The following is a 56,676-nucleotide window of genomic DNA, read 5'->3' on the forward strand; positions in this document are numbered from 1 at the left end:
GAGCTTCAAGCACACGGTGCAACTGTGGACAGAGTGGGTCTCGCGAGGCCTCTCGGCCACGAAGGATTGCGGGCGGCTATTCACGTTGATCGCACAATGCAGGGTCGGCCATCGACCCGGACGCATCGAGCCGCGAATGCGAAAACGAAGGCCCAAACCCTACCCCTGGTTGAAGGTGCCCCGCGACCAGGCTCGCCGACACGTCCAGAGGCATGGTCATGCCTATGAGCCAAAGTAAGTGCCATTCGGGCTAATGCGGCTAATACTATCTTGAATCAATCCGGGCAATTGAAGCAATTAAAGCCATGGAGCTTGATAATGCGGGGTCGAGTTCATGCTGGAACATTAGCACGTGCAGCGAGATGGGCAACACGTGCCGCTTGTAGCGATTGGTTCGCCTGTGATACAGATTCCATGTCGGCACGGGCCCCAACAGAGCCCACAACAGATGCCGGATATACGACTGCAGGTGCCCCCCCAAAGCCACACTATCGGTCAGTTTCTTGCACTTGAGGGGGAGTCCATATACGGCATGCTAGGTCTCGCTGCGGGTAAGGGCAGCATCATTCGACATGTCCCTGAGCTTCAAGCATTTCGGACGCCGGCATAAAGCCCTCGAAGAACTTAACCACCACTTCAGTTATCCGTGCAAGAGTCTCGTCCGTAATGTCAAGGTGATACAGCTTCCGCTTGAACGGCGCGCTGAACCTGTGGGGTTCACGGAAGCCCTTTAGCGCGAACATTCCGTCCGGTGCATGGTCTTCCGGATGCGCATCGAACTCGCCAGCGTGTGCCATCGCATCGCGCAATCCATCAATCTCAGGGAAATAGTCGTTCAGCAACTTGGCCGATTGCCGGAGTAGTGTCGAATCTATGGAATCGCTCAACGAGGGACACTTCTTGATCACCACGCCTCTAATCTCCACGACTCCACGTTGTACTTGAGGCCGGTCAGATGTGCGTGGAGGTCCTTGACGGCTGCGAACTCGGCGCGCGGGGTCGCCACAGAGGGCCAGAGCAGTGGTGGCGACAGCATTCCTGGAGACCTAGACGTTCGAGTTCACGGGCAACCGAATGCTGTCCCGTGCAACGAAGGGTTAAGCCCTCGCCCGTACCTACGGGCACGCACGGTTGCAGGCTAGCGCTTGACGCGAACATGCTCCGCGGACAACACCAGAACGCGCTTCTGCCATACACGCACTTTGCTCCTGTCTGCAGTCTCGAGTGCAGACCTCCCGCGCGGTAGGTGGTCGTGGCGGTGGGGCCTCTAATACATCTCCTTGTCTAGTAGACAGCGAGCAGGCTCGCCTCGAATTTAGGAAGATACCGCTGACAATGTATGCCCCATCAAGGGTGTTCGTTGTTCTGAACCTCAGCGGCGCTGAGCATTGATCAGATACTTCGTCGGGGTTACAGATAACGCTACGACTTGAATTCCAGGCCCACGGGGACTGTCCATTAAGTACGACGAGTGGGCCGGGTCCGATTGGTGGAACTGGAATTGCTGCGCCAACAGGAAAGTTCACACCGTTGCATTGAACAGCCGCTCCGGTCACAGGCGACATTTCGATGATGACAGAATCCGGATTAGTGATGGTTTCCACGAGCTCATGCGTTGAAACGAAAGTTACTGCATTGAATGTATTTGGCTTTCCGGAACAACCAGCGGGCGTAGTGGATGGATCAGGAATTACGGAGATTCTGATCTTTGGTCCGTAAGCAAAGAGGCCCGGCAAAGGGAGGGGAACCTGTGTACGAGCAGTGAAGTGATAGCCACAAAACCTACCAGCCACTGGGGAGGCTCCTATCTGGGCTCCCAAGATGTTTGCTCCCATTACAGTACTCATGGCTGCGCCGAAGTGCACCATGTATACAGTGCGAGAACTCGGAATTGGGAGGATGCCGCTAAGTATGTGGCGATCGATTTCTCGTGCTATTTCCAGCGTATCAACTGTACGACTATCTCCCGGCATGATCTGAACACTGGAAATGAGCGACGCAGCACCGATTGGTCGGCCGGTTCGTGAGTACTCAGTTAATACGTCAAGATACCCACTTCGCGTAATCCTGGAATAGAATTTATTCAGATTTGCCGTAAAGGTAGCAGGCTGATCGCCCCAGTAGACAACTACCACTTCAGGCCTCTCAACTATGTCACCTCCGGAGAAAAAGTACGGTTGGGCAGGAGATGCGCCAGCAAAAAATGCAAGTGTGGCGAGCGCGAGGCGCACTATCGAGCGAAAGAAAGCCTGAAGCATGGTCTCACCTCCAATGAAGTTAATCAGGTACGGGATGTGTGGCACTTTGGCGCGAAAAGACCGGAGTGTCGTCGCTCGTGTTGCAGATACATTGAACATAAGAGGCCTGACGCCGTGCCTCCGCCGAGTCTAGAAGCTATTTGCCCGCCAGCCCATCCTTCAATTGAGGGAGAGCGAACACAATGGGGTAATACCTGGAACGTCAGCTTGGGCCGTCAAGAGCCAGCGAGCATCTCAAATTGCTCGCCCGGCAACGGTCGTTCAGACTTGCATCTCCCCGGGGTTGCTCAATACCTGCCTGTCGTCGCCGGCTCCTGGGTGCCCGACCCAGCCGTTGACGCCGCCACCCGTTTACTGACACTCAAATGCTACAGCGGGTCAGCTTAACAATTTTTCCTCGAAACCGACGACAGCCCAGCCACCGCGTCAACACAAGCGATTTCGCCTACGCAAACCCAAGGGCACCCCCTGTTCGCGTGAGTGTTGACAACCACGACATTCGCCATGTACCGTTCAGCTCTGTACGCCAGTTCGGAATTGACCATCTGCGTGTTTTGATGCCGAGGTTGCTGTGCTGTCGGACGATACTATCGCTCCACTGCGCAGACTTTTTTATCAAGACAAGTCCGCGAATTTCGTTGTTCAAGGTGTCCCAATACCAATAGTCTGGGCGCCATCAACTTAACGGATAGGAATAACAAGATGAAAAATCCTACACGCCGCACCTGGCTTGGATTGGCACGCGACCTGCTGGCGCTGGCCGCCGTTTCGTTTGTTCTTATTTCTCCTGTGCAGGCGGCGGGCGGTGGCAGCGGAACTGGCGCCAAGCCTACCCTCAGCACCAAGGACTTCGACTATTACCTCACGGGTAATTCAGCCGATATGTCACCCAGCCGGCCCACATCACAGATGACTGTGTTGATGGGTGGAGGGCTCGACGTTGACCAGGCCTTCAAGGACATGATAGCCAAGGCTGGAGGGAGCGCCACCAGCAAGATTGATGTCGTCGTCATCCGCGCTTCGGGTGCAGATGGCTACAACCCCTACTTGTCCGCCATGGAAGGCGTCGACTCGGTCGAGACCCTGGTCATCAAAACGCCAAATGGTGCCAACGATCCGAAGGTCACGAGCGTCATTCTCGGGGCAGACGTGTTGTTCATCGCCGGAGGCGACCAGTGGAGCTACATCGGTCAGTGGAACGAGACCTCCGTCGAGACGATCATCAAGACTGTGCTGCTTCCGAAAAACGTGCCTATCGGCGGAACGAGCGCGGGCCTCGCGGTGTTGGGCGCTGTAGATTTTTCAGCACAGCGCGGCACGATCACTTCGTCAGATGCACTCAGCGACCCGTATAACCGCAGGCTCACCCTTGACCGTACGTTCCTGGAAACCATTCCCAAACTCCAGAATACGATCGTGGATGCCCATCTGGTGAGCCGCGACCGCATGGGACGCCTGGTGACCTTTCTGGCGAGGATGATTCAAGATGGTATGCCCTGGAGTGCCGCACGGGCCATCGGTGTCGACGAGGGAACTGCCGTCGTGATTGATGGCGACATCGCCACGGTGCGTGCCAACAGCGGCGGAACCGGGGCGGCGTACTTCTTGAAACTACCGCAAGACCCAGGCACTACCTTGATTGTCAAGCCTAAAACCCCGCTCGAAGTCTCGTCGGTACTTGTTGACAAGCTCACCCAGGCGGCTGGGGATCAATTCAACATGGCCAACTGGCTTCGCGACGGAGGTAGTACGTACTTGCTGTATGTCCAACGTGGCGTGCTGTATGGGCCGAGCAATAACCCTTACTGAGCCTGCCGGTTGTTCAAGTGAAACGGTGCTGCAGTTCCTTAAATTTTGCGGCACCCAAGGCATAAAAGACGGCTGAGCAAAACCCGATATATCCGGAGCACACAAAGTGCGCCAGTGCCGATTGAGGAGCCAACCCGCGAATCGCCATCATGGGCAGCAGTACCCTCTGCACAAACAGCCCGAATGTAAGGCAGCAAACCTTTCAACCGTTACGACGCAGAAACTTGCTTTCCTTGGGCGGACCATGTAAGTCCATATACGAGGGGTTAGACGTCGGCACTTTGGGTTTGCGACTCAAACTCAATGCCTCCGATATAACGGAACATGAAGTTGTAGACCGCGCAACCAAGTGCGACCATCACATAACCCATCACCAAGTAGATGATGGGAAAGAGAGCCAAAAAGAGAACCGGCGGCGCGGACTCTTTGGGACCGGCCATTGATGCGATCAGCACGAACGGCACCATGAACACCATAGAACTGACTGCCATCAGAACCGCAAACACTTTACCGTTCTGGTGGGGCGAAAACCTAGCGACTTGTTGCTTCATGTATTGACACCTCCCAGTGCCGGTTGGTTGAAGTCCTATGGGCGGGACCGTAGGCTGAAGAATACATGCTGGGAACTACCCAGTAAGACGGTGACCTTGCATGCTCGGCGTCACGTGGTTCGCCTTTTCTCCCGACGCCCAACGAATGCAAGGGACTTCCCCGTCCCAAGCGAGCCGCGACCCGTTGGGGTTGCGGTTCACGGCAACTGAGTGCCACGATGGAGAGGTCAAACTTTTCATCAACTCACTTGAGAGTGGAAATCATGGCTATCGTAACCGTTGGAATTGACCTCACCGACTTAGATTGCCAGTGCGCCGGCACTGCAGGCCACCGATGCGACCGAGGCCACTGACCGAACATGGTTCCAGAGCGACCACTCGCGCAGATAGACAACCCAATACTCGGCGGCTTGCGAAGACGCAGGGTCTAGGCCAGCCAGACGTTCATTGCGTGGCACGTTGAGCGCCATGGTGACAAGAAACGAACCCACCAGATACAGAAGACCTGATGCGAGCAGCAGGAAGGAGCGTGGCGTATTCCAGCTGAGAACTGACATGACAACGCAAGCGGCAGCCAAGAAAGCTGTGCCCAGAAAAACGCCCAAAAAGAGAGGATTGATGACAACGACATTGATGCGCTGCATGGCAGCGACACCCTGACTGGCCGGAAGCTGAGCGAGAGCCTTCATGACGAAGGTGGAGAAGGCAAAGAAAACACCGCCAACAATGCCAGCGCCGACGCAAACAAGGATCATGACTGCGATGAGCATAGAAGCCTCCTGGGTCGCGCTCTATGACGCTCAATATTTGACATGAGCGGCGGACGAAAGTGGGCGAAGCCCGCTTTCGGACGTCCGCTCGATGGAAGGGTTGAGCGTCATCCCGCAGATTAGTTCTTCGAGAAGAAGCCGAGCAGCAAGGCGTTGAAGGCCGTCGGGTTCGCAACGTTCATCACATGGCCCGCCTTCGGGATGACCGCGCGTTCGTTGCGCGGCAGGCACGGTTGAATCGCGTCCTGCATATGGCGGTACTCGTCGGGGCTTCGTTCGCCGGAGACGAGCAAGACCGGCACTGTGATGCGCTTGACGTGTTCACAGCTGAGTGCTTCGTTGGCATCGGCAAGCAGGCTCTTGATGGTCCAGGCGTTGTCGCGGACGCCCTGCTTGTTGGGCTCGGGCAGGTTCTTCCAACCGCCCGGCACGGTGACACCGTCCACGAAGCTTTCGAGGCCGGCATCGGTGCTGCCGCTTTGCAGGTGCTCGATCGCAGCCGAGACAAACGTGCGCCGCCGCTCAAGGGCTGCGAGCGCGGGCGGCGCTGCGGAGAGGAAGCTCGCCATCGGTGCCGGATCGGCGAGCACGAGCGACTTCAGCAGTTCGGGATGCTGGCTCGCCATTTCCAACGCGACCTGGCCGCCTCGCGAATGGCCCACCAGATGCACTCTGCCGGCGTTGAGCGCGCGGATGAAGCCTGCGAGATCGGCAACATGCTGGCCCATCGTCAAGGTGTCGCCCTTTCCGCCCCAATGCTCCGGGTACGAGTGGCGCAGGCTAAGCGCGATCGTGCGGTAGCGCTCGGCGAACGGCTCCATCTGGCCGCGGAAGTAGCGGTAGTCGCTCACCGTGCCGTGCACGAAGATGACCGGCTCGCCAGAACCACGCTCGACAAAGGCCATCTCGTATCCGTTGACGGAAAGGGACTTGACCCCAGCCGGAAGGTCCCAGGTGCGCGGCGTTGTCGCCGCACACGCGGCGAGAAGCAGCGCTAATGCCAAATGCCAGAACGAGCGGATCATGGTTGGTCTCCTCACCGGGACTTTAAAGCGCAATGTCAGAACGGGTCCACCTCGATACGTTTTCCCGTAAGACGGCCTTCGGCCGCGCTAATCTCGTTGTCCTGTAAGTCGCGTCTGCTGGATTTTGTTGCGGCCGTGAACTCGTTGTCTCCAGGGCCTTGGATAATATGTATCCGGACCTTGTTGCTTCCGATCCACTTTCCGTCTTGATCGAAATTAAAAGCGATATAGGTGGCATCAAATTCCTTGTCGCCGACGCGCTTCCAGGCACCATGACCGCCACTGTATACGGGGTGGGTGTCCCCGCTCCGAAAGAATGTGCCATCCGACGAAAAGGTAAGAAGGTTCTTCCCTACGCCGCGTGCACGGCTGGCTGTCACGATCCAGGCCCCAACCAGGCCTCGATTGGCTTCGACGGCAGCGTCCTGACGGGTGACCATCGGCCCAGAAGATGCGCAACCGGCAAGAACCGCGGCAATTATTAGACTCAACAGAACAGACCTGGTGCTATGCATGCTTCGCCTCCTTTAACGTAAATGCCTGAACCATTAACGACGTTGTTCTTCCGTGACGTCGCTGCTCTTGCCTTCTAACGAAGTGAGCGGCCTGCGCGGCTTTTCGCGCAGGTCCGCTCGACTGCCGGGTTAGACGCCACTTCTTTAGTTCTCAACGGTTACGTCCTATGGGATTCTCTCGGGAAGTCTGCTGCCCGAGCTGTTGGGCGAGCCCGATGAGAATTCCTTCGGGACCACGGATATAGCAGAGCCGATACATGTTTTCATACTGGACCACTTCGCCGACGAGCTTCGCGCCGCGTTTGCCGAGCCGGACGAGCGTATCGTCGATGTCCTCCACGGTGAACATGACGCGTAGGTAACCAAGAGCGTTCACTGGGGCGACGCGGTGATCGGCGACAACGGGCGGCGCGAGGAAGCGGGACAACTCGAGCCGGCTGTGGCCGTCCGGCGTACGCATCATGGCAATCTCGACGCGCATGCCGTGCAATCCGGTGACGCCATCAGCCCAGTCTCCTTCGATTGGAGCGCGCCCCTCGAGCTCGAGGCCAAGTTCGGTGAAGAACGCAATGGCGGCATCGATGTCTGCCACCACGATGCCGACGTTGTCCATACGCTTGACCGTCATGATGCTCCTTGGCGTCTAACGTAAAAGTGACCGGCGCCCACTCAAGGTGGGCCGCGCAGCGGCCGGACGCTTTTGGGCGTCCGCGTTGACTGACAAGTTATACGCTCCCGTCATTGGAATAGGCCAATTGATCTCGAGATCATCAAAAGCAGCAAGCCGACAATCAATAGTCCGGTATGCACCAGTCCAATAGCCTCGGTCTTGCGTGACGCCTCGCCAATGTGGTCCTCGAGTTCGCGATACTCCTTCATCAGTGCGTCTGCCTGCGCTAGCAATGCAACGCCGGCCTCTTCCTTACCTGTTAGGAAATTGATGTGAGGCACGCCGCTCTCAGCTGCCAGCCTGTGGCTTCTGATATTTTCATTTAGACCGAGTTGTTCAACGTTCAATTTCTGCACGTACACATAGGCTGAGACCGCCAATACACCGGCAATGATGGATCCCGCAAAAGCCAGGAGAGCCAGGAGTTCAAAGGTGTTGCGCGTAAGGCCGATCTTTTCAGCTACAAAGTCCTTGCCCAGATAAGCGAAGACAGCCGTCTCAATACCCAGCAAAAAGTAAGTTAGCTTCTGCTGCCCCTCGCGCAAAGCTTTGTGCAGTTCAGATGAAGCGTCACTCATGGCGTATAACGTGTTATGGACATCAAGCAGGTCACATGAGCAACTTTTCTATGCACCACGATCGCCTCCCAGCATCCACTATAAGTACTTGATTTATAACTGACTTTTCGTATCTGGTGTCGAATGTGCCGTTACGAAAATCACGGCAAAGTCGCCAAAGCTGCTCATGAACAACTTCGCCTGCCAATGAACAAGACAGCGTCGTCTTCTGTAACGCCTTGAATTCATTGGGGAAATCCGATGCGGTGGAGACTCAAAGGGGCAATGCCAAATCTGTGAAAGCCTGCATATTGGAATGTTTAACTGGGCTAGCGCTGCCCTCACAATCGCCCCCCAGGCAGCGAAGCAACTCACAGATAGGCGCGCAAGGCATCCAGCGTCTTTGCAGCCGCACCCCGATTGCGGGCCGCGAACGCCAGGCCGGAATCCACCGCCGCTGCCAGCGCGGGCGGGTCGCTTACCAGCCCCAGCGCGGCCTGGACGGCCTCAGGCATACCAGCTACGCGCAGGGCTGCGCCTTCGGCCTCGGCCAGTTCGGCGGCCTCGGAGAAGTTGAAGGTGTGTGGGCCCATCACCACCGGGCAACCGCAGGCTGCGGCCTCGATCAGGTTCTGGCCACCCAGGGGCGCGAAGCTGCCGCCGAGCAGGGCCACATCGCTGAGGCCGTAGTACAGCGCCATCTCGCCGAGGGAGTCGCCGAGCCAGACATCGGCCTGCCGGGCTTCGTCGCTGTCGGCGGGGCCGCCCGTCCACTGCGAGCGGCGCGATACGCGCAGGCCATGCTGCTCCACCAGGGCCGCCACTTCATCAAAGCGCTGCGGGTGGCGGGGAACGATCAGTGCATGGAAAGACCTGGCGGGTTCATTGGCTGCCGAACCCGTGGCTGACAGCCCAAGCCTTGCCTGGGTCGCAGCCTTTATCTGCTTGAGGAAATCGGCTTCTTCGCCTTCGCGCGAGCTGGCGAACATCAGCACCGGCTGCGCCAGCGCCTGCCGCCATGCCCGGCCTTGTGCCTGCTGGCCGGCGCTGGGCGTGGCATCAAACTTGAGGTTGCCAAACACGCCAGCCACCGGCGCGCCAAGCTGGCGAAAGCGCCGCGCGTCGTCTTCGGTCTGCGCATACACCGCGGCCAGCGCGCCATAGGCCGGCAAAGACAGCGGTGCGATGCGCAGCGCCTGCTGCAATGATTTGTCTGACAGGCGGCCATTGACGAGCACCAGCGGCATGGCGCACGCGCGGGCCGTGGCCACCGTGTTGGGCCATATCTCGGTTTCCATCAGCAGGCCCAGTCGTGGCCTGAAGTGATTGAAAAAGCGCGCCACGGCAGCCGGGCTGTCCCAGGGCTGCCACACCTGCACATCGCCAAGCTGCAGCAGCGCCGCGCCCTCGGCGCGGCCGGTGGCCGTGCCGTGCGTGAGCAAAATACGCAGGCCCGGGTACTGCGCGCGCAAGGCTTTGAGCAGCATGGCCGCGGTGCGCGTTTCCCCGAGCGACACGGCATGCACCCACACCAGTTCGGAAGAAGTCTCGGCCGGTTGGGTGTAGTGGCCAAAGCGCTCTTCAACCGCCGCCAGATAGCCGGGCTCGCGCTGGCCGCGCCGCGCCAGCTTGCGGCGCAGCATGGGTTGCGCCAGCACCAGGGCCAGCGAATAAAGCCGCAGCAACAGCTGGCTCATGGGGTGGCCACAATGGTCGTATGCGCCGCCGCGGGGGCCTCACGACAAGCCAGCCAGGCTTGCCAGACGGCTTCAACGCTGGGGGTTGGTTGCGCAAACACGCTGACCTGCCGCCGCGCGGGCGCGCCGCCGTCCTCGGGCATCAAAGCCGGTGGCCCGGTTCGCCACGCGGTATCGAAGTTGTAGATCTGCACATGCGGCAAATCGAGCGCCACGGCAATGTGGCTCACGCCGCTGTCCACGCCGATCACGCCGGCGCAGCGCGCCAGCTCGTCCGTCAGGGTATCGAGCGACAGCAGAGGCCACACGGTGGCCACCACAGGGCTTCCCGGTTCATTCAGCGCCTCTGCAATGGCCTGGCTCGTTGCCAGCTCCTTCGCATTGCCGTGCGGCAAGGCCAGCTGGCAGCCCGCCGCGGCCAGGCGCCGGCCGAGCTCTATCCAGTGGTCCAGCGGCCACTCCTTGTCGGCGCGCGAGGTGCCGTGCACAAAGGCCACCCGTTCCAGGCCCGCCGGGCTTGCTATCTCTTCAGGAGCGCTCTTCCCGGTTTTTTCCTGGGCTGGAACCCGTGTTAATCCAAAGTCGGGTTCAGGCCGCAGGTCGTAGCCCAGCGCCTGCGCCGCCAGTTGGCGGGAGCGCTGCATGGCAGCGGTTTGTGGCGCGATGTGGATTGCCACGTCGGCCACCCAGCGCGTCGGCGCCTCGTAGCCCGAGCCATCGGTCTGGTTGGCCAGCGCATAGCGCTTGCCGCCCTCACCTGCGGTGGCCAGCCGGGCCAGCCGCGCCACCAGCGCGGACTTGGTCAGGCCCTGCAGGTCGATGACGGCGTCGTAACTTTCCTGCCGCAACTGCGCCTTGAAGGCACTCCACTCGGCGCGCGTAACCGCCGTCAGGGGCGACTTGCGCCAGCGCCTGATCTCACAGGGAATGACGCGGCGCAGGCCCGCGCAACGCGCCAGCAAGGGGGCAAATGATTTTTCGACCACCCAGTCAATCTGCGCGTCGGGCAAGGCAGCATGAATGTCCTGCACCACCGGCAGGGTGTGCACCACGTCACCCAGCGACGACAGCTTGACCAACAAGATTTTCAATGTAAACGCTTCCTTGGCGCATCACCTGCGGGCTCCCTCTTCTCCAGCCGGGGCCGCGGAGCCGGCTTTGCCGGGCCGCAGGCGCAGCGCCCCCTTGGGGGGCAGCGAAGTACACGAAGTGACGAGCGTGGGGGCACCATCTCTAATGCGCCGCGGCAGCGAAGCTGGCGTCGGGCTTGACGCTGCGCAGCAGCGCGAGCATATCGGCCTCGATGCGCTCCAGTGCCTGCTGGGTGTGGCCCTCGAAGCGGAGCACCAGCACGGGCGTGGTGTTGGAGGCGCGAATCAGGCCAAAGCCGTCGGGCCAGTCCACGCGCACACCGTCGATGGTGGAAATTTTGGCGGGTGCCGCAAAGTGGGCAGCTTTGGTCAGCGCTTCCACCACCGTGTGGGGCTCGCCTTCCTTGCAGGCGACGTTGAGCTCCGGCGTGCTGAAACTAGTGGGCAGGCCGTTGAGGAGGATGCCGGCATCCGGCACGCGGCTCAGGATTTCGAGCAGACGTGCACCGGCGTAGGTGCCGTCGTCAAAGCCGAACCAGCGCTCCTTGAAGAAGATGTGGCCGCTCATCTCGCCGCCCAGCGGTGAGTTGACTTCCTTCATCTTGGCCTTGATCAGCGAGTGGCCGGTCTTGTACATCAGCGGCACGCCGCCGGCCGCCTCGATCTCGGGCGCCAGGCGCTGCGAGCACTTCACGTCGAACAAAATCGTGCCGCCCGGCACGCGCGACAGCACGTCGCGCGCAAACAGCATCATCTGCCGGTCGGGGTAGATGTTCTGGCCGTCCTTGGTCACAATGCCCAGCCGGTCGCCGTCGCCGTCAAACGCCAGGCCCAGCTCGGCGTTACCGCTTTGCAGCGCCTTGATCAAGTCCTGCAGGTTCTCGGGTTTGCTCGGGTCGGGGTGGTGGTTGGGAAAGTTGCCGTCGACTTCGCTGAACAGCTCGGTCACCTCGCACCCCAGGGCGCGAAAAATGGCGGGGGCCGAGGCACCGGCGACGCCGTTGCCCGAATCGATGACGATCTTCAGCGGGCGCTCCAGCTTGATGTCGGAAACGATGCGATCGCGGTAATCCTTTTCAACATCCACGCGGCTGATGGCGCCGCCCTGCGCCGGCTGCGCCCAGCCTTCGGACTCGATCAGGCGGCGCAGGGCCTGGATGTCCTCGCCATAAATCGCCCGGCCAGCCATCACCATCTTGAAGCCGTTGTAGTCCTTGGGGTTGTGGCTGCCGGTGACCTGGATACCCGAGGTGGCCAGGGTGTTGGCCGCGAAGTACAGCATGGGCGTGGTGACCATGCCGACATCGATCACATTGACGCCGGATGCCGCCAGGCCGCGCATGAGCGCTGCGCTGAGCGAGGGCCCGCTGAGTCGGCCGTCGCGGCCCACGGCCACGGTTTTCTCTCCTTCCGCCAGCGCCACCGTGCCAAAGGCTTTCCCAAGGGCCTCGGCCATCTCATCGTTGATGGTGGACGGCACGACGCCGCGAATGTCATAGGCCTTGAAAATGGATGCGCTGACTTGCATGGGCGGGGGTTCACTGAAAGTTAAAGTGAATCGATTGTAGGGGGGTACCCTCCCTCGGGACGGGCCCCGGTGGGCTTCAGGGATATGTCCGAAAACGGCTAGTCAAAAGCTGCGCCCGGCGTAACATGCACCCATGACCAGCGCCCAGCCCCCCCTCGCCGACAACGACTGCTACCTCGCCCTGAAGGCGCGGGACGCACGCTTTGACGGCAGTTTTTTTACCGGTGTTACATCCACCGGCATCTACTGCCGGCCGGTCTGCAGCGTCAAAACACCCAAGCGCGAAAACTGCCGGTTTTTCAGCCATGCGGCACAGGCCGAGAGCGCCGGCTTTCGCCCCTGCCTGCGCTGCCGGCCCGAGCTGGCGCCGCACTCGGTGGTGTGGTCCATCCAGGACGCCTCCTACATCCTGGCCCACCAGGCAGCCCGCCTGCTGGACGAACCTGATCTGTCCGATGAAGCCCCCTCGGTCGAAAAACTGGCCGCGCGGCTGGGCGTGAGCGACCGCCATGTGCGGCGGATTTTCGAGGCGCAGTTTGGCGTCTCGCCCATGCAGTACCTGCAGACGCGCCGGCTGCACACCGCCAAGCAGTTGCTGGCCGATACCAGCCTGCCCATCACGCAGGTTGCGCTGATCAGCGGCTATGCCAGCGTGCGGCGCTTCAATGCCGCCTTTGTCGAGCACTACAAGCTCAACCCCACGCAGCTGCGGCGCCAGGGGGTGAGCGATGCCGGCCAGACCCATGGCACCGCGCCGGGCATCACCATCCGGCTGGGCTACCGGCCCCCTTACGACGTGGCGGCCATGCTCGGATTTTTTAGCAAACGCACCATCAGCGCTATTGAATTCGTGGCTGCCGATGCGCAACACCCCTCGATAGGCAGGACATTTCGCGTGGAGTCTGGCGGCAAGGTACATGCCGGCTGGTTGCTGGCGGCCTTTGATGAGGCCCGTTCCCGGCTGGTGCTCAACGTCAGCGACTCGCTGCGCGAGGTGCTGCCGCTGCTGATTCGCCGGGTGCGCGCCACGTTTGACCTCGACGCCGACCCTGCGGCCATCAACAGCGTGCTGCATGCCGGTTTTCCCCAGGGCGATGGCCTGCGCGTGCCCGGTGCGCTCGATGGCTATGAGCTGGCCGTGCGCGCCGTGCTGGGCCAGCAGATCACCGTGGCCGCGGCGCGCACGCTGGCGCAGCGCATGGTCGACCGCTTTGGCGAGCCGGTGCAAACCCCCTGGCCGCAGCTGACCCGGCTGTTCCCGGCGCCTGCCGTGCTGGCCGCCGCCAGCGGCGATGCGCTGGGTCAGCTTGGCATAGTCAGGCAGCGCCAGGCCGCGATTATGGGCATTGCGCAAGCAGTGGCCGACAAACGCCTGCAGCTGCACAGCGGCGCCGATGTGCATGCCACGCTGGAGACGCTGAAGGCCCTGCCCGGCATTGGCGACTGGACGGCGCAGTACATCGCCATGCGCGCGCTGCGCTGGCCCGATGCGTTTCCGGCGGGCGATGTGGCGCTGCACAAGGCAATGGGCGTGCAGGGACTGAAAAATCCGGCCCGGGAAGCCGAGCTGGCCTCGCATGCGTGGAAGCCCTGGCGCAGCTATGCCGTGATCCGCGCATGGAGCGGCACGCTGGAGCGGCCCGGTTGACGGGCTAAGAGTCGCTAACAAAACCCAGCGAAGCGTTCCTGGCTAGGCGTGCCGCCGCAGACAGTGCTGTAGCACGGCAAGGCGGCACAACGACGCCAGGAGGGTTTTGTTAGCGGCTCTAAGGAGATTCATGCGCTTAGGGAATGAATACGCCCTCTCGATTTCATTGGACGGGAAAGCGCCTTCGGGCGACCATGACCGGCGAATGATCGAGCCAGCCTTTCGAGCCAGCCTTTTTCTGACCTTTTCTGAATACGCCTGCATGACAGGTAAACCCTCGAAATTCGACACTCGAAACCATTCAAAGGTGAACAAGATGAAATTTGACCGCTCCATCGTTCAGACCACGTTCCAAAGCCCACTGGGCAAAATGATCATCGCCGCAACGGACAAGGGCCTGGCCGGCACCTGGTTTGCCGGCCAACGCCACCTGCCGTCACAGCTGGCGGAGCCGTATGTGTGGCCCGAAGACGCCAACCACCCCGTGCTGAAACAGGCCATTGCGCAGCTCACCGAGTACTTCGCCGGAACGCGCACGGCGTTTGACCTACCGCTGGACCTGGACTACGGCACGCCCTTTCAGCAAACGGTGTGGCAGGCCCTGCTGGCCATACCGCAGGGCGGCACCACCAGCTATGGCGAGCTCAGCAGCCGCATCGGCAAACCGGCGGCCGTGCGCGCCGTGGGCGCGGCGATCGGGCGCAACCCGGTCAGCGTCATCGTGCCCTGCCACCGCGTGCTGGGCGCCGACGGCTCGCTCACCGGCTATGCGGGCGGGCTCGACAAAAAAACAGCACTGCTCAGGCTTGAGGGTGCGCACATGAAGGAGACCCTGATTTGACCTCATCGACCACCGGGCTGGCACCACCCGCGGCACCACCCGCGGCACCATCCGCGGCATCACCCGCGACCCTGGCTGCCCCCAAAAGCTGGCTGACCGACTTTGTGCTGCTCGCGGCCATCTGGGGTTCGTCCTTTCTCTTCATGCGCATCAGCACGGTGGAATTCGGCCCGCTGCCGACCGCCGCCGTGCGCGTGGCGATTGCCGCCCTCTTCCTGCTGCCCATGGTGTGGCTGCGCGGCCTGCTGCCGGAACTGAAGAAAAACTGGAAGCGGACCTTCTTCATTGGCCTGCTCAACTCCGGCATTCCGTTTGCGTGTTTCTCGTTTGCCCTGCTGTCCATCACCACCGGGCTCTCGGCCATCCTGAACGCCACCGTGCCGATGTTCGGCGCGCTGGTCGCCTGGCTCTGGCTCAAGGACAAACCCAACGTCTCGCGCGTGCTGGGTCTGGTCGTCGGCTTTGCCGGCGTGGCCATGCTGGCCTGGGACAAGGCCACCTTCAAGCCCGACGCCTCGGGCGTGGCGCCCGGCTGGGCCGTGCTGGCCTGCCTGCTGGCCTGTGTGTGCTATGGCGTCTCGGCCAGCTACACCAAGCGCTACCTGTCCGGCCTGCCGCCGCTGGTCACCGCTGCAGGCAGCCAGATCGGCGCCACGCTGGGGCTGGCCCTGCCAGCGCTCTGGCTGTGGCCCGCGCGCATGCCGGGCACCTCGGCCTGGCTGGCGCTGCTGGCCGTCGGCGTGCTGTGCACCGGGCTGGCCTACATCCTGTTTTTTCGGTTGATCGAGAACGCCGGACCGCAGCGTGCGCTGTCGGTGACATTTGTGGTGCCGGTCTTTGCGGTGCTCTACGGCGTGCTCTTTCTCGGCGAAGCGGTGACATCCTGGATGATGCTGTGCGCCGCCGTGATTGTGTGCGGCACGGCGCTGTCGACCGGGCTGTTGAAGCTGCAGCGAGCGCAACAACCCAAGCCATGAGCTCCGCGCGAAAAACCAAACTGAAGCTGAAGACTGCCAGGCCGAGAAACCCGCTGGTGGCGCCGGCTGCGCGGCGCAAGGCGGGCGTCCACCGCAAGTCGCGGGCCGCCATTCGGCGCGATGAAAAAATGGCCCTGAAAAAGCGGCTGCACGAGGAATAAAGACACGCGTTCTTCGCAGGCCTTTCGTTGACGGCGTCTACTGCAGGGCGCTGGCCACCACATTGATGCTGAGCGCGAGAATCAGCATGTTGAAGCCAAACGACAGCACACTGTGCAGCAGCGTGAGGCGGCGCATGTCGCGCGACGTCACCTGCACGTCAGACACCTGCGAGGTCATGCCGACGACGTGCGCGTAGTAGAGAAAGTCGAAATAGTCCGGATCCAGGCCACCGGGGAACTTCAGGCCCGCGCGGTCCGGCTGCTGGCGCTGTTCCGCCTGGTAGTAACGGTGTGCGTAGTGGAACGCGAACATGGTCTGAATGAAAAGCCAGGAGGCCGCCAGCGCCCCCATGGACAGCGCAATATGCAGTGAGCGCTGCAGGCCGGACAGACCCCGGCTCTGCTGCATCATAGCGATGATGGCCGCCACGCAGGCCAGGGTGGCCAGCAGCATCAGCAGGAACAGCACCACATTCGGCTCGTCCTGCGCCTGGGCGCGCTCACGCGTGCTCTGGGCGTCAAAGCGCACACACAGCCACCAGGCGAGCAGCAAATAGACGGCAACACCCACACACCAGCCCAACAGCCCGCGAAACTGCCACCCCGTAGGAACAGGCAGCGCCGCGGTGATCAAGCCAACCAGCAAGCCATAACCCAGGCGCTGCGGGCCGGTGGTTTCAGAAAGGTGTTTGCGCATGCTGCCAATTGTGCCTAAGGTGGGACCTAAGGTGGGGCCTGAGCGTTCGTGCCTGCAACGACGGGCTCACGCGACACGACAGCAGGCTGGGCACCTTCGGCTGGCCACGTAAAAAGGTTTGTTGCCATTTTCATGACAACAAGCCATCCAGCATCGAACGCATGCGCCGCCAGTGCGAACCCTCCCAGAACACGCGATGACATACATCGCAGGCGCTGAAGCGCTCGTAGTGCTCGCGCACTTGCGGCGGCAGCAGGGTCACGACCCGCGTCTTCTCGATCGCATGCAGGGGTGCATTGCAATGCAGGCACAGCGTGAACGGCCGTGCACTGCGCGCCAGGTCGAGCCGCTCGAAGATTTCGCGCAACTGCAGCTCCGTTCGCAGTGCGTGCACGTAGCAGCCATGGGTGATGGTGCGGCGCTTGAGCAGGTCGCGATCCCGCGTCAGGACGATCCGCCCCTGTTCGGCGGCGATGCGTTCGATCTCTTCATCGCGAAAATGGTTGTCGTACAGGGTATCGAAGCCGGCCATGCGCAGCATGTGAGCCAGTCCGCCCAGATGCGCATCGGCGACGAAGCGCGTCACGCGCAAAGCCTGCCCACGCACGCGCAGCAGCGGCGTGACATCGAGCGCCTCGAACTTCGGGTACACGGACACACGATCGCCCTCGCGCAGCTGGCGGTCGAAGCCGACCGACTCGCCGTTGACCAGCACCAGTTCGACCTCGGTGTGCGGCACCCCCAGCGCTTCGATCATGTGCTTGGTGGTCGCCGCCCGCGCGCAGGGGCAGGCAAACTCGCGCCCGCGCCGCTGCGGCGCGAGAAACTCATTGAGCTCCTCGTAGAAGCGAAAGCTCGCCATGACCATCATCTGGACATCAGGACTAGTGTGAGCGCCGACGGGCCGGCCGATCCGTCAGTTTAGTCCGGACCGTGGCGGCTCGCCAGTCATGCCGTGGCGGGAATCCCAGGCGCGGCGTGACGAATCTGCCCCGCCTGGAACCCGGCGAATTTCACGCCGAATCAGCCCGGGGAAAAGTGCGGCGCACGTTTTTCGTTCAGTGCCGCGAAGCCCTCACGCGCGTCGGCGCCGGCAAAGCCCAGCATCTCCAGCGCCAGGGAATGCTCGAAGGCGGGCCAGGCCGCGCGCAACCAGTGGTTCAGGCTGCGCTTGGTGAAAGCCAATGCCGTGGGGCTGCCGGCGGCCAGCGTGCGGGCCACCTCGCGCGCCTTGTCCAGCAACTGGTCGTCGGGCACCGCCAGGCTGACCAGGCCGATGCGCTCGGCCTCGATGCCGTCGAGCGTGGAACACATCAGCAGGTGGTACTTGGCACGGGCCATGCCGCACAGCAAGGGCCAGATGAGGGCGGCATGATCGCCGGCGGCCACGCCGAGTTTGGTATGGCCGTCGATGATTTTGGCTTTGTGGCCCGCGATGGACACATCGGCCAGCAAGGCCACCGCCGCACCCGCGCCTACCGCCGCGCCGTTGATGGCCGTGACAATGGGCACATCGCAATCGATCATGCCCTGCACGATGGCGCGGCCCTCCCGCATCACGCGCAGGCGTGCGGCTTCGCTGCCCAGCATGTCCTGCACGAGGTCGAGCGTGCCGCCCGCGCAAAAGCCCTTGCCGACGCTGCGCACCAGAATGCAGCGCACGCCGGGCTCGGCCGCCAGCTGCGCCCAGACGGTGCCCAGCGCGGCATGACCCTGGGCGTCGGTGGTGGGCATGCCGCCCTCCGGGCCCAACACCAATTCGGCCACGCCGTTGTCGCCGATCTCCGCATGCAGATGGGGCGCGATGTCGATCCTGCGGCTCATTGCACGCCCTCCTGCCAGGCCCGCTGGCGCAACCAGGGGCTGACGCGGTAGCGCTCGCCACGGTAATGTGCGTCCAGTGCGTCCAGACAGCCCATGACGTTGCGGGCTTCCCATTGCGCCAGCCACTCAAAAGGCCCGGCCGGATAATTAACCCCCAGCTTCATGGCGGCGTCGGCGCCCTCCGGCGTGCACACCCCGTGCAGCACCGCGTCGGCCGCTTCATTGACCAGCATCGCGAGGGTGCGGGCCACCACAAGGCCCGGGACATCGGCGATGCGCTGCGGGCCGAAGCCCAGCGCCTGCAGCCAGGTGGCGGCGGCGGCGCACCACCCCGCGGAGGCACGCGAAGAAGGCGCCCAGGCCAGTGCGATGCCGGTCTCGCTGGACACAGGCAGGTCAAACACGGCCACTTCAGCGCCCAGCTGCGAGGCCGGCCTGCCGTCGGTCAGCCGCAGTTGGGCACTATCTACCGCCAGCCCGATCCAGTCGCTGCTTTCATCGCGCGAAAAAGCGCGGCCGGCCTGCGCCAGCGCCGCAACCAGTCGCTCGGCCACCGGTCCGGATCCCTGCACGCACAACGATTGCGCGACTGGTGCGACCGGTAGAGGCAACGGTGCGAAATCGGCGCTCGCCGGTTGTACGGTACCCGCGGTGTAGTCGTAAAAGCCGCGGCCCGACTTGCGCCCCAGCAAACCACCGTCGACGAGCTCACGCTGTACCAGCGACGGCGCAAAACGCTTGTCGTAGAAATTGGCCTCGTAGACCGAACTGGTCACCGCAAAATTGGTGTCGTGGCCAATCAGGTCCATCAATGCACAGGGGCCCATGCGAAACCCGACGGCACGCAGACAGGCATCGAGCACCGCGGGCGTGGCAGCCTGCTCCTGCAGCAGTGCCAGGGTTTCGGCGTAAAAAGGCCGGGCAATACGGTTGACGATGAAGCCCGGCGTCGAGCGCGCATGCACAGCCACCTTGCCCCAGACGCCGGCCAGGTCAAAAATGAGCGCAGCCACCGCCGGGTCGGTCTGCAGGCCCGAGACCACCTCGACCAGCCGCATCTGCGGCACCGGATTGAAGAAGTGCATACCGACCAGGCGTGCCGGATGTTGCAGGCCATTGGCAATGGCCGTGACCGAAATCGACGAGGTGTTGGTGGCCAGTACGCAATCGGCGGCCACGATGGCTTCGAGCTGCTGGAACAGCCCACGTTTGACGTCGAGCTTTTCGACAATGGCTTCCACCACCAGCCGCGCCGGTGCGGCCGCTTCCAGCGTGGCTATGGCTTCGATGCGCGACAGCGTCTGCGACACGCCTTGCGCCGTCAGCTTGCCCTTTTCCACCAGCGCATCAAGGCTCTTGGCCAGCTTGGTCTTCGCTTCGGCAGCCGCGCCTTCGCGGGTGTCGTAAAGCATCACGGCATGGCCAGCCTGTGCGGCGACCTGCGCAATGCCGACCCCCATGACACCGGCGCCGACCACCAGCAGAGGCGCCTCGATGAGCCTGTTCGTTGTCATTGCGCCATCCAGTTCGGTGGCCGCTTGCCCAGAAAGGCCGCAAAGCCTTCGCGGGCCTCGTCGGTACCCCGCACGCGGCTGATGGTTTGTGCGGTCAACTCGCGCACCTCATGCGTGATCGGCCCGACTTCAAGCTGGGCAAACAGCTGCTTGATTTCACGCTGTGCGCCTGGCCCGCCGGTCAGCAGTTCGGCAATGGCGGCATTCAGCGCCGCGTCGAGCGCGTCCAGCCCAACCACCTGCTGCACCAGCCCGATGGTCAGCGCCTCGGCGGCAGCAATGCGCGTGGTCGTCAGCGCCAGGCGCCTGGCCTGGCGCTTGCCCACCGCGTTGACCACATAGGGGCCGATCACCGCGGGCAGGATGCCGAACCTGGCCTCGCTGACCGCGAAGCTGGCGTTGTCTGCCGCAATCGCCAGGTCGCAGGCACAGACCAGGCCCACACCGCCGCCCAGCGCCGCGCCCTGCACCCGCGCCACGGTGGGCTTGGGACAAGACTCAATGCACGCCAGCATGCCGGCAAAGCGGCGCGCATCGTCCAGGTTCCATTCGCGGGAGGCAGTGCTGGCGCGCTGCATCCATTGCAGATCGGCACCGGCGCTGAAATGCCGGCCCTCGCCCGCCAGCACGATCACGCGCACGGCCGGATCAGCAGCAAGCTGGGTGAAGGCCGTTTCCAGTTCGGTGATCATCGCCTCGTCGAAGGCATTGAACACTGCCGGGCGGGACATGGTGACTTGAGCCACGCCGGGGGCGCGGGATGAGAGGGTCAGATTTTTCATGGCATGACTCGGCCGGCATCAGAAAAGCGCTGAGCCTTCCTGCCGGCAGGAAAAAAGTGAGTGAAAAAGTGGAAGGAAAACCTAAGGCTCAGTAGGTTTCAAGATGGAGCCGGCCTTCCTGTTTCAGGGCCGCACCCACCGTTTCCCACGACAGGCCAGCCTGCTGCGCCACATCGCGCAAGGCCAGCACCACGCCCTCTTCCATGCTCTTGAGTCCGCACACATAGAAGTAGGTGTTCGGGTCTTTGAGCAAGGCGCCCAGGTCGGCAGCCCGCTCGCGCATCGCATCCTGCACGTAGCGCTTGGGTTGCTCCAGCGTGCGCGAAAAAGCGAAGTTGATGTCGATGAAATCCTTGGGCAGGGTCTGCAGCGGACCAAAATACGGCAACTCTTCCTTGGTGCGTGCGCCAAAGAACAGCATCAGCTTGCCCCCCTCAAACTTGCCCGATTGACGCAGCCGGCGACGCCATTCGGTCATGGCGCGCATGGGTGCGCTGCCCGTGCCGGTGCAAATCATCACGATGTTCGACCGCGGGTGGTTCGGCATCAGGAAGCTGGTGCCGAACGGGCCGATCACCTGCACCTTGTCGCCGATCTGCAGGTCACACATGTAGTTCGACCCGACACCGCGCACCGCGTTGCCTTGGTGGTCTTGCAGCACGCGCTTGATGGTAAGTGACACATTGTTGTAACCGGGCCGCTCGCCATTGCGCGGGCTCGCAATCGAATACTGCCTGGCATAGTGCGGTTTGCCCGCTTCGTCGCTGCCCGGCGGCAAAATTCCGATCGACTGGCCTTCAAGCACCGGGAAGGGCATGCCGCCGAAGTCGAGCACGATGTGGTGCGTGTCGTATTCCTTGCCCACTTCGGTGACGCGCACATTGCCAACGACCGCGGCCGTGATGAATTTTTCGGCCGCCTTGGCGCCGTACAGGTTGGTGTAGCCGTGCGCCGCCGACCAGGGCGGCAACGTGGCGCCGTACTGCGCACTGTTGAAGGCCGTTTCGCCAGTGACCGCAGCCGGCAGCGAGGGCGCCACCGGTTCGATCTCGGGCATCGCACCGGGGGCCACGCCCTCAGCCGCAAGTTCTTCCGGGGTGAGTTCCGGGGGCAACTCGTCCCAGCCCAGTTGCTCGGTGAGGCTATAGGCCTTGATGCGCGGCATGGTGCGCCAGTTGTCAATCGAGCCGGTCGGGCACGGGGATATGCAGGCCATGCAGAGATTGCATTTTTCAGCATCGACCACGTAGTTGCGTGAATCGTGCGTGATGGCCTGAACCGGGCAGATGGCTTCGCAGGTGTTGCAGCGGATGCAGATTTCGGGATCAATCAGGTGCTGCTTGATAACGTGTATTTCGGTCATATCCATGGCGGTTCCCGGTCATCGGCTTGATTGGCATGCAGGAGGCGCCAAGTGCCCCCTGCATGATCTTCCTTGCTGGGGGAGATCAGTTAAAACGGACGTAATCGAAGTCCACCGGCTGGCGATTGATGCCCATGACAGGCGGTGCAATCCAGTTGGCAAACTTGCCTGGTTCGACCACGCGGCCCATCAGGCTGGCGACGTAAGCGCGGTCTTCGTTGCTGGGCAACCATTGGCCCACCGAGGCATTCCATTCGGCTTCGGACACCACGCGGCCATCCGGCGACACCTTGACGCCTGCCAGCGCGCCGATGTTGCGGTGAAAAGCCTTGTGCGGCACCCTGAGTTTGACGGAAATCCCCGCTTTTTCAAGCACCTTGTTCCAGCGCTCGACACCGGCCACCGAGTCCTTGATGTAGTCGTCGCGCAGCACTTCATTGAGCGCGTTGAGCATCGGCACTTCTTTTTCAACCAGTTCGCCATTGCGTGCTTCGAGCACCTTGTAGGTCTGGCCCTTGAGCGCATGGTCATCCACGCGCTTGCCTTCTTCGTAGCGGCCTTTCAGGCCGGTGCTGTAGAAAGTGGCGGCATTGCTGGACTCATCGGCACCGAACAGGTCAATCGTGACGCTGTAATGGAAGTTGATGTAGCGCTGGATGGTCGGCAGGTCGATCACGCCGGCGGCGCGCAGCTTGGCCACGTCGTCGGTCTTGAGTTCGTTCATCTTCTGCGAGGTGCGCTGGATGACGCGGGAAATGCCGCTTTCGCCCACGAACATGTGGTGCGCTTCTTCGGTCAGCATGAACTTGGTCGTGCGGGCCAGCGGATCAAAAGCGCTTTCCGCCAGCGCGCACAGCTGGAACTTGCCGTCGCGGTCGGTGAAATAGGTGAACATGAAGAAACTCAGCCAGTCCGGCGTGGCTTCGTTGAAGGCACCCAGGATGCGCGGATTGTTCGCGTCCCCGCTGCGGCGCTCCAGCAGGCCTTCGGCTTCATCGCGGCCATCGCGGCCAAAATGCTTGTGCAGCAAATAGACCATGGCCCACAGGTGGCGGCCTTCCTCGACGTTGATCTGGTAGAGGTTGCGCAGGTCATACATGCTGGGGGCGGTCAGGCCGAGGTGGCGCTGCTGCTCGACAGACGCCGGCTCGGTGTCGCCCTGCGTGACGATGATGCGGCGCAGGTTGGCACGGTATTCACCAGGAATGTCCTGCCAGGCTTTCTCGCCCTTGTGATCGCCAAAGTGGATGGTACGGTCGGTTTCGCCCGGGTTGAGGAAAATACCCCAGCGGTAGTCGCGCATCTTCACATGGCCAAACTGGGCCCAGCCTTGCGGGTCCACGCTCACGGCAGTCCGCAGGTAGACGTCCGAGTTGGTCGAGCCTTCGGGCCCAATGTCGTCCCACCAGTTGATGAAATTGGGCTGCCACTGTTCGAGCGCACGCTGCAGCGTGCGGTCTTCGCTCAGGTTGACGTTGTTGGGAATCTTTTCGCTGTAGTTAATGCTGGACATCGTGGTCTCCAAAAAACAAGGCTGATTCGGGGGATGGATTCGGTTGCGGTGCGCCACCCGGACTCGCACCGCACAACGAGAGCTTTTGTCTAGACGCGGTTCCAGTCGAACTGGGCCTTGTCGCCTTTGCCATAGACCTTCAGGGCACCCTTTTCGCCGACGGCGTTGGGGCGCTGGAAAATCCAGTTCTGCCAGGCGGTGAGCCGCCCGAAGACACGGGTGAACATGTTTTCAGGTCCGTTGAAGCGCAGGTTGGCCTCCATGCCGGTGAGGGCATCGGGCGACATCGCCACGCGCTCTTCAACGGCAATACGTACTTCGTCGGCCCAGTCGATGTCGTCAGGGTTTGAGGTGACCAGGCCGAGGGCGAACGCAGCGTCGGCATCGAGCGCCTGGCCCATGCTGGCGCGTACCGCGTCCAGCGCAGGTTGTTCGTTGTAGAAACGGCGGCCCAGGCGGCTCTGCTCTGTGACCATCGGGTACAGGCTGAAGTTGGTCTCGCTCACGGTGATCTTCGGTGCGCCAGCCTCGTCATCCGGCAGCGCCAGGTGGTAGCTGCGGTCGCAGGCCAAAGCCAATTCAAGAAAGGTACCGGCAAAGCAGGAGCCTGGCTCGATCAGTGCAAACAGGCTGCGCGACGACACATCCAGCCGGCTGAACGTGCGGCGCAGCAAACCAATCGTTTCACGCACCAGCCAGTGGTTTTGATGGGCCAGCAAGGTGGCGTCCATCGCCAGCACCGCAGCCGCATCGCCCTGGGTCTTGATGAGCCAGGTGCCAATGTCCAGCTCGTTGGTGCGCATTTGCAGGATGGCGTCTTCCAGTTCGCGCGCCATCTGCAAGGGGTACCAGGCAGCACCAGCGGCTTCGATGCCGGCCAGGTCGGTGGGCTGGGCGCCGGTGGGGCCCTTGACGGTCCAGGTGGCGGTGCGCTTGGTGCGGTCAATTTCGACCACGACGTTCGGGTAGCGCAGTGCGTCTGCTTCGATCACGCACTCAACCGGCGGCAGCATGACACCCTTGCCATCGGCCGGCCGGTCGCTCGTGGCGGCCAATTCAAGCGCCCGCTCCCGGACTTTCTGGGCAAAGACCTGCGGCTTGGCGATGTCGTCCACCAGGCGCCAGTCTTTGGCCTTCTGGCCGCGCACGCCTTCGACGCTGGTGCAGAACAGATCGGCCAGGTCGTGGCGCACATGCTTCTTGTCGGTGACGCGTGTCAGGCCGCCGGTGCCGGGCAGCACGCCCAGCAGCGGCACCTCGGGCAGGCTCACCGCGCTGGAGCGGTCATCCACCAGGATGATTTCATCGCAGGCCAGCGCCAATTCATAACCACCACCGGCACATGCGCCATTGACGGCGGCGAGGAACTTCAGGCCACTGTATTTGGAGGAGTCTTCCAGGCCGTTGCGGGTTTCATTGGTGAATTTGCAGAAATTCACCTTCCAGGAATGGCTGCTGACACCCAGCATGAAGATGTTGGCGCCCGAGCAGAAGACCTTCTCCTTGGCACTGGTCACCACCACCGTGCGGACTTCCGGATGCTCGAAGCGAATGCGGTTAATCGCATCATTGAGCTCAATATCAACGCCAAGGTCGTAGCTGTTGAGCTTGAGCTTGTAGCCAGGTCGCAGGCCTGCGTTTTCGTCAAAGTCAGCCGTCAGCGTGGCGACGGGCCCTTCAAACTTCAGTGCCCAGTGTTTATAGCGACCGGGGTTGGTTTGGTAGTCAACGCGAGTGTCAATGTTCACTTCATCTCCTCAAAATAAGCAAAATAGTGCACGAACCAGAATTCATACACGAATAATAATGCCTATAACAGAAAGACGTCAAGCACTTTTATGCATGTTTTTTGATTTTTTCATCCAGCGGGAGTTCCAGGGCATTGCGGACCAGTTCGCGCAGCGCAGCAGAAGTCGGCAACAGGGGCTGCGCGCTGGTGTTCACGGTGAACTCCGCCTTGGAATAAAAAGGTGCCCGACCGGCAAGGATGTCTTTCAGGTCTTCCATCGCCTCCTTGCTGTTGGCCATGGGGCGCAGGTCCCCCTGCTCCATCACCCGCCGCATGTGGTCCTCGGGCGTGGCCTGCAGCCAGACCGTCGTGCAATGGCTCAATAAAAGGTTAAACGTCGCAGGATCAGACACCAGCCCGCCCGGCGTGGCAATCACCGCCTCCGGATAGATCTGGATGGATTCCTCCAGGGCGCGCCGCTCATAGCGGCGGTAGGCGTTCATGCCGTAAAGCGCCTGGATCTCCGACACGCTGCAGCCCGCGAATTTTTCAATTTCCCGGCTCAGTTCAACAAACGGGAAACCCAGGTCGTCGGCCAACAGCTGCCCCAGCGAGGACTTGCCGGCGCCACGCAGCCCAATCAATGCAATACGCGGACTGCGTATGACATTGCCGCCACCGGTTCCCAGCATTTCCCCGATCACGATGCGCACGCGCCTGAGCGTCGCGTCATCACGCTGCTCGAGAAGCTCGCGGATCATCAACCACTCGGGCGAGGTGGTGGTGCGGTCGCCAATAATTTCGGCCAAGGAACACTGAAGCGCACCGGCCACCTGCAGCAGGACCAGTATCGAGGCGTTACCCAGACCATATTCCAGGTTGGCCAGGTGGCGCTCAGACACATCCGCGGCGATGGCCACCGCCTTGCGCGTGAGCCCGCGGCGCGCGCGCAAGGCCGCCACCCGCTGCCCCAGCGCCACCAGAAACGGGTTTTTACCCGGCGCCGTCGCGCCATCCACCAGCCCGGCCTCGGCCTTCGCCGGTTCAAAGTCAGTGGTCACATCGCTAAGTGTTAACCCTGATTGATGCAATATATTGCTTGACATGGGATTTTCGAAGATTTATTGTTCGTCCTGCACAATAATTCATATTACACCTGAACGCAAGCGCAGCGCAACCACGCAACCCTGGAGATACACGTGTCACCCACACACTTTCACGAACATATTGCAGAACTCACCATTCAACTGGCTGGGCGCCCTCTCGATGCCAGCCTGCAAGCGTGGCTGAATGCCGAGCACGGCCCCGGTAGTATCACCTATGACCGCCTGAAACAGGCCTGCGAAACCGGGGTCGCGGAGGGCTGGCTGTGTGACCGCGAAGGCGGTGGCATCCGCTACGGCCGTATCTTCAAACCCGCCGCTGACCTGCACGGTTTCTCGGTCGACGTGGTCGACATGAAAGACATTGCCGGGCCACACCACAGCCACCCAAATGGCGAGATCGACCTGATCATGCCCATCGAAGGCGATGCGCAGTTTGATAGCCATCCGGCCGGCTGGCTGGTCTACCCACCGGGCAGCGCACACAGGCCCACCGTATCCAGCGGCCGCGCGCTCGTGCTTTACCTGCTGCCCGAAGGCCGCATCGAATTCACCCGCTGATATGGCCCCCACGCTTGCCACTTCGTGTGCTGCGCTGCCCCCCGAGGGGGCTGTGCCGCCTTGGGAGCGGCCCGGCGGCGTCACGGCCCCCACGCTTGCCACTTCGTGTGCTGCGCTGCCCCCCGAGGGGGCTGTGCTTGCTTGGGGCGGCCCGGCGCGGCGCACTTTGGCCCCCACGCTTGCCACTTCGTGTGCTGCGCGAGGCCTTGCAGGCCGCGGCTCGCCAGATGCTTCGCCTCTGTCGCCTGTCCAAACCTGCGCAGGCAGGTTCGGAGCCGCAGGCTCCAGCCCCTTGGGGGCTAATTTCCCTTTGGGCGGCCCGGCGGCGTCACGATTACTCCTCACGAAAGAATTGCATGACTGAACTGATTTCCAACTTCCTCGGGGGCCGCTGGCAGGCCGGTAGCGGCGCCGGCACGCCCCTGTTCGACCCCACCCTGGGCACCGAGCTGGTCCGCGTGGACGCCACCGGGCTTGATCTCGCGGCAGGCTTTGCGTTTGCACGCGAGCAGGGCCGCGCAGCGCTGCAGCGCCTGACCTACCGCGAGCGCGCCGCGATGCTGGCCGCCGCCGTTAAGGTGCTGCAGGCGAACCGCGATGCCTACTATGACATCGCCACCGCCAACAGCGGCACCGTCAAGAACGACTCGGCGGTGGACATCGACGGCGGCATCTTCACGCTCGGCACCTACGCAAAACTCGGGGACTCACTGGGCGACCGCCGCTTCCTGCTCGACGGCGAGATGACACGGCTGGGCAAGGAAGACCTGTTCCAGTCGCAACATGTACTGACCCCCACGCGGGGCATCGCCCTGTTCATCAACGCCTTCAACTTTCCGAGCTGGGGACTGTGGGAAAAGGCGGCGCCCGCACTGCTGTCCGGCGTGCCGGTGATCGTCAAGCCCGCCACCACCACGGCATGGCTCACCCAGCGCATGGTGCAGGACGTGGTCGAAGCCGGCATCTTCCCGGCCGGCGCACTGTCGGTCGTGTGCGGCAGCTCTGCAGGCCTGATGGACGCGCTGCAACCTTTTGACGTCGTGTCGTTCACCGGATCGGCAGAAACAGCGGCCGTGATCCGCTCGCATCCCGCCGTGACGCAACGCTCGGTGCGCGTCAACATCGAAGCGGACAGCATCAACTCGGCCCTGCTGCTACCCGGTGAAGCCGCCGGCAGCGCCGCCTTCGATTTGCTGGTCAAGGAAGTGGTGCGCGAGATGACGGTCAAATCAGGCCAGAAATGCACCGCTATTCGCCGCGTCTTCGTCCCCGAGGACTTGTATGGCCCGGTGGCCGAGGCGATCGCCGCGCGCCTGTCCAAAACCGTTGTGGGCAACCCGCGCAACGAAACCGTTCGCATGGGTGCGCTGGTCAACCGCGCGCAGCTTGCCGGCGTCCGCGAGGGCCTGGCCCACCTGCAGACGCAGGCTGAGTTGCTGCACGATGGCAAAACGCACGCGCTGGTGGATGCCGACCCCGCCGTGGCTTGCTGCGTCGGGCCCACGCTGCTGGGCGCCCGCGATGCCGATGCTGCCGACCGCATCCACGACACCGAAGTTTTTGGCCCGGTGGCCACCCTGATGCCTTATCGCCATGCCGCCAACGACATGTCCCATGCGTTGACCCTGGTGCGCCGGGGCCAGGGCTCACTGGTGGCCTCGCTCTACGGCAGCGACCCGGCCGCGCTCGCCGCCACCGCGCTGGAGCTGGCCGACAGCCACGGCCGCGTGCATGTGCTCTCGCCCGATGTGGCGCAACTGCACACCGGCCATGGCAATGTGATGCCGCAGTCGCTGCACGGCGGGCCCGGGCGCGCGGGCGGCGGTGAGGAACTCGGTGGCGTGCGTGCACTGAGCTTCTACCACCGCCGCAGCGCGGTGCAAGCCAGCACCGCCGTGCTCACCGCCTTCTAGCCTTTTAAGCGCCGCCAGACGACTGCCCTGCAAAAATCAAGGAGACAGACTTGACCCCCACCCTCCCCGTCGCGCCGCCCGGCGCGCGCTTCAACTTTGCCCAGCACCTGATCGGGCGCAACCTCGTCCGACCCACCAAACCAGCCTACATTGACAACCAGGGCAGCCTGAGCTATGGCGATCTGGCGGAGCGCATTCGCCGCGTGGCGGCAGCACTGCTGGCCTCGGGCGTGCGCCGCGAGGAGCGCGTGCTGCTGCTGATGCATGACTGCAGCGACTGGCCGGTGAGTTTTCTGGGCGCCATGTATGCCGGCATCGTGCCGGTGGCCGTCAACACACTGCTCACCGCCGACGACTACGCCTATATGCTGCAACACAGCCGGGCTCAGGCGGCCATCGTGTCCGGGGCCTTGCTGCCCACGCTGCAGGCGGCCATGACCCAGGGTGGCCATGAGGTCAGGACCGTGATCGTCTCGCGTCCTGACGCGGCCTTGCCCGAAGGCGCCGTGGCACTCGACACCCTGATGGCACAACACGCGCCACTGGCCGAGCCGGCGGGCACCAGCCCGGACGATCCCGGCTTCTGGCTTTATTCCTCCGGCTCCACCGGCAGGCCCAAAGGCACGCTGCACAGCCACGGCAACCCCTATTGGACCGCCGAGCTCTATGGCACGCCGGTGCTGGGCCTCACCGAGCAGGATGTCTGCTTCTCGGCGGCCAAACTTTTCTTTGCCTATGGCCTGGGCAATGCACTGAGTTTTCCCTTGAGCGTGGGCGCCACCACAATCCTGATGGCCGAGCGGCCGACGCCGGAGGCCACGTTCAAACGCTGGCGCGGCGAGGTGGGCGGCCTGCGTCCAACCGTATTCTTCGGTGCGCCCACCGGTTTTGCCGGCATGCTGGCCTCGCCTGCCCTGCCGGCTAAAGAAGACATTGCGCTGCGCCTGGTCTCCTCGGCCGGCGAAGCCTTGCCCAGCGAACTGGGCGAGCGGTTCACGGCCCACTTCGGGGTCGAGATCATCGACGGCCTGGGTTCAACCGAAATGCTGCATATCTTCCTGTCCAACCGCCCGGGACAGGTGCGCTATGGCACCACGGGCTGGCCCGTTCCGGGATATGAAGTCGAACTGCGCGACGACGACGGCCGCCCGGTGCCGGATGGCGAAACCGGCGACCTCTACATCCACGGCCCAAGCTCGGCACTCATGTACTGGGGCAACCGCGAAAAATCGCGCGATACCTTTCAGGGTGCGTGGACCAAAAGCGGCGACAAATACGTCCGCAACGCCGACGGCACCTACACCTACTCGGGCCGCAGCGACGACATGCTCAAGGTCAGCGGCATTTACGTGTCGCCGTTCGAGGTCGAGGCCACGCTGGTGCAGCACCCCGCTGTACTCGAGTGCGCCGTGATCGGCAAGAAAGATGAAAAAGGCTTGACCAAGACAAAGGCCTTTGTCGTTGTCAAGCCGGGCCATCAGGTCGACGAGGCCACGCTGCAGGCCTTCGTGAAGGAGCGGCTCGCGCCCTATAAATATCCGCGCTTCATCGAATTCATGAATGAATTGCCGAAGACGGCAACCGGGAAAATCCAGCGCTTTCGCTTGCGGGAACAGGAGCGCAAGGCATGAGTGCCCCACAGCCACTTCAAACAACCACGAACGACACGTCATTCGTCGACATCGACTGGGCAGGCCGGCGGGTGCGTATCGAGCATCAATGGCTCAATGCCGGCAAGCAGGATCGCCCTCTGGTCGTATTCCTGCACGAAGGGCTGGGATCGGTCGCCATGTGGAAGGACTTTCCGCAGGCGCTGTGTGATGCAGCCAATGTTCGCGGCCTGGTGTACTCGCGCCCCGGCTATGGACGCTCAACGCCGCGCGCAGCCGCTGAGCGCTGGAGCGCCAACTTCATGCACGCACAGGCACACGAGGTGCTGCCCGCCTTGCTTGAAGCGCTGAACGTCAAGGAGAAACCCTGGCTATTGGGCCACAGCGATGGCGGCTCCATCGCTCTGCTGTATGCCTCGCGCTTTCCAGACTCGGTGGCGGGCCTGGTCGTTGTCGCGCCACACCTGATGGTTGAAGAGTATGGCCTGGCAAGCATTCGCACGGCCCGCGAAGCCTATCGGAGCACCGACCTCAAAGAGAAACTGACGCGCTACCACGAGGATGTTGATTCAGCCTTCCAGGGCTGGAACGACATCTGGCTGGACCCCAGCTTTCTCAGTTGGACGATCGAGGCCGAGCTGCCGTCCATCACTTGCCCGATTCTTGCCGTGCAAGGGCTGGATGACGAATACGGCACGCTGGAACATATCCACGGCATTGCCCGCCGCCTCCCACCCCCGCAAACGCAGCTGCTCGAACTCGCGCAATGCGGGCACTCGCCTCATCGCGACCAGCCTGCGGCCTTGATCCACGCCGTCAAGGAATTCATTGACCAACACCACTGACCAACACGCGCCCGCTGCCGATTCTGCAGCGTAACCCCTCACTCGCGCCTCACTCGCCCCTGACCCATCCCTTTGCCCAACGGAGACATTCCTGTGAAAAAATTTTCGGCTTCTTCCCTCTTGACCATTTCCTGTGCTTTGCTCGCTGCCTCAGCCGCCCAGGCGCAAGGCAATGACAGCATCAAGGTCGGCCTGATGCTGCCCTATACCGGCACCTTTGCCCAGCTGGGCGTGGCCATCGAAAACGGCTTCAAGCTGTTTGTGCAGGAACAGGGTGGCGCGCTCGCCGGCAAGAAGATCGAGTTCTTCAAGGTCGACGACGAGTCCGAGCCGTCCAAGGGCATCGAAAACGCCAACAAGCTGGTTCAGCGCGACAAGGTGGATGTGCTGGTCGGCACCGTGCACTCCGGCGTCGCCATGGGCATGGCCAAGGTGGCGAAAGACACCAAGACCCTGCTCATCATTCCCAACGCCGGAGCCGACATGATCACGGGGCCTTTGTGCGCGCCAAACATCTTTCGCACCTCGTTCACCAACTGGCAACCGGCCTACGCCATGGGACTGGTGGCCGCCGAGCGCAAACACAAGAGCGCCGTCACCATCACCTGGAAGTATGCAGCCGGCGAGGAGTCGGTCAAGGGATTCAAGGAAGGCTTTGAGGCCAAAGGCGGCAAGGTCATCAAGGAACTGAACGTGCCTTTCCCGACGGTGGAATTCCAGGCCTTGCTGGCCGAAATCGCCGCGGCAAAACCCGATGCCGTCTACACGTTTTTTGCGGGTGCGGGTGCCGTCAAGTTTGTCAAGGACTATGCCGCCGCCGGCCTCAAGGGCAAGATCCCTCTGTACGGTGCGGGCTTTCTGACCGACGGCACGCTGGATGCGCAGGGCGACGCGGCTACAGGCCTGCTCACCACACTGCACTATGCCGATGGCCTCGACACGCCGAAAGACCGCTCCTTCCGTCTCAGCTACGCCAAGACCTACAAGCTGCAGCCCGATGTGTATGCGGTCCAGGGTTACGACGCGGCGCAAATGCTTGCTGCCGGACTGAAAGCCGCTGGCGGTGACTTCAGCAAACGTGAGGTGCTCATCAAGGGCATGGAGCAGGCAAAGATCGACAGCCCGCGTGGCACGTTCACCCTGTCAAAAGCGCACAACCCGGTGCAGGACATCTACCTACGCAAAGTGGAGAACAAGGAAAACAAAATGGTCAGTGTCGCCGCCAAGGCGCTGGCCGATCCTGCGCGCGGTTGCCGCCTGTGATGTGGCATGACGAATTGACATGACGTTAGCCAACTTCCTCATCCAGCTGCTCAACAGCGTGCAGTACGGCCTGCTGCTGTTCATGCTGGCCGCCGGCCTGACCCTGATCTTCGGCATCATGGGCGTGGTCAACCTGGCGCACGGCAGCTTTTACATGCTGGGCGCTTATCTCGCCTGGTCGCTCAGCGCCCAGCTGGGCAGCCTGAGCCTGGCCATCCTCCTGGGCGCCGTGCTCGCGGTCATTTTTGGCCTGGCGCTCGAATGGCTGCTGTTTCGCCATTTCTATCAGCGCGACCACCTCGACCAGGTGCTGCTGACCTTCGGGCTGATCTACATCTTTGAAGAGCTGCGCTCCATCCTCTGGGGCGACGACGTGCACGGCGTGACCATTCCCGACCTGCTCGGCGCCTCGATCCCCCTCACCGAGAATTTGTCCTACCCGGTCTACCGCCTCTTCATGTCCGGCGTCTGCATCGCGCTGGCGCTGGGTCTGTATGGGCTGATCTCCCGGACCCGGCTGGGCATGAAGATACGCGCCGGCGCCTTCAACCGCGAGATGGCCGAGTCCCTGGGCATCAACATCAAGCGCATCCACGCCCTGGTGTTTGCCCTGGGCGTCGGCCTGGCGGCGGTCGCCGGCATGATCGCCGCACCGATCGCCAGCGTCTACCCCAACATGGGCTCGCAGGTGCTCATCATGTGTTTTGTGGTGGTCGTCATCGGCGGCATCGGCTCGGTGCGCGGCGCGCTCATTTCTGCGCTGCTGGTCGGGCTGGTCGACACCTTCGGCAAGGTCTTGCTGCCCTCGGTGGCCGGCATGCTGGTCTACATGCTGATGGCCGGCGTACTCCTCTGGAAGCCCGAAGGCTTGTTCAAACAATGAGCGCACAAAAATCCAATCTTGAAGTCCTGCCGCGCGGCGTGCAGGTGGCGCTGGTGCTGGGGCTGATCGCCCTGCTCGCCTTCCCTTTTGCCGGCACCGACTTCTACACCCAGATGGTGACCCGCATGATGATCATGGCGATCTTTGCCATGAGCCTGGACCTGCTGCAGGGCGTCACCGGCCTGGTCTCGCTGGGCCATGCGGCCTTCTTCGGCATCGCGGGCTACGCGCTCGCCTTCCTGATGCCGCAGGGCGAGGCCGTCAGCCTGTGGTGGACCTTGCCGCTGGCGGTGCTGGCCTCGGGCCTGGCGGCGCTGGTCATCGGCTTTTTTGTGGTGCGCACCCACGGCATCTACTTCATCATGGTCACCATGGCCTTTGCCCAGATGGTGTTTTACCTGTTCTTTGACAACAAGGTGCTGGGCGGCTCCGACGGGCTGTACATCAACTTCAAGCCCAGCGCCGAGCTCTTCGGCTGGACGCCGTTCGAGCTGGACGGCAAGCGCACGCTGTACTACTTCACGCTGGCCACCTTGCTGGCGGTCTATGCCTTCTTGCGGCGCCTGCTGTGGAGCCCGTTTGGCCGGGCGCTGGCCGGCATCCGCGTCAACGAGCACCGCATGCGCGCCATGGGCTATGGCACCTTCGGCTACAAGCTGGCGGCCTTCACGCTGGCCGGCAGCCTGGCCGGGCTGGCCGGCTACCTGTGGGGCACGCAAACGGGCTACATCAACCCGGAGCTGATGGGCTTTCACATGAGCGCGCACGCCATCATGATGGTGATCCTGGGCGGCATGGGCAACTTTGCGGGTGCCATCGTCGGGGCCTTTGCCTTTGAGTACCTGCTGCACCTGTTCAAGGACCTGCCCACCCTCGAGGCCGGGGGTGTGGTGGGCCTGGGGGGCGGCAGCGTGAACCTGGGCAAGCACTGGCAGCTGTGGATGGGGCTGTTCATCGTCGCCGTGGTGGTGTTCGCGCCGCGCGGCCTGCTCGGGCTGGTGGAGCGCTTTGCCAAGAACAGCAAAAGCAACAAAGACCAGGCCCGCAACCAGGGAGCGGACCATGGCTGAACTGCTGCTGTCGGCCAAGAAGCTGACCAAACGCTTTGGCGGCCTGGCGGCGGTGAACGACGTCTCTGTCGATCTCTGGCGCAACCACATCCATGCGGTGATCGGCCCCAATGGCGCGGGCAAGTCGACGCTGACCAACCTGCTGTCGGGCGATTTGCCGCCGAGCTCGGGCACGGTCATGCTGGGCGGGCACGACGTCACGGGCTGGAGCCCGGAGAAGATTTCAAACAAGGGCCTGGGGCGCAGCTACCAGAAGACGAATATCTTCCTGCCCTTCACGGTCTGGGAGAACGTGCGGCTGGCCGCGCAGTCGCGCGAGCCGCATGCCGGGCGCTGGCTGCAGCGCGCCGGCCGGATGGCCTCCATCAACGGCCGCGCCGAACGGGCGCTGGAGCTGGCCGGGCTGCAGAGCCGCCGGCACAGCATCGCCGGCACCATCAGCCACGGCGAGCAGCGCCAGTTGGAGATCGCCATGACCCTGGCGACGCAGCCGCAGGTGCTGCTGCTGGACGAGCCGCTGGCGGGCATGGGGGTGGCGGAGGCCGAGCGCATGGTGGCGCTGCTGCTGGCCCTGAAGCAGGAGCACGGCATGCTGCTGGTGGAGCACGACATGGATGCGGTGTTTGCGCTGGCCGACCAGCTGACGGTGATGGTCAACGGCCAGGTGATCGCCAGTGGCTCGCCGGCGCAGATCCGGGCCGATGCCGGGGTGCAGGCGGCGTATCTCGGAGAAGAACACGCATGAACACCGATATGAACACCGATTTGTTGATTGATGCGAAAGAAATCCACACCTACTACGGGGCCAGCCACATCCTGCGCGGCATCAATTTCTCGGTGGCGCGCGGCGAGACGATTGGCCTGATGGGGCGCAATGGCATGGGCAAGAGCACCTTGCTCAAGAGCCTGATGGGGCTGGTCAGCCCGCGTGCCGGCTCGATAGCCATCATGGGCCGGCCTATGCTGGGCCGGGCGCCGTATGAGGTGTCGCGCCTGGGCGTGGCCTATGTGCCGGAGGGCCGGGGCATTTTCGGCAACCTGAGTGTGGTGGAGAACCTGAAGATGGCGGCGCGGGCGGGCACGCGGGGCCAGCGCGACTGGACCTATGAGCGGGTGCTGGAGACCTTTCCGCGCCTGAAGGAGCGCCTTAACCATGGCGGGCAGCAGCTCTCGGGCGGGGAGCAGCAGATGCTGACCATTGGCCGGGCGCTGATGACGAATCCGGATGTGCTGATCCTGGACGAGGCGACCGAGGGCCTGGCGCCGCTGATTGCCCGGGACATCTGGCGCATCTGCCAGCTGGTGCGGGAAACAGGTATCTCCAGCGTGATCGTGGACAAGAACTGGAAGCATGTCACGCAGATCACCGACCGCAATGTGATCCTGCTCAAGGGGGAGGTGGTCTTTGAGGGCAGCTCGGCCGAGCTGCACGCCAGGCCTGAACTGCTGGAGCTGTACCTGGGGGTTTGAGAAGCGCGCAGGCGCAATCGACAAAGCGGGCTCCTGCGTGCCTGGTTTGGCAATCTGGATAATCTGGCTGGTTTCAAAAAAACTTTGATATGAAAAAAATCTTCTCCTCGGTCCTCACGACGTTTCTCCTGGCCACACTCTGCACCTTTCCCGGCGCCGGCAACGCGGCGCAGGAAGTTGTTTTTGGACAGGTCGCATCGCAAACCAACCCGGCGTCGGCAGCCAACGCCAAAGGCCTTGTCGTGGGCATCCAGACTTACTTTGCCAAAGTCAACGCCAAAGGCGGCATCGCGGGCAACAAGCTCAAGCTGGTGACGCTTGACGATGACCTGCAGGGCCCGAAAATGCTGGAACTGACCCAACAGCTGGTTGCCGACCCCTCCATTGTTGGCCTGCTGGGCTTCCTCAACAGCGCCGGGCTGGCTGAAATAGCCAAACAGGATTTGCCTGTGAAGGCGGGCATCGCACTGATCACACCGCTTCAGGGTGACAAGAACGTGATCAGCGCCGGGAACGTGTTTCCCCTGCGCAGTGGTTACGCCGACGAAGTCACTGCCTTGCTCAAGGAAGCCAAGAACTGGGAGAAGAACGAAGTAGCGATCGTCAACATGAGCATTGCTTTTGGACCGCCCCTGGCTCAACTGGCAATCCAGCAGGCCAATGCGCAAGGCCTGAAAATCGCAACCCATCAAGTGATTGATGTCAGCCCCGCTGCATTTGACGCCAGCGTTAAAGCGGCGGTTGCAGCAGTGTCCAGGACGCAGCCGAAAGCAGTCCTGGTGCTGGCAGCCGGCAAACCCGCCTCTGAATTCATCAAGGCCTTCCGCGAGGCACCTGGTGGCGCCACGCAAATCTATGGCTTGTCCGTGCTGTTGCACGACGCGCTGGTCAACGCCGTTGGCGCAGACAAGGCGCGGGGTATCGTGTTGAGTCAGGCAGTTCCCTACCCCTTCATTCCAAGCAAGGCCGTCATCAACGAATACCTGACGGACATGAATAAATATGCGGCAGGACAGCCACTCTCCTTCTCAAGCCTTGAGGGCTACCTGGGCGCCAAGATAGCCGCAGAAGCCGTGCAACGGGCCGGCAGTCAACCCACACGAGCGAAAGTCCTGGCGGCGCTGACGAACCTCGGTGAATTCGACCTGGGTGGACTCTATGTCAAATACACGCCAGCCAAACGCCAGGGCTGGGGCGGCGTGGAGCTTTCAATCATCAATGGCCAGGGAGCGTTAAAAAAATAACGCGCAGACGACAAGGCGACAAAGCGACAAAACGATTTCTGCAGCTCAGTCATCAACCCAAGGTGAAGTAAAACTCTGCCCCTTGTCCTTCGACGGCGTGCGCCCAGACCCGCCCGCCGTGCTTGGTGATGATCCGATGGACGGTGGCCAGTCCTATACCGGTCCCCGAGAAATCCGCAAACGAATGAAGCCGCTGGAATGTGTCAAAAAGCTTGTCGGCGTAAGCCATGTCAAATCCGGCGCCGTTGTCCTTGACGAAATAGACTGTCGCGCCATCAACTGCAGGCTCGCAGCCGATCTCAATCCGTGCCGCCGCCTGCTTTGAGGTGAACTTCCACGCGTTGCCCAGCAGGTTATGAATAACGACCGACAACAAGAGAGGATCGCCATACGCCCGCAAACCGTCCTGAATGTGCACCTGCACCACGCGCTCCGGCTCCCACTCTCTGCACTCCTGCTCTACCCGCCGCGCGATGGCCGCAAGGTCGACCTCCTGGAGCCGCAGCGGATCGCGTGACAACTTCGCAAGCGAGAGCAGGCCATCAATCAACTCGCCCATCTGCCGGGCTCCTGCGCGAATCCGGTTCAGGTAGTGTTTTTCCTTCTCGCCAACCTTATCCCCGACCATTCGCTCCAGCAGATGGCTGAATCCATCGATCGTATTCAGGGGCGTGCGCAGGTCGTGTGACACGGAATACGAAAAAGCTTCCAGCTCCTTGTTCACAGTTTCCAGCTCGGCTGTGCGCTGCTGCACACGCTCTTCAAGGTCGGCATTGAGCCGAAGAATTTCGTTCTGCGCCCGCTTCCGCTCGCTGATGTCGCGCTCGACTGCCACCCAATGGGTGAACCAGCCCTTTTCGTCGGCGATGGGCACGATGTCAATCTCCAGCCAGAACGCCTCTCCTGCCTTGGTGTAGTTGATCAGTTCGGCTCGAATCGGCCGCCACTTCTCCATTGCGGAACGGATGCGGTCCAACTCAGCGCGTTGGGTGTTCGGCCCCTGAAGAATCCTCGGTGACTGGCCGATCACCTCTTCGCGGCGATAGCCGGTGCGTCGCTCGAAAGCGTCATTGACGAACACAATACGCGGTCCAGGCTCGTCGATGGGCTCGGCTTCCGTGATCAGCACAATATCGTTCTGGCGGGACACGGCAGTCTCCAGAAGCCGCAACTTTTCCTCGGTCGCCCGGCGTGCCGTGATGTCTTCTGTCACGGCAATGATGTGCGTCGGACGCCGGTCCGCCGAGCGTACAAGGGATACCGTTGAGCGAACCCACACGGCAGCACCACCCTTTTTCAGATAACACTTTTCATCGGTAAAGCTATCGAATTCGCCCGCCAGCATACGGTCCCTCAGAGCGTCATAGCGGGCGCGGTCCTGGGGATGCGTCAGCTCACGCGTATCCATCGTTCGCAACTCGGCCTCCGTGTAGCCAAGGGTCGCGCAGTAGGTGGGATTGGCCATCAGCAGCCGTCCATCGGGTGTGTTCATCACGAGGCCGGATGCAGCGGTACCAAACATCAGCTGAAAAAGCTCCTGGCTGACTTTCAGCTTTTGCTGCACCTCAGCCCGGTGGGTGACTTCTGCCTGCAATTCTTGCGTTCGCACAAGCACACGGCGGCGAATCTGCATATTCCAGGCAAGCACCAGCGTCGTAATCGCGATGATGGCCAAGCCAATGCCACTCATCCAACGAAATAGGCCGGGATCGATGCCCGGTGAGGGCTCATACATCCACCCGTCCAGCGAATAGTCCGTCCGCACCAGACCCAGGTTCGCCAGAGCCTGCGCGATGGCCTCGAATCGGGCCGGGTTCATATGCCCAATCTCCACGACATCCGGCAGCATGAATGGACGCATCTCCCGGGCCTCCCGCAGCAGGGTCTCGCGCGTCAGCCCCCGTTTCGTGACACCGTCCATACCCAGGATCAAACCGACGATTTCATCCTCATGCCTCATGGCGTAGTCCCAGCCTTTGCGGCTGGCGCGCAGGAACGCGGCGGCGTGCCCGGGGGCTTTTTCGACTTCGGACTCCGTCGTGAAGAGAATGTCCCCGTAGAAGTCCACGCCGTAGTCAGCGCTTTTGATGGTCGCCGGCGTAACGCCACGGGCGCTCAACTGCGCTGGCTCCGCCGTGGCGTAGGCCGACATGGCGTCCACCTTGCCGTCGATCAGGTCCTCGAGCCTCCAGGTCTGGGGAAGAATATTGACGAGCTTCGGATCAATGCCATTGTTTTTCAACATGGCGCGCAACTGGATGGCGCCCTGGTCTTCCGACATCATGACCTTCGCGCCAACCAGGTCGCTCAGTTTGCGAATATTGCGATCCTTCCGGCTCATGATCACATAAGGCGAATGCTGGAAAATGGCCGCCATCGCCACAAGGGGACGCCCACTGATCCGGCTTATTAAAAGATCGGAATCGCCAATACCGAACTGGGCGTCACCGCTGAGGACTTTGGCCAGGACCTGTCTGTCCAAGCCACCCTCATTGATCGTGACTTCAAGCCCTTCGTCTCGATAAAAACCTTTCGCTTGCGCGGCGTAATAGCCAGCGAACTGGAATTGATGCAGCCACTTGAGTTGGAGCGTCACGCGCTCTGAAGGCACGGCACCGGACGCACCGAAAGCTGGGCCGACACAAATCGTCCACAGTACCAAGGCCGTCAAAGTGGCGCGCCCTGCCGAATGCCGTCTCACCAAGGTCAGCAAGGACCTTGCGGAAGGGATCAAGCGGGACATCTGTTTTTGTCTGGCACGCACGTTACTCTTTATTCAGTGGCCTATTCAACGGAGCGCTGGTTTTGTTGAATTGATGGCTGTTGAATTGACAGCTGTTGAATGGATGGCTCAGTTTTGATTCATTTTATTCAGATGCTTGCCGGGAGCTGAATCTATTGGAGACTGTGTCTGCCGTGCTGGCGAAGCGCTGCGGGTGGGGCCGCCGCGAGGTAATTGGCTCGATCTGCGTCGAGACCCCGACAGCCTCGAGGCGGGACGACGGGATCGCTGCAAAATAATGTCTGTTATTTATTGAATGAATGATTGAATGGGACGCTGGTCAGACGTTGGCTTGCAAAGTGTTCAGCATTTGCGCACTGGTTGACAGCACCACGCCGCGGCGAACCATGTCATCCAGGAACGCCTGGTGCTGCACTTCAAAGCCGCCGACAGGGCTCATGCAATCGGTGAGCAACACCACTTTGCCTGTCTTGCCGGAGGGAAGGTTCAGGGCGATGTGCTCGGTGGTCGCCTTCACGCAGTGGCTGCTGGCCTCGCCGGCGATGACAAGCAGGTCCGACTGGTCCAGGGAAGCAATCAAGGCCGTGTTGAGTTGCGTCGCGGGGTCTTCTTCATCCGGCACCTCGGCCTGCAGGGCGCTGTAGTGCTCCGTCCAGGGGTTGCTGCCTTTGCTGATTTTCTGCACCATGGCCAGCCGGCTGTCTTCCCAATGGTTGTAGGCGGCCTTTACCGCGGGGTGGACGTTATGACCCCAGCTGCCGATTTCACAGTGCACCGGCCAGACCATCAGGGTGTAGCGGCCACGCTTTTCCAACTCGTCGATATAGGCCAAGGCTTTCGGCAGCATTGAAGGGTCTTTGGGCGCATAGTCACCCTTGCGCACCTGCGCGGCCGTGATGGGCGTGAACGGCCCCACGGCTTCACCCGCGCCGGTTTTCCAGAAGGTCGGGTGGGCAATGTCAAACCTGTGGTGGGAGTCCAGTGTCACACCGATGGCGGAGATGCCGGAAGCGCCTTCCCGTATCAGCTTCGCCAGGCGCAGCATGTCTGCGTGGGCGCCTGCCACAGGCAAGGCGGGGGAAGTGGCGGCCCCCGTGACAGGGTCGATGGGCCGCCAGTCGGCCGGCAGGTCGCAAAAGTCGTTTTGCGGGTCGATGATCAGAAGCTGTATGGTTTTTTTCATGTGGTCCTCCATTGATCTTGAATGGGTACAACGTGAATTGGTGCAACGCCGTCGACTCTCGCAGCAGCCGGTAGCGGGTAGTGGTTACGCCACCAGGATTCCCTTGGTGGCGCAAACACCGATTCTGGCTTCCATACCTGCAGTGAACCGCAGAAAGTCCGATTCCATGCCATCCGAGAAGATTACTCCGTTGTCCGGCATGCGCGAACGCAGCGTCAGCACTTCCGACTCCCCGATCTCGCCATAGAGCAGGGAAGTCTGGGAAGCCCGGCTGGCGAAAGGCTCCCGCACGGCGAAGATCAGATGATCCGTGTCGCGGGGCATGGGTTCGTAGCCATCGCCCTGCCCATGCCCCACGGCCCTGGCAATACCGACCGAACCCGTGACGATGCTTTTAAGCCAGGCCGTGGAGCCCAGTCCGGTCGAGACGATCAGGCCGGAAGAGGACTGCGCCTCTTTCATTCCCCGAAACTCGATGTCGTAGAGCGCCGACGTATGGCTTTTCGGGCCTATGAACAAATCGTTGACGCCTCGCAGCACCTGGCCGTCAGACAGCGTGGCCTCCGCCATGGTGACCAGCGAGGTGGAGCGGCTGTCCCTGGCCACCCCGGGCAGTACCGCGCCCACCTGCGACGGTTCAAAGGGAAGCAATACGCCGTCCCAGCGTTTGGGTTCCGGGTTGACACCGACCAGCGGCTGGCCGTTCAGGTATTTCAGGGTATTGGCCACCATGCCATCCTGGCCCAGCGTCACCACGATGTCGTCCGGCGCAAAGATGTAGTTGGTCAGGTGCGCGCGGTCGATGATCTGGTAGCGGCCCCAGGCCTGCAGCGCCTCCACCACCACTCGCAGGCTGGAGGCATAGGCCTCGTTTTCCCGCAGGTAGTCGGTGAAGTCCGCACCCAGGTGCTCCAGGTAGAACCTGGCCTGGCCCAGGGTCTGGTAGCGCGCCACCAGCTCTTCCAGTCGGGTCTGGCGGGTCACCAGGACGACCTTGCGGTTCTCGGCTGCAGACATGCTTGCTTCCTTTCACTTACTTAATTATTTACTTGCGGGCCGCGGCTGCCTGCCCGAGCCGGGTGCTGGCGCTTGCACCGGCAAGCAGTGAATTGAGCAGCTCGGGTGACATGTTCAGCTGGCCGATCTTCTCGGCCTTGTCGGCAATGCCGCCGAAGGCCTGGGCGATCAACTGGGCCGGGTCCATGCCGGCGGAGGCCAAGGCCTGGATGGTGCGGGGATCCACCGCCTGGAAGGTTTTCATGATGGCGTCCAGCCGGGCAGCCTCGGCCTCGGCCAGGGTGCGCGAGTTGGCGGCCTGGCCATTCACGTACAGCTTGCGCTTTTCTTCCAGCGAAACGTCCGCGTCCATCTGTTCAGTGCGCAGCGCGTTTTCCTTGCGCATGACCGATGCCTTGGCCGCCATCCTGGCATCTTCGATCTGGCTGCGCTTGTCTTCCACGGCGACTTCCGTGTCCAGTTCATTCTCCCGGATGGAGCGCTCGTTCTGGACCGCGGCCATGCGGCGCAGGTAGATGGCGTCATCCGCGGCTTTCAGGTTGGCCTCGCGGGATTCGGCTTCCAGGGCCCGGGCAATATCTGGTGTGGGCTTGATGGCCAGGATGGAGACGCCAAGGACTTGCAGGCCCAGGGCAGCTATCTCGGGCTGGGTGCCAAGGCTGGCTTCGGCATGCCGGGCGATTTCGGCTGAGGACAGCAAGGCCTCCTTGAGGGCCAGGGCCTGGACTTTTTGCTGGATGATCACCTGGACCTGCATGCCCACCCGGTCACCGAGCTTGAGCGGATCGTCCGATGCATAGCCCTGACCATTGGCCTTGAGGGAGAAATCCATCAGGCGGGCGGTCAGCTGGGGCGTTTTGACCTGGTAGGTGACCTGACCCTGCACCGTGACATTCTGGAAGTCGGACGTCACCAGGGTCAGCATGAAGGGGTGATGGGCGCTGGCCACGGGTACCGCCACCACGGTGGAAGTGGGCGCGTAGTAGTAGAACGACTGGCCGGCGCCCTCACGCACCACTTTCCCCTTTTTGAACTGGATCAGGTGAACCGTCGGTTGGGACTTGATGAATCTGATGCCTAACATGGTGCGCTCTCCTTTTGGTTGCTGAACCGGCTGTTGAATTCAATAGGTTGTACTGAACAACCCAATATAAGTTGCATAATACAACTTAATTCAGGTTTGTCAACGAGGAGCGCAAACATGGCGACCAAAGAAAGCAAGCTGAGCTTTGAACGACCGTTGACCACGGTCGATGTGGTGATCTTCACCGTGTTGGATGACCACTTGCAGGTCCTGCTGGTCAAGCGGCCCGATGGGCCTGCGGAGCCCTTCCCGAATGCCTGGGCCCTGCCTGGCGGCTTTGTGGACGTGAGGAAGGACGACACGCTGGAGGCCTGCGCCAGGCGCAAGCTGCTCGACAAGACAGGCGTGAAGAGTCCTTATCTGGAGCAACTGGGCAGTTGGGGAGGCAAGAGCCGCGATCCGCGCGGCTGGTCGGCAACGCATGCCTACTTTGCCTTGTTGCCGGCTGACTCCGTACAACTGGCGCAGGACGAGGCCGCACCGGCCAAGTGGCACCCGGTGGACGAACCATCACCCCGCAAGCGGCTGGCGTTTGACCATGGCGACATCCTGCAGGCGGCACTGGAGCGCCTGCGGAGCAAGGTGGAGTACACCTCGCTGCCCGCGTTCCTTCTGCCCGAACCGTTCACGCTTCCACAACTGCAGAAGGTCTATGAAGTCGTTCTGGGACGAGCCATCGACAAGAGTGGTTTTCGCACGCGCGCCCTGGCGGCTGATTTCCTGAAGGAGGACGGATTCCTCGACGTAGGATCGCCCCGGCCGGCGATGGGCTACCGCCTCAAAACCCGTGAATCCGCGGTTTACTTCCCCAGAACGTTTAGCCCCAGGAGTACTTAGAGCGGCTAACAAAACGTGTGCAGAGAACGAACGCAGATGACGCAGCAAGCCAGAGAAAGCAAAGCCACATGGATACCGGGGCAATGCCGTAATCGCCGCGCATGCTGATGAAGTGGGTCTGGATTAGGCCATTGGTCGACGCACCGCAGATGAAAAGGTTCCAAAAAGCACCCAGAACGCACGGTTGCCAACCGCATCGCGCAACACCGTCACGGTCGTGAGGAGCAGTTGGCCGAGGGTCTGTGGGCCAGCGGTCGGAATAGCATCTTCCTTGGCGCCGAAAGGCCTAAGGCCGATTTCCGCAGGGCAGCCCTGACGCCTCCGATGGAGGCCAATGCGTCCATGTTGAGTGCTACTTCGGTGTGCGTTTATTAGCCTTCTATCCTAGGCAGCATCGAGGCGGCAGGAATGAATATTGTCGGATGACTTTTGCCAAAATCGCAAATTTGGTTTGCCGAGGGGCATTGATGAAAACGAAGTAGCTCCAAGCGACCGGCTCACGGCCGCAGCATGCAAGCGCGTTGTAATTCTGGGCTTGCCATCAGGAAATTTTTCAAGCCACTACTAATCCTTCGCGAAACGTTGCGCATACTCTTTGGGACTCACCCCAAGTCGCCGAGCAAATGCTTTTCTCAGCACATCCACGCTGTTGTAGCCGCACCGGCGGGCAATCTCCGCCAAGGAGCGGCCCCCAAGCTCCAGCGCTCTGCAGACGGACTCGAGTCGAACCTCTTCGACGTACTTTGCTGGCGTTGTATTCAACTCGCGCTCGAAGGTTCGAATCAACGTACGCACGCTCGTGGATAGACGGTCCGCTAGAACCTCGACCGAGAGGTCCAGTTGCAGATGCTCGCTTATCCAGACCCGCAGTTGCTCCAGATTGGGGCTGAGCCCATGCTGTGCCTGCAGGGAGACGCTGAACTGCGCCTGACCGCCGGGGCGCCGTAAAAAGAGAACCAGGTTCTTGGCGACGTCCAGGGCGATGTCGTTGCCCAGGTCCTCGCCAACAAGGGCAAGTGCAAGGTCAATGCCGGCTGATATGCCGGCCGAGGTGTAGACGTTGCCATCCTTCACCCAGATGGGATTCGGATCAACCAGCACCCTGGGGTAGCGCTCAGCCAAACGACGTGCCATCGACCAATGCGTCGTGGCCCGGCGGCCGTCTAAGAGCCCCGCCTCAGCGAGCGCGAACGCTCCGACGCATATCGAGCACACTCGCCGCACTTTCCGCGAACAAGCACGAATCCAGTCCGCGACGAAGTCGTCCAACCGGTCAATGGGTGTGGCACCCGTCGTAACAATCAAGGTATCGATAGGTCGGTTCGAACGACTCTCTTGCTCAAGTGTCTTGTGCCCTCTGAAACCGATGCCTGTCTCGCTCTCCATGTACAACTCCGGCCCAGCACATACGAGTTCCAACACGTAAGGAGCCCGTTCTCCACTGCGCAGGTAATTTGCAAAGGTAAAGACCTCGGCTGGGCCTATGACGTCGAGCGCGTCTACCGGGGGCAAGCCCAAAATCACAACCCGCCTCTGCGCCGCGCCTTCGAGCGGCTTGCCAGGATTTTTTCGTTTTGTCATCGGTTTTTCCTTCGCCAAGCACATCCCATTTTGGCATTAAACATCCAAAAAATGTCATTTATGCCGCTGCATATGCTCCTAAAGTAGAAGCCAGTCATCGATACCTTTTAGGAGTAAGCATCATGGAAGAACCAATTCTCATCGGAGGAATCGGCGCTCCAAGTTCCGTGCTGGCCCGCAAAGCTGCATCCCTCGTGGACCGCGTTCATTCAACAGCAATGAAGAACCATGTCCACCGCACGTGGTGGTTCTCTGAATTCCTGGGTCGCAAGCGCGGCATGAAATACGACCGCGAGGCCGTGTACCTCGCATCCCTGCTTCACGACCTGGGCCTGACCAGCGAGTACATGGCCGACCAACGCTTTGAGGTCGATGGCGCAGACGCGGCAAGCCGCATTCTCATGGCGGACGGCTACGCGGAATCATCGGCTCAACTGGTTTGGGATGCGATTGCGCTTCACTCGAGCGCGGGCATCGCCGAACGCAGAGAACCGGAAGTCGCGTTGGTCCACATGGGCGCGCATGTGGATGTGATGGGCCTCCGCATGGACGAAATCACGCCATCCCTCATCGACGACACGCTGGCCCTGTACCCCCGTGTCGGATTCAAAGCGGCCTTTCAGCAGGCTCTGGCGGAAGTGGCCCGGAACAAGCCTCATACAACCATCGGCACAGGATTGGCCGATATCGGACGTCGCCATGTCCATGGATTCGAGATTCCCGACGTATGCGACTTGCTCGACCATGCCCCCTTTGAGAGTTGAACCCCGCGAGGCGCGGGATTTTGTGTCCCTTGTCGGTGCAGTGCACTTGGTGCCTATGCCGCTTAACTTAATGGAGAAATCGTCATGAACAAAGCAGACATTCTTGTGAGCGGTGCAACCGGCCGCACCGGCGGCGTTGCCATCGACACGCTGTTAAAGATGGACAAGCGCGTGAGGGCGTACGTCCGCAAGGACGGCGAGGACGCTGCCGCACTTCGAAAGAGAGGTGTGGAAATTGCCATCGGCGATTTCACTGATATCGACACCATCAAGGCCGCCATGCAGGGCATCCGCTCGGCCTACTTTTTGCACCCCATAAGTCCGGGCATCGTCCAGGCCAGCGCCTTCTTCGCGCAGGCGGCGAAGGAGGCTGGCGTCTCGGCCATCGTCAACATGTCGCAAATCTCGGCACGCCGTGACTCGAAGAGCAACGCGGCCCGGGACCACTGGATGTCGGAGCGCGTCTTCGATTGGTCTGGTGTCCCGACAACCCACCTGCGTCCCACCTTCTTCGCGGACTGGCTGGTGTATCCGCATTTCGCCAAGGAGATTTGGGCGAGCAAGAACATTGTGTTTCCCTTCGGCAAGGGGCGGCATGCGCCCATCAGCACGGACGACCAGGGGCGCGTCATTGCGCACATCCTGAGCGCACCAGAGGGCCACGGTGGGAAAATCTACCCGTTGCACGGACCGCGCGAGATGGACCATGACGAGATTGCTGCGGACATGAGCGAGGTGCTCGGCGCAAAGATTTCGTACTCCCCTCTGTCGATTGAAGCGTTCCGGCAAAGGATGGAGCAGTCATACAAGTTCAACCCATTCCTCGTGCAACATCTTTGCGAGGTCGCTCAGGACTACCAAAACGGCGTGTTCTCCGGGACCAACGACATTGTCGAGAAAGTCACAGGCACGCCACCGCTGTCGATTCCGGAGTTCATTGCCCAGAACCGCGCAGCCTTCGTCTGATATTTGGTCGTGGTTCCCAGCATGCCATCAATCCATCAGCTACCGACGTTGGACCAATGCAGTTGCTTTGCGCTCAAGCGAGCTGCCCGTCAAATCTCCAGACTGTATGACGCGCACCTGCAGCCCACCGGCCTGCGCATCACACAGTTTCTGATTCTGGCAGCGCTGAAGGAAAGGAAGCGTGCATCGGTCAACGCTCTCGCCGACAAGCTCGATACCGAGCGGACGGCGATGGGAAAGATGGCTACGACGTTGGAGCGTGACGGTCTGGTCCGGATTGGGCCGTCCCCGACAGACGGGCGTACTCGAATCGTCGAACTGACCGACGAAGGCACCAGGCTGTTTGAACAGGCTGAACCACTTTGGAGCGAGGCGCAATGTCGCGTGGAGCGGCTCAACGGCAAGGAAAAGGTCGGCGCCCTGCGCGCCGAATTGGCGGAGTTGATGACGGACGGCGTGTAGCGGCCGCGCGTGACGCGACTGCCGGTCTACTGAATTCAACGAATTACCAGAAAGAGAGATTCGATATGTCGAAAACTTGGTTCATTACAGGCGCGAGCAGCGGGTTTGGTCGCCAGCTCACCGAGATTCTTCTTCAGCGCGGCGACCGCGTCGCCGCCACCGTGCGCAAGCCTGACGCGTTGGCCGACTTATCGTCGCTGTACGGTGGCCGCCTCTGGGTGGGCGTCCTCGACGTAGTTGATGGTGCCGCTGTCCGTCGCGTCGTCGATGAAGCGTTCGTAGACTTGACGCGCATTGATGTGGTGGTCAGCAATGCCGGCTACGCCTTGCTCGGCGCAGCCGAGGAAGTCAGCTGACGGGCATTGACCATCAGGCGGACCTGCGCTGCAAGCAGCCCAGGTCCGGCCAGATCCGACTCGCCAAGCGTCAAAAGGCGTGATTGATACCCATCTGGATACCGGACGCCTTCGCCCCCGGTATGCCCTCCGGTGACGAGTCAGCCGTCACATACGCGGCATTGCCGTAATTGGTGATGCGCGAGTAAGCGCTATAGAGCGTCGTCCGTTTGCTCAGGGCGTAGGTGTACCCGACGGCCGCCTGCCGGGCATCGTCCGCGTCTACCCCTGGGCCAGAGCGATTGGAGCGGGCAAAGGACGCCTTGACGTGGCCAGCGCCTACGGGAACCGCGGCACCAACCAGCACGTTGGTTTGCTTGTCGCTGCCAAGCTTGTGCTGCAGGTAGTTGACGTAAGCCTTGACGATACCGAAGTCGTAGCTTCCTCCGACAGTAGCCGTGGTGTAGTTATTCGCGCCTGCAGCCGTTCTGCCGTATGCCGTGGCGACGTTGAGCGGCCCGGACTGGTAGCCAAGTCGGCCACCGGTGTGACGCGCGCCGTTCACGCCCTCAGCCGCCGCGAACATGAACTGTCCATAGACGCCGCCAAGGTTGCCGGGCAGAAAGTAGCCCACAGAATTGCTCGCCCGGGTCAGTGTTTTTGCACTGCCGAGGCCGATCGGCCAACCTTCAATGATGTTGCTGCTGCCGCCTACACCCACCGTTCCGAAGGGAGCAAACGTGGAAATATTCCAGAACACGGGCGTGTTATCGCGCCCTAGACGCAACTCGCCGTAGTCCCTGCTCATCAAGCTGACGGTCGAGCGGCGGCCAAACAACGCGCCCTGTATGGCGCCGGTGTCCGGCAGTATTCCGGTTTCGAGCCAGAATCCTGCCGAAAGACCTCCGCCCAGATCTTCAACGCCGCGAAATCCAATGCGGCTCGGCAAAAGGTAGCCTCCCTGGTCCATTCCCGTGGCCGAATTGCCGCCAGCCTTCGAGTACGTGAGGTTGAGGTCGATGCTGCCGAAGATGGTGACGGTGGATTGGGCAAATGCGGTGCCCAGGGCGCCAAAAGCAAGAATAGCTGCGAGTGATTTCTTCATGATGGTTCTCTTGGATAGTGGAAGTGGATTGCCTCAGCGCTGGCAAGACGAGGGGAAAGGAGCGGTCAGGGGCGGTCCGGCGCGATCGGAACGCGACCAAGCGTGGCGAGATGACGGTCCTGTCGACATGCAAAGAAAAAAAGGCATGTCTCGGTGTTGCGGGTCAGTCCACCTTCATGCCGACTTTCCTGATCAGCGCCGCAGCGTCGCCCGCTTCGGCTTTGACCAGCGCGGCGAACTGCGACTGCGGCATGGGAGCGACCTCAGCGCCGAGCGTCTCCAGGCGCTCGCGCACGACGTCTGACTTCAGAACCTTGGCCGTTTCTGCGTGGATGCGCTCCACCACGTCCGCCGGCGTCCTGGCCGGCACAAACATGCCAACCCAAAAGGTGTAGTCCGACCCGGTGAAGCCCGCTTCGAGCGTCGTCGGCACATTCGGCAGCGCAACGGAGCGCTTGGGGGTCCCGACCGCGAGTGCGACCAGCTTGCCGCCCTTGATCAGCGGCAGTGCAGAGACCAGGGGGGCGAAGAACCAGTCGATCCGACCCGCCATGACCTCGTTCAACGCCTCGGGCGTACCTTTGAACGGGACGTGGTTCGCATTAATCCCCGCCGAGGCTCGGAACTTCTCCGCGTTCATGTGCGTAGCGCTGCCGTTGCCCGCCGAGGCGTACATGTACGTCCCTGGAGCGGCTTTCGCCTTCTGAACTAGTTCCTGCACCGTCTTGAAGTCCTTGCCCGGCCCTGTCACCAGCACATTTGGCAAGGTCGCAAGCATCGTGATCGGCGTGAAGTCCTTCAATGTGTCGTACTTCAGCGCCGGGTACAGCGCAGCGTTGGCGACGTGACTTGCGGAGTGAATGAGCACCGTGTACCCATCGGCGTTGGCGCTCGCGACCTGTGAGGCGCCCAAGGTACCCCCTGCTCCCGGTTTGTTCTCAATGACGATGGGCTGCTTGAACGCCTTCCCCAACTGCTCGCTGATCGTTCGTGCGATGACATCTGTACCGGAACCCGCAGTGAATGGGACCAGGAACTTGATGGGTTGCCTCGGATAGCTGTCTTGCGCCCGCACGAGCGATGAGTGACCGACGAGCCCGGCGACAACGCCGGCCATCAGTACATTGAGCGCGTGACGACGGTTTTTTGGGTTTGATTTCATGTATGTCTCCTCGTTCCTCGAATGCAAATTGATTGACTGCTACTGCTAAGCCTTGTTGGGCATGACCAGTAGCACGGTGGCGGGTGAATCGGTTTGGTTGAGTAGCTGCCGTGCCTCTGCCGGCTCGATGCGGCAGCTGTCCAGGGGCCTCAACTTGGCTTCCCGCACGATGGCGCCCTGGCGGGCGACGACAGTCAGTTCGCCCGATAGCACGACATAGAACTTCTCCACATCGGAGGCAGCAGATGTCGTGCCTCCTCCGGGTTCGATGACGGATAGACCGATCCAGACACTCTGGCTCGGTCCGGCCTCTTTGCCCTGCAGACGCCGCATCACCATGCCTTGGTGACCGGGCGCGTCGTAAAGGGGTGCGCTGTTGTGCTCAACGATATTCATGGTGCGGCTCCGACCTTAGGGCGCGAGAACAATGCGGTCGCGCGTGCCTTCAAGCACACGGCGATAGGCGTTCGGCGCTTCTTCCAGAGGAAGCAGGGTCGTCTCGTCGACGTCGAAGGCCTTCAGCGAGCCGTCCTCGAAGCCGGGCAGCAGCAGCGTCAGGATCTGGGCACACTGGCTCACGTCCAGTTTCAGGCTGTCCACGCCCAGCATCTGCAGATTGCGTCGATAAAAACCCAGGATATCGAAGGGCACGTGGCGCTCAATCGTCGAGATGAGAATCTGCATGCCTCCCACTGCGAGGCTGTCCATCGCTGTCGCGAAGTACGGCGATCCAACGGTGTTGTAGGCGATGTCGGCCCCTCGCCCCCCCGTCGCACCAAGAACTGCGGCGGCCAGGTCTTGCTGCGACCCGTTGACCATGTTCACGGAACCCGTGCTATGGCCCACATAGGCTTCGGCGCCCACCTCCACGCCCACCACGGTGGCGCCCGCTCGCGTTGCCAGTTGAACTGCCGCCTGGCCGACCTTGCCATTGGCGCCGAACACGACCACCGTCTGGCCGGCGCCTTTGAGGCCGGCGCGGCGCAGTCCCTCATGCGCGGTGACGAAAGGCACGCCGATCGTCGCGGCCGCGGCGAGCGACATCGTGCTCGCGGTGCGCGTCAGCGCCTGCACCGGTAACACCAGGTAGCGCGCGTGCGTACCGTCGCGTGTGATGCCCAGGTCGCCGCCGGTGCCCCAGACCTCGACGCCGATCCACTCGCGCGGTCCGGCGACAACGCGACCGGCGAAGTCGCGGCCCGGGATTCGTGGCCAGATGGCACGCGGCATCAGTCCGAGCGCCGCCTTCACGTCACTGGGGTTCACTGCGGCCGCAAGGACTTCAATCACCGCCTCGCCAGGTGCCGGCTCGGGCAGGGGCATTTCGACGATCTGCGGCAGCAGCGCATCCGGGGTGACGGCCTTTTGGGTCAGACGCAAGGCACGTCCGATAGCTTGGTTTCTCATGGTGTATTCCTCTCAGTAAGCAATTGCAGGGAGCCGGGCGTTGCCGCTCACGGTTGATTCGAGGGGCGCAGCCCCCAACGCTCGCGAGCCTGCCGTGGCGTGGCGAGCCGGCCGCCAAGGTCCTCGACGATTCTTCGGGCCCTGCTCACGAGTTCGGCGTTGCTCTTGGCCAGGACGCCGCGGTCCAGATAGATGGTGTCCTCCAGGCCAACGCGCACATTGCCGCCGAGCAGGTAGGTCTGTGCCACGGCGGGGAATGCGTGACGGCCGATGGCAAACGCGGACCACTGCGCCGTCGGCGCGATCAGCGAGCGGGCGTGCCACAGGGTTTCGGGCTTGAATGGCATGGCGTAGCGCACGCCCATCACCAGGGTGTAAAGGCCGGGGCCCTCGAGGCTGCCATCGGCCATCAGCGCCTGGGCGAGCATGAGATCTCCGCTGTCGAAGCATTCGAGCTCGGGAACCGCACCGGCCTCGCGGATGACCTTGGCCATCCTGCGAACATTCTTCGGCGTGTTGATGACGACCTGGTCGCCCGAGTTCATCGTATTGAGGTCGAGCGAGCAGATATCGGGCTTCAGCGCGGCAATATGCGCGACCCGACGCTCGGGAACCATCAGGTTGCTGCCGGGCGCAGCCACCTGCGGATCGTCATCACTTGGGACGAACCTCCCGCCCGGCCCCGTGGTCAGGTTGATGATGAGGTCTGCACGCCGAGTCCGGATTTCTGCGACAACCTCGGCGTAGAGCTCGACGTCCATGGACGGCCGGCCCGTCTGCGGATCGCGCACATGGATGTGCACGACCGCCGCACCTGCCTCCGCTGCTTCAAGGCATGCGGTGGCAATCTGGGTCGGCGTGATGGGCAGATGAGGCGTCTGCTCCGGCGTGGTCAAGTTGCCTGTGACGGCGCAAGTCAGAATGGTGGGTTGTTCCATCGGGGGTCTCCGGCTATCTATGTTTGGGCGCTTATCCGGCGCTTATCCGAGGTGACGTCCACCGTCGGCGACGATGATGCTGCCGGTGGCGTAGCGCAATGAGGTGCAGCACGCCACGATCGCCGCCGCGACGTCGTCAGCCACGCCCACGCGCTTGAGCGGAATCGATTGCCCCACCCGCTCGTTGAACGCCGCATCGCGGCCCGGAACAAAGCCCGTATCGACGACCCCTGGCGACACGGCCAGGCAGCGTATCTGCGGTCCCAGCGTCTTCGCCAGGGCTTTGGTCAGCGCATCTGTGCCCGCCTTGGCTGCGGAGTAAGCCAGGTTGCTGCCCATGCCGGTGAAGGCGGCGATTGACGAGACGTTGACCACCACGGAGTCGCCCGCGGCCTTCATCTGCGGGGCGAAAGCCCGGATGGCCGCGAACGTGCCGCGCCAGTTGGTCGCAAAGATGTCGTCGATCAACTGGTCGCTCAGGCCGTCCAGGTCGGCTGCGGCAACGGGCTTGGTGAAGCCGGCACAGTTGATGAGCACGCTGGCATTGCCTGCTTCCTTGCGCACGAACTCGGCCGCGGCGCTCAATGAGGAACTGTCCGTCACGGAGGCCGTGACCGCGAAATGGCCCGAGCCGGCGAGCCCGCGCAAGGCCGGCTGCGCATCGCCTGCTCCCCCGCGATGGAGAAGAACGACCCGGGCGCCCAGCTGAGCCGCCCTTTGTGCAGTGGCAAGTCCGATGGCGCCGGTGCCACCCGTGATGACCACGATGTCGCCGTCCAGGCGCTCGCGCGGTGCGAAGGTTCTTGTATTCATGTTGATCTCCAGGTCAGGGAATTGGGCATTTCGGGACGCGCGTATCGCCGGGCTCGAGTCGGAGATCGACATCGAGCTTGAAACCGCCCTGGCCGTTTGACTCGAAAGTCCGCAGGAGCGAACCGACGGCGCCGAAAACAACATCGTCGTAGGCGTGCGGGTCTTCGGCGTCGAAGTACTGCGTCGCCAGGACCTTGTGGCCTGGCGCTACAACGATGAAATGCAGATGGGCCGGGCGCATGGAATGGCGCCCCTGGGCGGCGAGCAGGTCACCGCATGGCCCGTCAGTGGGCACGGGATACCCGGCGGGCCGCACGCTGACGAAAGAGAACCGCCCCTGTGCGTCGGTTTCGAATCGCCCACGCAGGTTCATGGGTTGCTGCGTCGAATCCTGGTTCTCGTACAAGCCCTTGGGCGAGGCCTGCCAGGTTTCCACGCGCGCACCGGCAATTGGCGTCCCATCCAGGGACCGGACATGGCCGGTCACGGTCAGCGGCGCCCCCGGCGTGTCAGGAGAAGTGATGCATTCGCCGTTTTGCCGGAGCGGCTGATTGGCACGCCAGAATGGGCCGATCAGCGCAGGCTCGGTCCCGCCCGCTTCCAGCGCGTGACGGGCGTCGCGCAGCTGCACCAACGTCGCCAGCCCTAGAATGTCTGCGAGCAGAATACCTTCATGCTTCTTCGGACCACTCGCCTGCCCAATGCGCACCAGAAAATCCAGCCCGTACTCCAGCTCCGCCGGAGAGAGATCGACGTCCAGTGCGAACGCGTGCACGTGCCTGATCAGCGAATCCAGGATGTGCCGCAGTCGCGGATTTGCGGTTGTAGCGTTCATCTCGAGGACGGCTCGCAACAATGCGGCGGGATCCGACGCGGGCAGCGCGATTTTTGGGGGGGACGATGTTTGCATTTAAGGTCTCGGTTAGGGCAATCGATTGCCTTAAATATACGGTAGAAATTCAAAAAGCACAAGCACCGAACCCATGAAGCGGGTGTTTTCATCAAGATAATGCGATAAATCCACTTAAATTTCATATTACGAAAGCCAATCGTTTGTCCAAAATAATGCACTCAGATACCCCATCAGGAAATCCAACGACCATCGAGGACATTGCCAAAGCGGCCGGCGTCCATCCTGCCTCCGTGTCTCGAGCCCTTCGCGGCATTGACAAGAAGGTGTCTGCGCAGACACGGGAGAAGATCGAACGGATAGCCAAGGAGATGGGTTACCGGCCCAACGTCATGGCGGCGTCGTTGCGGACCAAGCAGACGAACCTCATTGGCATCGTCGTGCCCGACCTGGGGAATCCCCTCTTTGGCCCCATCGTCCAGGGCCTGGAGGTTGAACTGCGAAAGCAGGGGCTGATGTGCCTGGTTATTCAGACACCCGAGGACCCCGACGAGAGGCGGGATGTCGTGGTCGCCCTCGCCAACCGGCAAGTGGGTGGCCTGCTCGTCCTGGCGGCGGAGAGCGACGATCCGATGCTGACGGCCGCGCAGCAACTTTCACTTCCCACGGTCCTGGTCAACCGCGGCTTCGGCGAACGACGATTTTCCAGCGTGGTCAATGACGATCGCGAGAGCGTTCACCTTGTGCTCGAGCACCTGATGAAGCTGGGTCACAGGGCCATCGCACATATCGCGGGACCGAGCAGCTCATCGACAGGACGAGCCCGCCGCCAGGCGTTTGAAGAGTTGAGCGCGAGCCTCGGAGTCCAAGCCCTCGTCGTTGAAGCTCGGGCCTTCACTCGACAGGCCGGCCTGGCGGCGACACTCGAGTTGCTGAATCAGACCAAGGCGTCGACTGCGATCTTTGGCGCCAATGACTTGATTGCGATGGGCGTGCTCGACGCACTCCATCAGCATCGCTTGTCCGTTCCGGGTGATGTCTCGGTGGTGGGCCACAACGATATGCCATTTGTCGACCTCATCGCACCGCCGCTGACCACGGTCCGTATTGCGGTGGACCAAATGAGCCGACAGGCCGCGCAGCTTCTGCTTGAACATCTGAAGACGCCTAACCAGGACCCGAGCATGCGCGTGCTGACACCGAGGCTCATCGTCAGATCGTCCACGGCATCCGTTCGAAAGACCAGCTAGCTTCGCTTGCAGTAGTCCCGTGTCTTTGGGTGGTCTGCGCCAACCCGCGTTGCTGGATCGACAAGATGATCAAGTACGAAGCACACGACTGTCTCGGCCACAGTTGACGACGCCGGAAAAGCGGCCCGCACCGAACCCGCGCTTGACGAGCCGCATGGAAATATGCGCTTGCCAAGCTGCGCCCAACACGGGGGCGTCACTCTCGGCCACAAGGAGCCGGGAGGGGCCGCTTATCCCAAATTGATTCTCTGTACTCCAAGCGAAGCGGCGAAGGCATTGGGCAGGTAGCCCGGTTGTTGCGCGATGCATCCAATCGTCTGGCGCGCCTCTGGCGACACCTTGGCCCCATGCCGCACAGCGCACGTGACACAGACGCGGCATGCACTCCGGCCTCTCGCGCGATACCTTCTCCTCAATAGTGACGCGGGGCTTCGCCGGGTTCTTGCACACGTAACGCCGATCCGATGCTGCCTCGACTACTCATGGCATCGCCAGCCAGGGAGATCGAAGCTCGCCAGCACAAGGGAAAACACCAATGAAAGTTTGCCTTGCCAGTTATGGGGCGCGTATTTATACTAAGGCAATCGATTGCCTTTATTTTACTTGAAGCCAGCATCTATCGGCCGAATAAATGCCATTCAATGAAGAAATACAACAGGAATACTGCTTATCTTCAAAGGCAATCGATTGTGCTAAT

General features: G+C 61.9%; 53 protein-coding genes and 2 pseudogenes. 24 read left to right on the top strand and 31 right to left on the bottom strand.

Annotated elements, in window-relative coordinates; translation table 11 throughout:
- Positions 1-238 (top strand): annotated as a pseudogene (locus AC1DS5_RS08325) (IS4 family transposase); the annotation flags it as partial.
- Positions 239-563: 325 nt separating this feature from the next.
- Here AC1DS5_RS08325 and AC1DS5_RS08330 read toward each other — a convergent pair.
- The gene (locus tag AC1DS5_RS08330; protein WP_477717786.1) at positions 564-911 is read right to left on the bottom strand and encodes a hypothetical protein; all 348 of its coding nucleotides are present in this window, start codon (positions 909-911) and stop codon (positions 564-566) included.
- A gap of 2,049 nt (positions 912-2,960) precedes the next feature.
- On the opposite strand from AC1DS5_RS08330, the gene AC1DS5_RS08335 reads away from it, so the two are divergent.
- Positions 2,961-4,067, top strand: a complete 1,107-nt coding sequence (locus tag AC1DS5_RS08335) for a cyanophycinase (protein WP_477717787.1) — start codon at positions 2,961-2,963, stop codon at positions 4,065-4,067.
- A 266-nt stretch (positions 4,068-4,333) separates the two neighbouring features.
- On the opposite strand, the gene AC1DS5_RS08340 is transcribed toward AC1DS5_RS08335, so the two are convergent.
- The 9 genes from AC1DS5_RS08340 to AC1DS5_RS08380 all read right to left on the bottom strand — a co-directional run bounded on the left by AC1DS5_RS08340 (position 4,334) and on the right by AC1DS5_RS08380 (position 12,471).
- A complete protein-coding gene (locus AC1DS5_RS08340) occupies positions 4,334-4,618 on the bottom strand; it encodes a hypothetical protein (RefSeq protein ID WP_477717788.1) in 285 nt (94 codons plus the stop codon).
- A 299-nt stretch (positions 4,619-4,917) separates the two neighbouring features.
- Positions 4,918-5,388 (bottom strand): anthrone oxygenase family protein, encoded by a 471-nt coding sequence (locus AC1DS5_RS08345; protein WP_477717789.1) that lies wholly within the window; start codon positions 5,386-5,388, stop codon positions 4,918-4,920.
- A 119-nt stretch (positions 5,389-5,507) separates the two neighbouring features.
- Positions 5,508-6,413: an alpha/beta fold hydrolase gene (locus AC1DS5_RS08350; RefSeq protein ID WP_477717790.1), complete on the bottom strand. Its 906-nt coding sequence runs from the start codon at positions 6,411-6,413 to the stop codon at positions 5,508-5,510.
- A gap of 35 nt (positions 6,414-6,448) precedes the next feature.
- The gene (locus AC1DS5_RS08355) at positions 6,449-6,928 is read right to left on the bottom strand and encodes a hypothetical protein (RefSeq protein WP_477717791.1); all 480 of its coding nucleotides are present in this window, start codon (positions 6,926-6,928) and stop codon (positions 6,449-6,451) included.
- Between the two features lie 151 nt (positions 6,929-7,079).
- Entirely contained in the window at positions 7,080-7,556 is a 477-nt protein-coding gene (locus tag AC1DS5_RS08360) for a VOC family protein (RefSeq protein WP_477717792.1), read from the bottom strand.
- Between the two features lie 110 nt (positions 7,557-7,666).
- Positions 7,667-8,176, bottom strand: coding sequence for a hypothetical protein (locus AC1DS5_RS08365; protein ID WP_477717793.1), 510 nt, complete (start codon positions 8,174-8,176; stop codon positions 7,667-7,669).
- Between the two features lie 350 nt (positions 8,177-8,526).
- Entirely contained in the window at positions 8,527-9,852 is a 1,326-nt protein-coding gene (locus AC1DS5_RS08370; RefSeq protein WP_477717794.1) for a 3-deoxy-D-manno-octulosonic acid transferase, read from the bottom strand.
- Positions 9,849-10,943, bottom strand: coding sequence for a lipopolysaccharide heptosyltransferase I (waaC, locus tag AC1DS5_RS08375; protein WP_477717795.1), 1,095 nt, complete (start codon positions 10,941-10,943; stop codon positions 9,849-9,851). The genes AC1DS5_RS08370 and waaC overlap by 4 nt, the downstream gene beginning before the upstream one ends.
- Positions 10,944-11,085: 142 nt before the next feature.
- Positions 11,086-12,471: a phosphomannomutase/phosphoglucomutase gene (locus tag AC1DS5_RS08380; protein WP_477717796.1), complete on the bottom strand. Its 1,386-nt coding sequence runs from the start codon at positions 12,469-12,471 to the stop codon at positions 11,086-11,088.
- A 133-nt stretch (positions 12,472-12,604) separates the two neighbouring features.
- Between AC1DS5_RS08380 and AC1DS5_RS08385 the strand changes: the two genes are divergently transcribed.
- From AC1DS5_RS08385 to AC1DS5_RS08400, 4 genes are all read left to right on the top strand, one after another.
- A complete protein-coding gene (locus tag AC1DS5_RS08385; RefSeq protein WP_477717797.1) occupies positions 12,605-14,119 on the top strand; it encodes a DNA-3-methyladenine glycosylase 2 family protein in 1,515 nt (504 codons plus the stop codon).
- 316 nt (positions 14,120-14,435) lie between these two features.
- Complete coding sequence (locus AC1DS5_RS08390; protein WP_477717798.1) at positions 14,436-14,960, top strand: methylated-DNA--[protein]-cysteine S-methyltransferase; 525 nt, start codon at positions 14,436-14,438, stop codon at positions 14,958-14,960.
- Positions 14,957-15,937, top strand: coding sequence for a DMT family transporter (locus AC1DS5_RS08395; protein WP_477717799.1), 981 nt, complete (start codon positions 14,957-14,959; stop codon positions 15,935-15,937). The genes AC1DS5_RS08390 and AC1DS5_RS08395 overlap by 4 nt, the downstream gene beginning before the upstream one ends.
- Positions 15,934-16,098 carry a hypothetical protein gene (locus tag AC1DS5_RS08400; RefSeq protein ID WP_477717800.1) on the top strand — a complete coding sequence of 55 codons (165 nt, stop codon included), beginning with the start codon at positions 15,934-15,936 and terminating at the stop codon, positions 16,096-16,098. The genes AC1DS5_RS08395 and AC1DS5_RS08400 overlap by 4 nt, the downstream gene beginning before the upstream one ends.
- Positions 16,099-16,135: 37 nt before the next feature.
- Here the strand turns inward: AC1DS5_RS08400 and AC1DS5_RS08405 are convergent, their stop codons facing one another.
- From AC1DS5_RS08405 to AC1DS5_RS08445, 9 genes are all read right to left on the bottom strand, one after another.
- Positions 16,136-16,795 (bottom strand): DUF1345 domain-containing protein, encoded by a 660-nt coding sequence (locus AC1DS5_RS08405; RefSeq protein ID WP_477717801.1) that lies wholly within the window; start codon positions 16,793-16,795, stop codon positions 16,136-16,138.
- A 130-nt stretch (positions 16,796-16,925) separates the two neighbouring features.
- Positions 16,926-17,663: a Mut7-C RNAse domain-containing protein gene (locus AC1DS5_RS08410; RefSeq protein ID WP_477717999.1), complete on the bottom strand. Its 738-nt coding sequence runs from the start codon at positions 17,661-17,663 to the stop codon at positions 16,926-16,928.
- A 155-nt stretch (positions 17,664-17,818) separates the two neighbouring features.
- Positions 17,819-18,619 carry an enoyl-CoA hydratase/isomerase family protein gene (locus AC1DS5_RS08415; protein ID WP_477717802.1) on the bottom strand — a complete coding sequence of 267 codons (801 nt, stop codon included), beginning with the start codon at positions 18,617-18,619 and terminating at the stop codon, positions 17,819-17,821.
- Positions 18,616-20,133 carry a 3-hydroxyacyl-CoA dehydrogenase gene (locus tag AC1DS5_RS08420; protein WP_477717803.1) on the bottom strand — a complete coding sequence of 506 codons (1,518 nt, stop codon included), beginning with the start codon at positions 20,131-20,133 and terminating at the stop codon, positions 18,616-18,618. Before AC1DS5_RS08420 ends, AC1DS5_RS08415 begins: the two co-directional genes overlap by 4 nt.
- A complete protein-coding gene (locus AC1DS5_RS08425; RefSeq protein ID WP_477717804.1) occupies positions 20,130-20,915 on the bottom strand; it encodes an enoyl-CoA hydratase-related protein in 786 nt (261 codons plus the stop codon). The genes AC1DS5_RS08420 and AC1DS5_RS08425 overlap by 4 nt, the downstream gene beginning before the upstream one ends.
- Positions 20,916-21,003: 88 nt before the next feature.
- Positions 21,004-22,284: a benzoyl-CoA 2,3-epoxidase subunit BoxA gene (gene boxA / locus AC1DS5_RS08430; protein WP_477717805.1), complete on the bottom strand. Its 1,281-nt coding sequence runs from the start codon at positions 22,282-22,284 to the stop codon at positions 21,004-21,006.
- A 79-nt stretch (positions 22,285-22,363) separates the two neighbouring features.
- The gene (boxB, locus tag AC1DS5_RS08435) at positions 22,364-23,791 is read right to left on the bottom strand and encodes a benzoyl-CoA 2,3-epoxidase subunit BoxB (RefSeq protein ID WP_011482564.1); all 1,428 of its coding nucleotides are present in this window, start codon (positions 23,789-23,791) and stop codon (positions 22,364-22,366) included.
- An 89-nt stretch (positions 23,792-23,880) separates the two neighbouring features.
- On the bottom strand, positions 23,881-25,539 hold the full coding sequence (boxC, locus tag AC1DS5_RS08440; protein ID WP_477717806.1) for a 2,3-epoxybenzoyl-CoA dihydrolase: 1,659 nt from the start codon (positions 25,537-25,539) through the stop codon (positions 23,881-23,883).
- A gap of 88 nt (positions 25,540-25,627) precedes the next feature.
- Complete coding sequence (locus tag AC1DS5_RS08445) at positions 25,628-26,626, bottom strand: helix-turn-helix transcriptional regulator (protein ID WP_477717807.1); 999 nt, start codon at positions 26,624-26,626, stop codon at positions 25,628-25,630.
- Positions 26,627-26,719: 93 nt separating this feature from the next.
- Here AC1DS5_RS08445 and AC1DS5_RS08450 point away from each other — a divergent pair, with 93 nt between their 5' ends.
- The 11 genes and pseudogenes from AC1DS5_RS08450 (at position 26,720) to AC1DS5_RS08500 (ending at position 37,482) form a co-directional block, all read left to right on the top strand.
- Positions 26,720-27,184: a DUF4863 family protein gene (locus AC1DS5_RS08450; protein WP_477717808.1), complete on the top strand. Its 465-nt coding sequence runs from the start codon at positions 26,720-26,722 to the stop codon at positions 27,182-27,184.
- Between the two features lie 356 nt (positions 27,185-27,540).
- A complete protein-coding gene (locus AC1DS5_RS08455) occupies positions 27,541-29,097 on the top strand; it encodes a 3,4-dehydroadipyl-CoA semialdehyde dehydrogenase (RefSeq protein ID WP_477717809.1) in 1,557 nt (518 codons plus the stop codon).
- A 50-nt stretch (positions 29,098-29,147) separates the two neighbouring features.
- Complete coding sequence (locus AC1DS5_RS08460; RefSeq protein WP_477717810.1) at positions 29,148-30,728, top strand: benzoate-CoA ligase family protein; 1,581 nt, start codon at positions 29,148-29,150, stop codon at positions 30,726-30,728.
- The gene (locus AC1DS5_RS08465; protein ID WP_477717811.1) at positions 30,725-31,552 is read left to right on the top strand and encodes an alpha/beta fold hydrolase; all 828 of its coding nucleotides are present in this window, start codon (positions 30,725-30,727) and stop codon (positions 31,550-31,552) included. The genes AC1DS5_RS08460 and AC1DS5_RS08465 overlap by 4 nt, the downstream gene beginning before the upstream one ends.
- Before the next feature lie 93 nt (positions 31,553-31,645).
- Positions 31,646-32,815, top strand: a complete 1,170-nt coding sequence (locus AC1DS5_RS08470) for an ABC transporter substrate-binding protein (RefSeq protein WP_477717812.1) — start codon at positions 31,646-31,648, stop codon at positions 32,813-32,815.
- Between the two features lie 19 nt (positions 32,816-32,834).
- A complete protein-coding gene (locus tag AC1DS5_RS08475; RefSeq protein WP_477717813.1) occupies positions 32,835-33,698 on the top strand; it encodes a branched-chain amino acid ABC transporter permease in 864 nt (287 codons plus the stop codon).
- Complete coding sequence (locus AC1DS5_RS08480) at positions 33,695-34,768, top strand: branched-chain amino acid ABC transporter permease (RefSeq protein WP_477717814.1); 1,074 nt, start codon at positions 33,695-33,697, stop codon at positions 34,766-34,768. Before AC1DS5_RS08475 ends, AC1DS5_RS08480 begins: the two co-directional genes overlap by 4 nt.
- Positions 34,761-35,279, top strand: a pseudogene (locus AC1DS5_RS08485) (ABC transporter ATP-binding protein); the annotation flags it as partial. The gene AC1DS5_RS08480 and the pseudogene AC1DS5_RS08485, both read left to right, overlap by 8 nt.
- A 138-nt stretch (positions 35,280-35,417) precedes the next feature.
- Positions 35,418-35,513 (top strand): ABC transporter ATP-binding protein C-terminal domain-containing protein, encoded by a 96-nt coding sequence (locus AC1DS5_RS08490; protein ID WP_477718000.1) that lies wholly within the window; start codon positions 35,418-35,420, stop codon positions 35,511-35,513.
- The gene (locus AC1DS5_RS08495) at positions 35,510-36,238 is read left to right on the top strand and encodes an ABC transporter ATP-binding protein (RefSeq protein ID WP_477717815.1); all 729 of its coding nucleotides are present in this window, start codon (positions 35,510-35,512) and stop codon (positions 36,236-36,238) included. Before AC1DS5_RS08490 ends, AC1DS5_RS08495 begins: the two co-directional genes overlap by 4 nt.
- A gap of 89 nt (positions 36,239-36,327) precedes the next feature.
- The gene (locus AC1DS5_RS08500; RefSeq protein WP_477717816.1) at positions 36,328-37,482 is read left to right on the top strand and encodes an ABC transporter substrate-binding protein; all 1,155 of its coding nucleotides are present in this window, start codon (positions 36,328-36,330) and stop codon (positions 37,480-37,482) included.
- 52 nt (positions 37,483-37,534) lie between these two features.
- On the opposite strand, the gene AC1DS5_RS08505 is transcribed toward AC1DS5_RS08500, so the two are convergent.
- Positions 37,535-40,078, bottom strand: a complete 2,544-nt coding sequence (locus tag AC1DS5_RS08505) for an ABC transporter substrate-binding protein (RefSeq protein ID WP_477717817.1) — start codon at positions 40,076-40,078, stop codon at positions 37,535-37,537.
- On the opposite strand from AC1DS5_RS08505, the gene AC1DS5_RS08510 reads away from it, so the two are divergent.
- Positions 40,062-40,343, top strand: a complete 282-nt coding sequence (locus AC1DS5_RS08510) for a hypothetical protein (RefSeq protein ID WP_477717818.1) — start codon at positions 40,062-40,064, stop codon at positions 40,341-40,343. The genes AC1DS5_RS08505 and AC1DS5_RS08510 overlap by 17 nt on opposite strands.
- A 201-nt stretch (positions 40,344-40,544) precedes the next feature.
- Here AC1DS5_RS08510 and AC1DS5_RS08515 read toward each other — a convergent pair whose 3' ends face one another.
- The 3 genes from AC1DS5_RS08515 to AC1DS5_RS08525 all read right to left on the bottom strand — a co-directional run bounded on the left by AC1DS5_RS08515 (position 40,545) and on the right by AC1DS5_RS08525 (position 43,509).
- Positions 40,545-41,408 (bottom strand): cysteine hydrolase family protein, encoded by an 864-nt coding sequence (locus tag AC1DS5_RS08515; RefSeq protein WP_477717819.1) that lies wholly within the window; start codon positions 41,406-41,408, stop codon positions 40,545-40,547.
- Between the two features lie 84 nt (positions 41,409-41,492).
- Complete coding sequence (locus tag AC1DS5_RS08520) at positions 41,493-42,425, bottom strand: diacylglycerol kinase catalytic domain-containing protein (protein ID WP_477717820.1); 933 nt, start codon at positions 42,423-42,425, stop codon at positions 41,493-41,495.
- 28 nt (positions 42,426-42,453) lie between these two features.
- Positions 42,454-43,509, bottom strand: coding sequence for an SPFH domain-containing protein (locus tag AC1DS5_RS08525; protein ID WP_477717821.1), 1,056 nt, complete (start codon positions 43,507-43,509; stop codon positions 42,454-42,456).
- 117 nt (positions 43,510-43,626) lie between these two features.
- Between AC1DS5_RS08525 and AC1DS5_RS08530 the strand changes: the two genes are divergently transcribed.
- Positions 43,627-44,346: an NUDIX hydrolase gene (locus AC1DS5_RS08530; protein ID WP_477717822.1), complete on the top strand. Its 720-nt coding sequence runs from the start codon at positions 43,627-43,629 to the stop codon at positions 44,344-44,346.
- A gap of 564 nt (positions 44,347-44,910) precedes the next feature.
- Here AC1DS5_RS08530 and AC1DS5_RS08535 read toward each other — a convergent pair.
- Positions 44,911-45,927 (bottom strand): GlxA family transcriptional regulator, encoded by a 1,017-nt coding sequence (locus tag AC1DS5_RS08535; RefSeq protein WP_477717823.1) that lies wholly within the window; start codon positions 45,925-45,927, stop codon positions 44,911-44,913.
- A 122-nt stretch (positions 45,928-46,049) separates the two neighbouring features.
- Between AC1DS5_RS08535 and AC1DS5_RS08540 the strand changes: the two genes are divergently transcribed.
- The 4 genes from AC1DS5_RS08540 to AC1DS5_RS08555 all read left to right on the top strand — a co-directional run bounded on the left by AC1DS5_RS08540 (position 46,050) and on the right by AC1DS5_RS08555 (position 48,475).
- Positions 46,050-46,691 carry an HD domain-containing protein gene (locus tag AC1DS5_RS08540; protein WP_477717824.1) on the top strand — a complete coding sequence of 214 codons (642 nt, stop codon included), beginning with the start codon at positions 46,050-46,052 and terminating at the stop codon, positions 46,689-46,691.
- A gap of 84 nt (positions 46,692-46,775) precedes the next feature.
- Positions 46,776-47,657 carry an NmrA family NAD(P)-binding protein gene (locus AC1DS5_RS08545; RefSeq protein ID WP_477717825.1) on the top strand — a complete coding sequence of 294 codons (882 nt, stop codon included), beginning with the start codon at positions 46,776-46,778 and terminating at the stop codon, positions 47,655-47,657.
- 21 nt (positions 47,658-47,678) lie between these two features.
- Positions 47,679-48,119, top strand: a complete 441-nt coding sequence (locus AC1DS5_RS08550; protein ID WP_477717826.1) for a MarR family winged helix-turn-helix transcriptional regulator — start codon at positions 47,679-47,681, stop codon at positions 48,117-48,119.
- A 65-nt stretch (positions 48,120-48,184) separates the two neighbouring features.
- Complete coding sequence (locus AC1DS5_RS08555; RefSeq protein ID WP_477717827.1) at positions 48,185-48,475, top strand: SDR family NAD(P)-dependent oxidoreductase; 291 nt, start codon at positions 48,185-48,187, stop codon at positions 48,473-48,475.
- A gap of 70 nt (positions 48,476-48,545) precedes the next feature.
- On the opposite strand, the gene AC1DS5_RS08560 is transcribed toward AC1DS5_RS08555, so the two are convergent.
- From AC1DS5_RS08560 to AC1DS5_RS08590, 7 genes are all read right to left on the bottom strand, one after another.
- Entirely contained in the window at positions 48,546-49,559 is a 1,014-nt protein-coding gene (locus AC1DS5_RS08560) for a porin (RefSeq protein ID WP_477717828.1), read from the bottom strand.
- 163 nt (positions 49,560-49,722) lie between these two features.
- Entirely contained in the window at positions 49,723-50,721 is a 999-nt protein-coding gene (locus tag AC1DS5_RS08565; RefSeq protein ID WP_477717829.1) for a tripartite tricarboxylate transporter substrate binding protein, read from the bottom strand.
- A gap of 45 nt (positions 50,722-50,766) precedes the next feature.
- A complete protein-coding gene (locus AC1DS5_RS08570; RefSeq protein WP_477717830.1) occupies positions 50,767-51,117 on the bottom strand; it encodes a cupin domain-containing protein in 351 nt (116 codons plus the stop codon).
- A gap of 15 nt (positions 51,118-51,132) precedes the next feature.
- Positions 51,133-52,128 (bottom strand): quinone oxidoreductase family protein, encoded by a 996-nt coding sequence (locus AC1DS5_RS08575; protein ID WP_477717831.1) that lies wholly within the window; start codon positions 52,126-52,128, stop codon positions 51,133-51,135.
- A 47-nt stretch (positions 52,129-52,175) separates the two neighbouring features.
- Complete coding sequence (locus AC1DS5_RS08580) at positions 52,176-53,066, bottom strand: beta-keto acid cleavage family enzyme (RefSeq protein ID WP_477717832.1); 891 nt, start codon at positions 53,064-53,066, stop codon at positions 52,176-52,178.
- Positions 53,067-53,108: 42 nt separating this feature from the next.
- A complete protein-coding gene (locus tag AC1DS5_RS08585; protein WP_477717833.1) occupies positions 53,109-53,879 on the bottom strand; it encodes an SDR family NAD(P)-dependent oxidoreductase in 771 nt (256 codons plus the stop codon).
- A 13-nt stretch (positions 53,880-53,892) separates the two neighbouring features.
- Positions 53,893-54,789, bottom strand: coding sequence for a dioxygenase family protein (locus AC1DS5_RS08590; protein WP_477717834.1), 897 nt, complete (start codon positions 54,787-54,789; stop codon positions 53,893-53,895).
- Positions 54,790-54,944: 155 nt separating this feature from the next.
- Between AC1DS5_RS08590 and AC1DS5_RS08595 the strand changes: the two genes are divergently transcribed.
- A complete protein-coding gene (locus AC1DS5_RS08595; RefSeq protein WP_477717835.1) occupies positions 54,945-55,979 on the top strand; it encodes a LacI family DNA-binding transcriptional regulator in 1,035 nt (344 codons plus the stop codon).
- Positions 55,980-56,676 lie beyond the last annotated feature (697 nt).

It is taken from the genome of Polaromonas sp. P4_H1 (genome assembly GCF_056400945.1).

Coding starts and splice junctions, on each gene's coding strand:
- AC1DS5_RS08405 (WP_477717801.1), bottom strand. CDS start 16,795: ATGCGCAAACACCTTTCTGAAACCACCGGCCCGCAGCGCCTGGGTTAT.
- AC1DS5_RS08575 (WP_477717831.1), bottom strand. CDS start 52,128: ATGAGAAACCAAGCTATCGGACGTGCCTTGCGTCTGACCCAAAAGGCC.
- AC1DS5_RS08360 (WP_477717792.1), bottom strand. CDS start 7,556: ATGACGGTCAAGCGTATGGACAACGTCGGCATCGTGGTGGCAGACATC.
- AC1DS5_RS08350 (WP_477717790.1), bottom strand. CDS start 6,413: ATGATCCGCTCGTTCTGGCATTTGGCATTAGCGCTGCTTCTCGCCGCG.
- AC1DS5_RS08445 (WP_477717807.1), bottom strand. CDS start 26,626: ATGTCAAGCAATATATTGCATCAATCAGGGTTAACACTTAGCGATGTG.
- AC1DS5_RS08535 (WP_477717823.1), bottom strand. CDS start 45,927: ATGACAAAACGAAAAAATCCTGGCAAGCCGCTCGAAGGCGCGGCGCAG.
- AC1DS5_RS08380 (WP_477717796.1), bottom strand. CDS start 12,471: ATGCAAGTCAGCGCATCCATTTTCAAGGCCTATGACATTCGCGGCGTC.
- AC1DS5_RS08345 (WP_477717789.1), bottom strand. CDS start 5,388: ATGCTCATCGCAGTCATGATCCTTGTTTGCGTCGGCGCTGGCATTGTT.
- AC1DS5_RS08390 (WP_477717798.1), top strand. CDS start 14,436: ATGAAATTTGACCGCTCCATCGTTCAGACCACGTTCCAAAGCCCACTG.
- AC1DS5_RS08545 (WP_477717825.1), top strand. CDS start 46,776: ATGAACAAAGCAGACATTCTTGTGAGCGGTGCAACCGGCCGCACCGGC.
- AC1DS5_RS08340 (WP_477717788.1), bottom strand. CDS start 4,618: ATGAAGCAACAAGTCGCTAGGTTTTCGCCCCACCAGAACGGTAAAGTG.
- AC1DS5_RS08560 (WP_477717828.1), bottom strand. CDS start 49,559: ATGAAGAAATCACTCGCAGCTATTCTTGCTTTTGGCGCCCTGGGCACC.
- AC1DS5_RS08335 (WP_477717787.1), top strand. CDS start 2,961: ATGAAAAATCCTACACGCCGCACCTGGCTTGGATTGGCACGCGACCTG.
- AC1DS5_RS08355 (WP_477717791.1), bottom strand. CDS start 6,928: ATGCATAGCACCAGGTCTGTTCTGTTGAGTCTAATAATTGCCGCGGTT.
- boxA (WP_477717805.1), bottom strand. CDS start 22,284: ATGGATATGACCGAAATACACGTTATCAAGCAGCACCTGATTGATCCC.
- AC1DS5_RS08515 (WP_477717819.1), bottom strand. CDS start 41,408: ATGAAAAAAACCATACAGCTTCTGATCATCGACCCGCAAAACGACTTT.
- AC1DS5_RS08420 (WP_477717803.1), bottom strand. CDS start 20,133: ATGACAACGAACAGGCTCATCGAGGCGCCTCTGCTGGTGGTCGGCGCC.
- boxB (WP_011482564.1), bottom strand. CDS start 23,791: ATGTCCAGCATTAACTACAGCGAAAAGATTCCCAACAACGTCAACCTG.
- AC1DS5_RS08475 (WP_477717813.1), top strand. CDS start 32,835: ATGACGTTAGCCAACTTCCTCATCCAGCTGCTCAACAGCGTGCAGTAC.
- AC1DS5_RS08590 (WP_477717834.1), bottom strand. CDS start 54,789: ATGCAAACATCGTCCCCCCCAAAAATCGCGCTGCCCGCGTCGGATCCC.
- AC1DS5_RS08595 (WP_477717835.1), top strand. CDS start 54,945: ATGCACTCAGATACCCCATCAGGAAATCCAACGACCATCGAGGACATT.
- AC1DS5_RS08530 (WP_477717822.1), top strand. CDS start 43,627: ATGGCGACCAAAGAAAGCAAGCTGAGCTTTGAACGACCGTTGACCACG.
- AC1DS5_RS08425 (WP_477717804.1), bottom strand. CDS start 20,915: ATGAAAAATCTGACCCTCTCATCCCGCGCCCCCGGCGTGGCTCAAGTC.
- AC1DS5_RS08385 (WP_477717797.1), top strand. CDS start 12,605: ATGACCAGCGCCCAGCCCCCCCTCGCCGACAACGACTGCTACCTCGCC.
- AC1DS5_RS08480 (WP_477717814.1), top strand. CDS start 33,695: ATGAGCGCACAAAAATCCAATCTTGAAGTCCTGCCGCGCGGCGTGCAG.
- AC1DS5_RS08550 (WP_477717826.1), top strand. CDS start 47,679: ATGCCATCAATCCATCAGCTACCGACGTTGGACCAATGCAGTTGCTTT.
- AC1DS5_RS08490 (WP_477718000.1), top strand. CDS start 35,418: ATGGTCAACGGCCAGGTGATCGCCAGTGGCTCGCCGGCGCAGATCCGG.
- AC1DS5_RS08540 (WP_477717824.1), top strand. CDS start 46,050: ATGGAAGAACCAATTCTCATCGGAGGAATCGGCGCTCCAAGTTCCGTG.
- AC1DS5_RS08415 (WP_477717802.1), bottom strand. CDS start 18,619: ATGAGCCGCAGGATCGACATCGCGCCCCATCTGCATGCGGAGATCGGC.
- AC1DS5_RS08365 (WP_477717793.1), bottom strand. CDS start 8,176: ATGAGTGACGCTTCATCTGAACTGCACAAAGCTTTGCGCGAGGGGCAG.
- AC1DS5_RS08495 (WP_477717815.1), top strand. CDS start 35,510: ATGAACACCGATATGAACACCGATTTGTTGATTGATGCGAAAGAAATC.
- AC1DS5_RS08580 (WP_477717832.1), bottom strand. CDS start 53,066: ATGGAACAACCCACCATTCTGACTTGCGCCGTCACAGGCAACTTGACC.
- AC1DS5_RS08555 (WP_477717827.1), top strand. CDS start 48,185: ATGTCGAAAACTTGGTTCATTACAGGCGCGAGCAGCGGGTTTGGTCGC.
- AC1DS5_RS08455 (WP_477717809.1), top strand. CDS start 27,541: ATGACTGAACTGATTTCCAACTTCCTCGGGGGCCGCTGGCAGGCCGGT.
- AC1DS5_RS08585 (WP_477717833.1), bottom strand. CDS start 53,879: ATGAATACAAGAACCTTCGCACCGCGCGAGCGCCTGGACGGCGACATC.
- AC1DS5_RS08520 (WP_477717820.1), bottom strand. CDS start 42,425: ATGTCTGCAGCCGAGAACCGCAAGGTCGTCCTGGTGACCCGCCAGACC.
- AC1DS5_RS08400 (WP_477717800.1), top strand. CDS start 15,934: ATGAGCTCCGCGCGAAAAACCAAACTGAAGCTGAAGACTGCCAGGCCG.
- AC1DS5_RS08410 (WP_477717999.1), bottom strand. CDS start 17,663: ATGGTCATGGCGAGCTTTCGCTTCTACGAGGAGCTCAATGAGTTTCTC.
- AC1DS5_RS08500 (WP_477717816.1), top strand. CDS start 36,328: ATGAAAAAAATCTTCTCCTCGGTCCTCACGACGTTTCTCCTGGCCACA.
- AC1DS5_RS08525 (WP_477717821.1), bottom strand. CDS start 43,509: ATGTTAGGCATCAGATTCATCAAGTCCCAACCGACGGTTCACCTGATC.
- AC1DS5_RS08370 (WP_477717794.1), bottom strand. CDS start 9,852: ATGAGCCAGCTGTTGCTGCGGCTTTATTCGCTGGCCCTGGTGCTGGCG.
- AC1DS5_RS08465 (WP_477717811.1), top strand. CDS start 30,725: ATGAGTGCCCCACAGCCACTTCAAACAACCACGAACGACACGTCATTC.
- AC1DS5_RS08570 (WP_477717830.1), bottom strand. CDS start 51,117: ATGAATATCGTTGAGCACAACAGCGCACCCCTTTACGACGCGCCCGGT.
- AC1DS5_RS08565 (WP_477717829.1), bottom strand. CDS start 50,721: ATGAAATCAAACCCAAAAAACCGTCGTCACGCGCTCAATGTACTGATG.